Source organism: Rhodoferax lacus (genome assembly GCF_003415675.1).
GTDB classification, from domain to species: domain Bacteria; phylum Pseudomonadota; class Gammaproteobacteria; order Burkholderiales; family Burkholderiaceae_C; genus Allorhodoferax; species Allorhodoferax lacus.
The window spans coordinates 1-57,671 of the sequence record NZ_QFZK01000006.1; the positions used below are offsets into that span (position 1 = coordinate 1).

Annotated in this window: 49 protein-coding genes (1 of these 49 running past the window's edge); 26 read left to right on the forward strand and 23 right to left on the reverse strand. The window is 63.9% G+C overall.

The genetic code is table 11. The features are described from left to right. Positions 1-917: aldehyde dehydrogenase family protein (locus tag DIC66_RS11325; protein ID WP_117177227.1), on the forward strand; the 917-nt coding region annotated here is incomplete at its 5' end. An 89-nt stretch (positions 918-1,006) separates the two neighbouring features. Here DIC66_RS11325 and DIC66_RS11330 read toward each other — a convergent pair. Beyond that, positions 1,007-2,038 carry a pirin family protein gene (locus DIC66_RS11330; protein ID WP_117177229.1) on the reverse strand — a complete coding sequence of 344 codons (1,032 nt, stop codon included), beginning with the start codon at positions 2,036-2,038 and terminating at the stop codon, positions 1,007-1,009. Between the two features lie 176 nt (positions 2,039-2,214). Between DIC66_RS11330 and DIC66_RS11335 the strand changes: the two genes are divergently transcribed. The 6 genes from DIC66_RS11335 to DIC66_RS11360 all read left to right on the forward strand — a co-directional run bounded on the left by DIC66_RS11335 (position 2,215) and on the right by DIC66_RS11360 (position 10,920). Continuing rightward, a complete protein-coding gene (locus tag DIC66_RS11335; protein ID WP_117177231.1) occupies positions 2,215-3,060 on the forward strand; it encodes a sensor histidine kinase in 846 nt (281 codons plus the stop codon). Then, entirely contained in the window at positions 3,057-3,677 is a 621-nt protein-coding gene (locus DIC66_RS11340; protein ID WP_117177233.1) for a response regulator transcription factor, read from the forward strand. The genes DIC66_RS11335 and DIC66_RS11340 overlap by 4 nt, the downstream gene beginning before the upstream one ends. An 86-nt stretch (positions 3,678-3,763) precedes the next feature. After that, on the forward strand, positions 3,764-5,386 hold the full coding sequence (locus DIC66_RS11345; RefSeq protein ID WP_117177235.1) for a methyl-accepting chemotaxis protein: 1,623 nt from the start codon (positions 3,764-3,766) through the stop codon (positions 5,384-5,386). Between the two features lie 55 nt (positions 5,387-5,441). Next, the gene (locus DIC66_RS11350) at positions 5,442-8,459 is read left to right on the forward strand and encodes a bifunctional diguanylate cyclase/phosphodiesterase (protein WP_158558893.1); all 3,018 of its coding nucleotides are present in this window, start codon (positions 5,442-5,444) and stop codon (positions 8,457-8,459) included. A gap of 70 nt (positions 8,460-8,529) precedes the next feature. Continuing rightward, on the forward strand, positions 8,530-9,912 hold the full coding sequence (locus tag DIC66_RS23105) for a ubiquitin-like protein (RefSeq protein ID WP_158558894.1): 1,383 nt from the start codon (positions 8,530-8,532) through the stop codon (positions 9,910-9,912). 9 nt (positions 9,913-9,921) lie between these two features. Next, positions 9,922-10,920, forward strand: a complete 999-nt coding sequence (locus DIC66_RS11360) for a hypothetical protein (protein WP_117177239.1) — start codon at positions 9,922-9,924, stop codon at positions 10,918-10,920. A gap of 45 nt (positions 10,921-10,965) precedes the next feature. Here DIC66_RS11360 and DIC66_RS11365 read toward each other — a convergent pair whose 3' ends face one another. From DIC66_RS11365 to DIC66_RS11405, 9 genes are all read right to left on the reverse strand, one after another. Next, the gene (locus tag DIC66_RS11365; RefSeq protein WP_199534719.1) at positions 10,966-12,117 is read right to left on the reverse strand and encodes a response regulator; all 1,152 of its coding nucleotides are present in this window, start codon (positions 12,115-12,117) and stop codon (positions 10,966-10,968) included. 61 nt (positions 12,118-12,178) lie between these two features. Further along, positions 12,179-12,595, reverse strand: coding sequence for a response regulator (locus DIC66_RS11370; protein ID WP_117177241.1), 417 nt, complete (start codon positions 12,593-12,595; stop codon positions 12,179-12,181). A 70-nt stretch (positions 12,596-12,665) separates the two neighbouring features. Further along, positions 12,666-16,556 (reverse strand): response regulator, encoded by a 3,891-nt coding sequence (locus tag DIC66_RS11375; RefSeq protein ID WP_117177243.1) that lies wholly within the window; start codon positions 16,554-16,556, stop codon positions 12,666-12,668. Further along, the gene (locus DIC66_RS11380) at positions 16,553-17,485 is read right to left on the reverse strand and encodes an ABC transporter substrate-binding protein (RefSeq protein ID WP_158558895.1); all 933 of its coding nucleotides are present in this window, start codon (positions 17,483-17,485) and stop codon (positions 16,553-16,555) included. Before DIC66_RS11380 ends, DIC66_RS11375 begins: the two co-directional genes overlap by 4 nt. A 193-nt stretch (positions 17,486-17,678) precedes the next feature. Further along, on the reverse strand, positions 17,679-19,898 hold the full coding sequence (locus DIC66_RS11385) for an ATP-binding cassette domain-containing protein (RefSeq protein ID WP_117177247.1): 2,220 nt from the start codon (positions 19,896-19,898) through the stop codon (positions 17,679-17,681). Beyond that, positions 19,895-22,651 carry an ATP-binding cassette domain-containing protein gene (locus tag DIC66_RS11390; protein WP_117177249.1) on the reverse strand — a complete coding sequence of 919 codons (2,757 nt, stop codon included), beginning with the start codon at positions 22,649-22,651 and terminating at the stop codon, positions 19,895-19,897. Before DIC66_RS11390 ends, DIC66_RS11385 begins: the two co-directional genes overlap by 4 nt. Beyond that, the gene (locus DIC66_RS11395) at positions 22,648-23,838 is read right to left on the reverse strand and encodes an HlyD family secretion protein (RefSeq protein WP_117177251.1); all 1,191 of its coding nucleotides are present in this window, start codon (positions 23,836-23,838) and stop codon (positions 22,648-22,650) included. Before DIC66_RS11395 ends, DIC66_RS11390 begins: the two co-directional genes overlap by 4 nt. A gap of 15 nt (positions 23,839-23,853) precedes the next feature. Further along, positions 23,854-24,495: a response regulator gene (locus DIC66_RS11400; protein WP_117177252.1), complete on the reverse strand. Its 642-nt coding sequence runs from the start codon at positions 24,493-24,495 to the stop codon at positions 23,854-23,856. Further along, the gene (locus DIC66_RS11405; RefSeq protein ID WP_158558896.1) at positions 24,479-25,903 is read right to left on the reverse strand and encodes a sensor histidine kinase; all 1,425 of its coding nucleotides are present in this window, start codon (positions 25,901-25,903) and stop codon (positions 24,479-24,481) included. The genes DIC66_RS11400 and DIC66_RS11405 overlap by 17 nt, the downstream gene beginning before the upstream one ends. A 208-nt stretch (positions 25,904-26,111) precedes the next feature. Here DIC66_RS11405 and DIC66_RS11410 point away from each other — a divergent pair, with 208 nt between their 5' ends. The 4 genes from DIC66_RS11410 to DIC66_RS11420 all read left to right on the forward strand — a co-directional run bounded on the left by DIC66_RS11410 (position 26,112) and on the right by DIC66_RS11420 (position 29,929). Beyond that, positions 26,112-27,977 (forward strand): hypothetical protein, encoded by a 1,866-nt coding sequence (locus tag DIC66_RS11410; protein WP_117177256.1) that lies wholly within the window; start codon positions 26,112-26,114, stop codon positions 27,975-27,977. 25 nt (positions 27,978-28,002) lie between these two features. Next, positions 28,003-28,125, forward strand: coding sequence for a hypothetical protein (locus DIC66_RS23615; protein WP_275405222.1), 123 nt, complete (start codon positions 28,003-28,005; stop codon positions 28,123-28,125). A 109-nt stretch (positions 28,126-28,234) separates the two neighbouring features. Further along, positions 28,235-29,620 carry an efflux transporter outer membrane subunit gene (locus DIC66_RS11415; protein WP_233505884.1) on the forward strand — a complete coding sequence of 462 codons (1,386 nt, stop codon included), beginning with the start codon at positions 28,235-28,237 and terminating at the stop codon, positions 29,618-29,620. A gap of 105 nt (positions 29,621-29,725) precedes the next feature. Next, positions 29,726-29,929 carry a hypothetical protein gene (locus tag DIC66_RS11420; protein WP_117177260.1) on the forward strand — a complete coding sequence of 68 codons (204 nt, stop codon included), beginning with the start codon at positions 29,726-29,728 and terminating at the stop codon, positions 29,927-29,929. Positions 29,930-29,936: 7 nt separating this feature from the next. Here DIC66_RS11420 and DIC66_RS11425 read toward each other — a convergent pair whose 3' ends face one another. Next, positions 29,937-30,338, reverse strand: a complete 402-nt coding sequence (locus DIC66_RS11425) for a hypothetical protein (protein WP_117177261.1) — start codon at positions 30,336-30,338, stop codon at positions 29,937-29,939. A gap of 169 nt (positions 30,339-30,507) precedes the next feature. Here DIC66_RS11425 and DIC66_RS11430 point away from each other — a divergent pair, with 169 nt between their 5' ends. Together DIC66_RS11430 and DIC66_RS11435 are read left to right on the forward strand one after the other, a co-directional pair. Further along, a complete protein-coding gene (locus DIC66_RS11430) occupies positions 30,508-31,365 on the forward strand; it encodes a DUF6502 family protein (protein WP_117177264.1) in 858 nt (285 codons plus the stop codon). Beyond that, complete coding sequence (locus DIC66_RS11435) at positions 31,362-32,723, forward strand: DUF5666 domain-containing protein (RefSeq protein ID WP_117177266.1); 1,362 nt, start codon at positions 31,362-31,364, stop codon at positions 32,721-32,723. The genes DIC66_RS11430 and DIC66_RS11435 overlap by 4 nt, the downstream gene beginning before the upstream one ends. Before the next feature lie 14 nt (positions 32,724-32,737). Here the strand turns inward: DIC66_RS11435 and DIC66_RS11440 are convergent, their stop codons facing one another. Next, positions 32,738-32,947: a DUF2061 domain-containing protein gene (locus DIC66_RS11440; RefSeq protein WP_117177268.1), complete on the reverse strand. Its 210-nt coding sequence runs from the start codon at positions 32,945-32,947 to the stop codon at positions 32,738-32,740. Positions 32,948-33,050: 103 nt separating this feature from the next. On the opposite strand from DIC66_RS11440, the gene DIC66_RS11445 reads away from it, so the two are divergent. The 4 genes from DIC66_RS11445 to DIC66_RS11460 all read left to right on the forward strand — a co-directional run bounded on the left by DIC66_RS11445 (position 33,051) and on the right by DIC66_RS11460 (position 35,354). Further along, entirely contained in the window at positions 33,051-33,923 is an 873-nt protein-coding gene (locus tag DIC66_RS11445; protein WP_158558897.1) for a helix-turn-helix domain-containing protein, read from the forward strand. 134 nt (positions 33,924-34,057) lie between these two features. Continuing rightward, positions 34,058-34,336 carry a hypothetical protein gene (locus tag DIC66_RS11450; RefSeq protein ID WP_117177272.1) on the forward strand — a complete coding sequence of 93 codons (279 nt, stop codon included), beginning with the start codon at positions 34,058-34,060 and terminating at the stop codon, positions 34,334-34,336. A gap of 78 nt (positions 34,337-34,414) precedes the next feature. Continuing rightward, entirely contained in the window at positions 34,415-35,128 is a 714-nt protein-coding gene (locus DIC66_RS11455; RefSeq protein WP_147321291.1) for a hypothetical protein, read from the forward strand. Positions 35,129-35,162: 34 nt separating this feature from the next. Next, positions 35,163-35,354, forward strand: coding sequence for a hypothetical protein (locus DIC66_RS11460; protein ID WP_147321292.1), 192 nt, complete (start codon positions 35,163-35,165; stop codon positions 35,352-35,354). Between the two features lie 110 nt (positions 35,355-35,464). Here DIC66_RS11460 and DIC66_RS11465 read toward each other — a convergent pair whose 3' ends face one another. The 6 genes from DIC66_RS11465 to DIC66_RS11490 form a co-directional block, all read right to left on the reverse strand. Beyond that, positions 35,465-36,409 (reverse strand): 2-hydroxyacid dehydrogenase, encoded by a 945-nt coding sequence (locus tag DIC66_RS11465; protein ID WP_199534720.1) that lies wholly within the window; start codon positions 36,407-36,409, stop codon positions 35,465-35,467. Between the two features lie 22 nt (positions 36,410-36,431). Beyond that, positions 36,432-37,190: a class II aldolase/adducin family protein gene (locus DIC66_RS11470; RefSeq protein ID WP_117177278.1), complete on the reverse strand. Its 759-nt coding sequence runs from the start codon at positions 37,188-37,190 to the stop codon at positions 36,432-36,434. After that, positions 37,187-38,728: an amino acid ABC transporter permease/ATP-binding protein gene (locus DIC66_RS11475; protein ID WP_117177280.1), complete on the reverse strand. Its 1,542-nt coding sequence runs from the start codon at positions 38,726-38,728 to the stop codon at positions 37,187-37,189. Before DIC66_RS11475 ends, DIC66_RS11470 begins: the two co-directional genes overlap by 4 nt. A gap of 32 nt (positions 38,729-38,760) precedes the next feature. Beyond that, entirely contained in the window at positions 38,761-39,570 is an 810-nt protein-coding gene (locus DIC66_RS11480; protein ID WP_117177282.1) for a transporter substrate-binding domain-containing protein, read from the reverse strand. A gap of 76 nt (positions 39,571-39,646) precedes the next feature. After that, complete coding sequence (locus DIC66_RS11485; protein ID WP_117177284.1) at positions 39,647-40,747, reverse strand: isopenicillin N synthase family dioxygenase; 1,101 nt, start codon at positions 40,745-40,747, stop codon at positions 39,647-39,649. Then, the gene (locus tag DIC66_RS11490; RefSeq protein WP_117177286.1) at positions 40,744-41,601 is read right to left on the reverse strand and encodes a sugar phosphate isomerase/epimerase family protein; all 858 of its coding nucleotides are present in this window, start codon (positions 41,599-41,601) and stop codon (positions 40,744-40,746) included. The genes DIC66_RS11485 and DIC66_RS11490 overlap by 4 nt, the downstream gene beginning before the upstream one ends. A gap of 294 nt (positions 41,602-41,895) precedes the next feature. Between DIC66_RS11490 and speB the strand changes: the two genes are divergently transcribed. Beyond that, complete coding sequence (gene speB / locus DIC66_RS11495; RefSeq protein WP_117177288.1) at positions 41,896-42,873, forward strand: agmatinase; 978 nt, start codon at positions 41,896-41,898, stop codon at positions 42,871-42,873. A 274-nt stretch (positions 42,874-43,147) separates the two neighbouring features. Here the strand turns inward: speB and DIC66_RS11500 are convergent, their stop codons facing one another. Further along, positions 43,148-44,053, reverse strand: coding sequence for a LysR family transcriptional regulator (locus DIC66_RS11500; RefSeq protein WP_117177290.1), 906 nt, complete (start codon positions 44,051-44,053; stop codon positions 43,148-43,150). Between the two features lie 107 nt (positions 44,054-44,160). On the opposite strand from DIC66_RS11500, the gene DIC66_RS11505 reads away from it, so the two are divergent. Beyond that, positions 44,161-45,372: a TauD/TfdA family dioxygenase gene (locus tag DIC66_RS11505; RefSeq protein ID WP_117177292.1), complete on the forward strand. Its 1,212-nt coding sequence runs from the start codon at positions 44,161-44,163 to the stop codon at positions 45,370-45,372. A 299-nt stretch (positions 45,373-45,671) separates the two neighbouring features. Here DIC66_RS11505 and DIC66_RS11510 read toward each other — a convergent pair whose 3' ends face one another. Together DIC66_RS11510 and DIC66_RS11515 are read right to left on the reverse strand one after the other, a co-directional pair. Then, positions 45,672-45,884, reverse strand: coding sequence for a type II toxin-antitoxin system HicB family antitoxin (locus DIC66_RS11510; protein WP_117177294.1), 213 nt, complete (start codon positions 45,882-45,884; stop codon positions 45,672-45,674). A gap of 35 nt (positions 45,885-45,919) precedes the next feature. Continuing rightward, positions 45,920-46,405: a DUF2442 domain-containing protein gene (locus DIC66_RS11515; RefSeq protein ID WP_117177580.1), complete on the reverse strand. Its 486-nt coding sequence runs from the start codon at positions 46,403-46,405 to the stop codon at positions 45,920-45,922. Between the two features lie 191 nt (positions 46,406-46,596). Here DIC66_RS11515 and ftsH point away from each other — a divergent pair, with 191 nt between their 5' ends. The 3 genes from ftsH (at position 46,597) to DIC66_RS11530 (ending at position 49,641) form a co-directional block, all read left to right on the forward strand. Continuing rightward, a complete protein-coding gene (gene ftsH, locus DIC66_RS11520; RefSeq protein ID WP_117177295.1) occupies positions 46,597-48,417 on the forward strand; it encodes an ATP-dependent zinc metalloprotease FtsH in 1,821 nt (606 codons plus the stop codon). Positions 48,418-48,651: 234 nt separating this feature from the next. After that, positions 48,652-49,089, forward strand: coding sequence for a carboxymuconolactone decarboxylase family protein (locus tag DIC66_RS11525; RefSeq protein ID WP_117177297.1), 438 nt, complete (start codon positions 48,652-48,654; stop codon positions 49,087-49,089). A 36-nt stretch (positions 49,090-49,125) separates the two neighbouring features. Continuing rightward, positions 49,126-49,641 (forward strand): DUF4148 domain-containing protein, encoded by a 516-nt coding sequence (locus tag DIC66_RS11530; protein ID WP_117177299.1) that lies wholly within the window; start codon positions 49,126-49,128, stop codon positions 49,639-49,641. A gap of 77 nt (positions 49,642-49,718) precedes the next feature. Here DIC66_RS11530 and DIC66_RS11535 read toward each other — a convergent pair whose 3' ends face one another. Both DIC66_RS11535 and DIC66_RS11540 read right to left on the reverse strand, forming a co-directional pair. Beyond that, positions 49,719-50,627: a LysR family transcriptional regulator gene (locus tag DIC66_RS11535; RefSeq protein ID WP_117177301.1), complete on the reverse strand. Its 909-nt coding sequence runs from the start codon at positions 50,625-50,627 to the stop codon at positions 49,719-49,721. Between the two features lie 135 nt (positions 50,628-50,762). Beyond that, positions 50,763-51,695, reverse strand: a complete 933-nt coding sequence (locus DIC66_RS11540; RefSeq protein ID WP_117177303.1) for a LysR family transcriptional regulator — start codon at positions 51,693-51,695, stop codon at positions 50,763-50,765. 125 nt (positions 51,696-51,820) lie between these two features. Here DIC66_RS11540 and DIC66_RS11545 point away from each other — a divergent pair, with 125 nt between their 5' ends. The 4 genes in view from DIC66_RS11545 to DIC66_RS11560 are tightly spaced (at most 21 nt apart) and all read left to right on the forward strand, a layout consistent with a single transcriptional unit that may run on beyond the window. After that, on the forward strand, positions 51,821-52,468 hold the full coding sequence (locus DIC66_RS11545; protein ID WP_199534721.1) for a class I SAM-dependent methyltransferase: 648 nt from the start codon (positions 51,821-51,823) through the stop codon (positions 52,466-52,468). Between the two features lie 21 nt (positions 52,469-52,489). Continuing rightward, complete coding sequence (locus tag DIC66_RS11550; protein ID WP_420820491.1) at positions 52,490-53,947, forward strand: MFS transporter; 1,458 nt, start codon at positions 52,490-52,492, stop codon at positions 53,945-53,947. Beyond that, positions 53,944-55,071, forward strand: coding sequence for an efflux RND transporter periplasmic adaptor subunit (locus DIC66_RS11555; RefSeq protein ID WP_117177307.1), 1,128 nt, complete (start codon positions 53,944-53,946; stop codon positions 55,069-55,071). Before DIC66_RS11550 ends, DIC66_RS11555 begins: the two co-directional genes overlap by 4 nt. 15 nt (positions 55,072-55,086) lie before the next feature. Next, positions 55,087-57,671: the 5' portion of an efflux RND transporter permease subunit gene (locus tag DIC66_RS11560; protein ID WP_117177309.1), read on the forward strand. It continues 568 nt past the right edge of the window; 2,585 of the gene's 3,153 nt are visible here — the first part of the coding sequence; it begins with the start codon at positions 55,087-55,089; its stop codon lies off the right edge, out of view.

Below are 57,671 nucleotides of genomic sequence, written 5' to 3' on the forward strand. Positions count from 1 at the left end.
CCGACCTGGTGCCGGGCTGCGCCTGGGCGCTGGCCGAGATCATCAGCCGCTCCGGCATTCCGGCCGGTGTGTTCAACCTGGTGATGGGCCCGGGCCGCGTGATTGGCGATGCACTGGTGCAGCATGCGGGCGTGGACGCCATCAGCTTTACTGGCTCGGTGGGCGTGGGCACGCGCATTGCGCAGACCTGCGCGCAGAACCTCAAGAAAGTGCAGCTGGAAATGGGTGGCAAGAACCCCCAGGTCATCCTGGACGACGCCGACCTCAACCAGGCCGTGGAGCTGAGCGTGCAGAGCTGCTTTTATTCCACCGGCCAGCGCTGCACGGCTTCGAGCCGCCTGATCGTCACCGACAAGATCTACCCCGCCTTCATCACCGCCATGCAGGCGCGCATGGCACGCATCCAGGTGGGGGATGCCTGCGCGGCGGGTACCGATATCGGTCCGGTGGTGTCGCAGGCCCAGCTGGAGCAGGACCAGTCGTATGTGGAGATCGGCCAGGCCGAGGGCGCCACGCTGCTTACTGGTGGCGTGCGCCTGCAGCGCGAGACCGAGGGTTTCTATTTGCAGCCCGCGCTGTTTGTGGACAGCACCGCCGCCATGCGCATCAACCGCGAGGAAATCTTCGGCCCGGTGGCCAGCGTGATCCGCGTGGCGGACTATGAAGAGGCCCTGGCCGTGGCCAACGACACGCCCTTTGGTCTGTCCGCCGGCATTGCTACCAGCTCGCTCAAACACGCCACCCACTTCAAGCGCCATGCGCAGGCCGGCATGGTGATGGTCAACCTGCCCACCGCCGGGGTGGACTACCACGTGCCCTTTGGCGGGCGCAAAGGCAGCAGCTACGGTCCGCGCGAGCAGGGCGCGTATGCGCGCGAGTTCTACACCACGGTGAAGACGGCCTACACGCTGGCTTGAGCTGGCCTGAGTTGCTGAGGAGGACCCATGCACCGTCCCTTGCCTGGGTGCAGGCGGGAACGGCAGGGGTACGGGCAGGGGCGGGGGGCTCAGTCCGCCAGGCTGTCGCGCTGCTCCACGCGGCCATCGGCATGGCGGGCAAAGCGGCCCTGGCTGGCTGCATGCACCGGGTCGGGTGCGCCCCAGGGCCAGCCGCCAAACTGGGTGCGGCGGTAGTCGCTGAAGGCCTTCTCGATCTCGGCCTGGGTGTTCATCACAAACGGGCCGTACTGCGCCACCGGCTCGCCAATCGGGCGGCCCTGCAACAGCAGCAGCTCGGCCTCGGCGTCGCCGTTCACCAGCTCGATGGCCTGGCTGGAATCCACTTCCAGGGCCTGCGCCACATCCACCGTCTGCCCGGCCAGGCTCAGCTTGGAGCCCTTGAAAAAATACAGCTGGCGCCGCGTGCCCGCATGCGCTGCCGGCAGGGTCCAGCGGGCACCGGGCTCCATCTTCAGGGTGAGTATGGCCAGGTCGGAAGTGGCCTCGGACGCCCACGAGTCCGGTGGCGGCGGCAGGCCTTGCAGGCCACTCACGGTACCGGCGATGCAGGTCACCAGCGTGGTTTTGCCGTTGGCATCGGCGTGGCGCAGACGGGGAATGGCCTCGTGCCAGAACATGGTGAAGTGCGGCTCGGCCATCTTGCTCTTGGCCGGCAGGTTGAGCCAGATCTGGAACAGCTCGGTGGGGTTGGGTCTGTCGGCATTCACCAGGGGAAACATCTCGCAATGCACGATGCCTTTGCCGGCCGTGAGCCACTGCACATCGCCCCCACCAAAGCGCGCGGTGGCGCCGACCGAGTCGGAGTGGTCTATCAGCCCTTCGCGCACGATGGTCACCGTCTCGAAGCCGCGGTGCGGGTGGGCCGGAAAGCCCGCCACCACCTCGCCGTGGTACATGCTCCAGCCGTCCTTGCCGGAAAAATCCTGGCCTATGTTGCGACCGGCAAGCGAGGTGTCCGGGCCCAGCGCCGCATTGCCCCGGGGATAGGCATCGTTGTGGTGCACGCAGAACAGAAACGGGTCCAGGGTGGGCCAGGGAAAGCCCAGGGGCTGGCGCTTGATCAGGATGTTGGTGGTCATGGTGTGGGCTGCAAAAAAGATGGGCCATTGTCACTGCAAACGAAAGCCCGCAGCCTCTGCAGCACCAACGGGTGTGCCTGTTATTTGGGCAAAATGTCCCTATCAAGTCCCCACACCTTACTTGACCTTTTTGTGCATTTGTCATTTCCGCACATATGCCATGACACTCAGCCCCAATGTCCAAAAATGACCATGACTCTGCCTTGCTGAAAACCGAGTCCGCCCCCATCACCGCCACCACGCCCAACCGCATTCCGGACGGATTTGCGCAGCAGGCCGGGCAGGCTTTTTCCAGGCACATGCGACGTGTGCATGAAGACGCCGCAGGCACCAAGGCAGACCTGGCTCTGTGGGACGGCTTGCAAGGCCGGTTGCAGGCGCAGGTCATGCAGCTGCAGGACTCGATGGAAGAAGAGCGCAGGGCGCTGTCACGCGATGTGCACGACGAGCTGGGCGCCGCCCTTACCGGCATACGCATGAGGCTCGAAGCCCTGGCCGGCAGGCTGGCACAAGGCGGCTTGGTGCAGGCCAGTGAGTTGCTGGCCGTGGCCCAGACCGCACGCAACACCCAGCTGGCCGCCCGCGACATCTGCACCCGCCTGCGCCCCCAGATGCTGGATGACCTGGGGCTGGTCGAGGCCTGCCGCTGGACCCTGAAGGACTGGTCCGCGCAGGTGGGCATTGCGGCCAGTGGCCGGTTTGCCCGTCTGCCCTGTGAGCCCGATGGCAAGCTGGCCATTGACATGTTCCGCGTGCTGCAGGAGCTGCTTACCAATGTGGCGCGGCATGCGCGCGCCTCGCGGGTGACGGTCAGCCTGTCCGGCGGGGCAGGTGGCCTGCGGCTGCGCCTGAAGGACGATGGACACGGCTTTGCGCCCGAGCAGGCCACCGGTGGCTTTGGCCTGATGGGTATCCGCGAGCGGGTGCGCCAGCATGGCGGCCAGTTGCGTATCGATTCGGGTGCCACAGGAACCACGGTCACCGTGCACATGGGTTTTGTGGGCTTTGTGGGCGCCGTATGAAGTCACGCCTGATCATTGCCGATGACCACCATGTGGTGCGACAAGGCTTGCGCGACATGGTGCGCGGCACGCAGGATCTGGAAGTGGTGGCCGAGGCCAGCGATGGCATCCAGGTAGAAGAGGTGGTGCGCTCCACCATGGCCGAGCTGCTGGTGCTGGACATTGGCCTGCCGCTGCGCCGCGGCATTGCGGTGCTGGAGCGCTTGCGTGCCAGCGGCATCCTGCTGCCGGTGCTGATGTTCTCCATGTATCCGGCCTCGCAGTACGCAGGCATTGCCCGCAGGGCGGGTGCCCAGGGCTTTCTGGGCAAGGAGGCCCATGCCACTGAAGTGATGCGCGCGCTCTACCAAGTGCTGGCCGGTGGCACCTGGTTCCCACCGCATGCAAAGGTCCGCCCCAAGCCTGATGCTGTGGATGACCCTTTTGGCGCGCTGTCCCCGCGCGAGCTGCAGGTGTTCAAGGCGCTGCTGGCAGGCACCAGCCTGCAGGAGCAATCCGTCAAGCTGCAGCTCAGCACCAAGACCATCAGCACCTACCGCACGCGCCTCTTGTCCAAGCTGGGCCTGCGCAGCAATGCCGAGCTGGTGGCTCTGGCCATCTGCCACGGTTACCACTGAAAATTTTCCTGCTTTTGTAGGAGAACGCTGACATGCGGTCCGTGTGGGCCGCTGCATCATGGTTGACACATACACAAGGGATCACGATGCGCAGCAACCTACCCGTCACGCAGCAGGCATACCACTTCCCGCCCGAACAGACGCTGGTCTCGGTGACCGACCTGAAGGGACGCATCACCTACTGCAACCCGGCCTTCGTGGAGGTCAGCGGCTACGCCACCCAGGAGCTGCTGGGCCAGCCCCACAACCTGGTGCGCCACCCGGACATGCCCGAAGAGGCCTTCCGCGACATGTGGGACACCATCCAGAACAAGCGGCCCTGGACCGGCCTGGTAAAAAACCGCCGCAAGAACGGCGACCACTACTGGGTGCGCGCCAACGCCACCCCCATGCTGGACGGCACACAGGTCACCGGCTACCTGTCGGTGCGCACCGCGCCCAGCAGCAGCGACATTGCGGCCGCCGAGCAGCTGTATGCGCAGATGCGCACCGAGGCCCAGGCCGGGCACCGGGTGCTGACGCTCAGCCGGGGTGCCGTGGTGCGCTGCGACCTGGTGGGCCGCGTGCAGGGGCTGTTCAAGCCCGGCGTGACCACCACCCTGGGCCTGCTTCAGCTGGTCTCCGTGGCGGTGATGATGGCGACGTTGGCGCTGGATGTGCCCTTTGCTGTGGAGGCGGTGGTTTGCTGCCTGACCGCAGCCTTTGTTTTCTGGTCCACCTGGTCCATCACCATCAAACCCCTGGAGGCGCTGGTGGCGGATGCCAACCACCTGGCCGCAGGTGACCTGTCGCATGAGGTGGCGGTGGACCGCAGCGGCCTGATTGGCCAGCTGCAGCAGGCGCTGACACAGACCTCGGTCAACCTGCGCACTGTGGTGAGCGATGTGCGCGTTGAGATCGGCCAGCTTTCCATGGCGGTGCGTGAAATTGCTGACGGCAACCAGGACCTGTCCTCGCGCACCGAGTCGCAGGCCAGCAGCCTGGAAGAAACGGCGGCCTCCATGGAAGAGATCAACGGCACGGTGCAGCAAAGCGCGCACTCCGCCACGCGCGGCTCGCAGCTGGCGCAGCAGACCATGCACGTGACTTCGCGCAGCAACGAGGCGGTGCAGTCGGTGTCGCAGACCATGGAGGGCATCGCGCAGTCCTCGCACAAGATTACCGAGATCATCCAGCTGATTGAAGGCGTGGCCTTCCAGACCAACATCCTGGCCCTGAACGCAGCGGTGGAAGCTGCCCGCGCCGGGGACCAGGGCCGCGGCTTTGCCGTGGTGGCCTCCGAGGTAAGGGCGCTGGCGCAGCGCACGGCGGCGGCCGCCCGGGAGATCAAGACACTGATCACCGAATCCGGCGAGCGCATTGCCGCCGGGGAAGGCCAGACCCGGGTGGCGCTGGAGCGCATGTCCAACGCGCTGGAATCGGTGGGCAAGGTGGGCACCGTGCTCGATGAGATCAGCCACGCCTCGGCCGAGCAGACTCTGGGCATCTCGCAGATCAACGAGGCCATCGTGCAGATGGACTCCATCACCCAGCAAAACGCCGCCATGGTGGAAGAACTGGCGGCCACGGCCAAGTCCCTGCACTTCCAGGTGGAGGGGGTGAGCAACTCCATGAAGCTGTTCCGCCTGAAGGCCGGTGAGGTCACGCTTTCGCAGGTGGATGCGGTGGGGCTGCGCCGCGAGGGCAAAGAAATGCTGCTGGGTTATTGAGTGCAGACTATGCATGCAACCGGGCTTTGAGGGAATGCAGACAGAAGGCCGTGTCATGAAACCCATGCTGGAAGCCCTGGTGGACCGCTTGCAGTCACACAACCACCGTCGGGTGATCGGGGTGATTGCGCTCTTGCTGCTGTTTGTCTGGGGTTCGGTGGCGGCCTGGTCGTTGATGGAGCGGCACAACGCGCTGGCGGCCAATGCGCAGGTGCAGGAAGAGCTCAACGCTGCGGTGCAATCGCAAACACAAAGCCTGTTCAAACAGGCCGAAGTGTCTTTGATGGTGGCCAGGCACTGGATGGAAGCGCACCCCACGCAAGACCCCTCGCTGGCGCCCGAGTTCATCGCACTGGTGCAGCAGCTGCGCACGGCCTCCGGTGGGCTGCTGGATATCCGCCTGGCCACCCGCGCGGGCCTGGTGCGCTATGTGCCCCGCACGCCCGAGACCGACAACGTGCGGGTGGATGACCGCGAATATTTCAAGGCCCAGGCCCATCCGGAAACCCGTGGCTTCCACATTGGCAAGCCGGTGCGCAGCAAGGTCAGCGGCAAATGGGGCATTCCCGTGTCGGCACCGGTGGATGTGGCGGGCGGGGACATCGGGGTGCTGTTCATGCTCATCACCTATGACAGGATTGCGGCCATATTCGATGGTGAACGCCTGGAGCCCTCGGGCACCATCGGCATTGCCAGCAAAGACGGCGAGATCATCTTTCGCAGCCCCTTGAGCGAAAGCGCCATCGGCAAGTCCCTGGCCAAGGGTGCCGGGTGGGCCCACATTGCGGCCGCGCCGGCCAAGGGCCTTTTCGAGTCGCCCGTGGGCATCATCGATGGCGTGGCGCGCCTGGTGGCCTATGCGCAGGTACCGGGCTACCCGCTGCTGGTGTATGTCAGCATCGGCAAGCCCGATGTGCTGCGCCCCTGGCAGCAGCACACGGTGTTCCTTGTCCTGGTTGCCGCGCTGATTTCGCTGTTTGCCTTGGCCACCGGCCTGGCGCTGCTGCGCGCCCTGACGGCATCGCACGTGGCCGAGTCCATCGTGCGCTCGGCCGATGAGGCCATCATCGGCAAGTCGCTGGACGGCGTGGTGACCAGCTGGAATCCGGGGGCCGAGCGCATCTTTGGCTACACCGCAGACGAGATGATCGGGCAATCCATCCTGCGCCTGATACCGGCCCACCTGCATGACGAAGAGGCCGCCATCCTGTCCAGGATACGCCAGGGCCAGGGCGTGGACCATCTGGAGACCGAGCGCCTGTGCAAGGACGGCCGCAGCATTGTGGTGTCCCTGACCGCAGCACCCATACGCGACGCCCTGGGCCGCCTGGTCGGGGCCTCCAAGATCGCGCGTGACATCACGTCCGAGAAGGCTGCCAGCGCACAGCTCAAGCTCACGGCCAGCGTGTTCACCAATACCAGCGAAGGCATCCTGATCACCAACAGCCGCGGCCGGATTGTGGAAGTCAACGAGGCCTTTACCCAGATCACCGGCTACAGCCGGGACGAGGTCATGGGGCACAGTCCTAGCACCTTTCACGCCCGAAGCCAGGGGTCCGAAGTCTTCAGGGCCATGCGCCGTGCACTGCGCCAAAGCGGCCAATGGCGCGGCGAGCTGTGGAGCCGCAAGAAGGACGGCCAGGCCTTTGCGGCCTGGCTGACCGTCACCCAGGTGAGGGGTGACCGTGGTGAGGTGCCCAACTATGTGGTGCTGTTTTCAGACATCACCGTGCTCAAGTTGCAGCAGGAAGAGCTGGAGCACGGCGCGCACTTTGATGCGCTGACCGACCTGCCCAACCGCCTGCTGCTGTCGGACCGCCTGCACCAGGCCATGACCCTGTGCCAGCGCCAGAACCAGAGCCTGGCCGTGCTGTACCTGGACCTCGATGGCTTCAAGCAGGTCAATGACCTGTATGGCCACGAGACCGGCGACGCGCTGCTGGTGGCCCTGTCGCGGCGCATGAAGGCCGCGCTGCGCGATGTGGACACGCTGGCCCGCATGGGCGGCGACGAGTTTGTGGCCGTGCTCAGCGGCATTGCCAGTACGCAGGACTGCATCCAGCTGGTCACGCGCGTGCTGGCCGCCTGCGCCGAGCCTGTGCACGTCCAGGGCCATGAGGTGCAGGTCACGGCCAGCATCGGCGTGACCCTGTACCCGCAGGACAGTGCGGACGCCGACCTTCTGATGCGCCATGCCGACCAGGCCATGTACGAGGCCAAGCAAAGCGGCAAGAACAAGTACCACCTGTTTGACTCGGCCCAGGACGCAGAGGCCAAGAGCCGCGCCATTGCACAGGACGATGTGGCGCGCGGCCTGGCCCACCAGGAGTTCGTGCTGTTCTACCAACCCAAGGTGCATATGCAAAGCGGCGCCATCATCGGCTTCGAAGCCCTGGTGCGCTGGCGGCATCCCGCGCGCGGCCTCTTGCTGCCCGGTGCCTTTTTGCCGGCCATCGAACGCCACGCCCTCAACGAGGCGCTGGGTGCCTGGGTGCTGGACACGGCGCTCGCACAGATGAGCCAGTGGCAGGTGCAGGGCCTGAAGCTGTCGGTCAGCGTCAACATTGCGGCCCGGCAGCTGCAGCAGCCGGACTTTGCCACCCAACTGGCCGACCTGCTGGCAGACCACTCCGATGTGGAGCCCCACCTGCTGGAGCTGGAAGTGCTGGAAACCAGCGCGCTCGAAGACATCGCCATGTCTGCCAAGATCCTGCAGGAATGCCATCGCCAGGGCGTGCGCTTTGCCATGGATGACTTTGGCACCGGCTACTCGTCGCTCACCTACCTGCGCCACCTGCCGGTGGAGACCCTGAAGATCGACCAGAGCTTTGTGCGCGACATGCTGGAAGACCAGAGTGACCTGTCCATCGTGAGGGGCGTGATCGGCCTGGCCGCAGCCTTCCACCGCGAGGTCATAGCCGAAGGTGTGGAGAGCGTGGCCCACGGCCAGCGTCTGATCGAACTGGGCTGCGCCTTGGGCCAGGGCTATGCCATTGCGCGGCCCATGCCGGCTGATCAGGTGGTGGGCTGGTGCCAGGAATGGACGCCGCCGCTTGCGTGGACGCAGGGGTGAACCTGTGTTGCGTCTCTGGTGCGCATGGCGCTCGCTCTGTACCCGCTGTGTATCATTCGCGGCCTCACCTATGAAAACACCACATCCTGGCGCAAACGGCCGCACCGTTCTGGACATTACTTCCGAGGCCGCGGGTTTTACCTTTCGCTCCACAGCCGGTGCCCCATGCGCACCGCCCCGCATATCCGCTCGCCAGGCCTGGCTGCAAGGCGCCAGGCAGCTCGCGCTTTTCCTGGGCGCGTGCCTGCTGTCAACGGCTGCGATGGCCATGCAGATATTCGTCAAGACGCTGACAGGCAAGACCATCACCCTGGAGGTCGAGCCCAGCGATTCCATCGACAACGTCAAGCAGAAGATCCAGGACAAGGAAGGCATACCGCCGGACCAGCAGCGGCTGATCTTTGCGGGCAAGGAACTGCAGGATGGCCGCACGCTGAGTGACTACAACATCCAAAAGGAATCCACCCTGCATTTGGTGGCGCTGGCGCAGCCGGCCACGGCCGCGAACCTCTCCGATGACCTGTCTGTCAAGCGCCAGCTGGCCGCGCAAACGGCGGCAGTGGAACGTTTGGGCGCGGTACAGCTTGCCCATGTCTGGGGCCATCTGGCTGCCCTGCCCACAGACAGCCTGGAGCGATCTGTGCGTCTGTGGGCCGCTGTGGGTAGCGCGAATGGGGCCAGCAACAGCTATGGGTTGGACAGCTCTTTTCTGGCGCGTGGCCTCACAGTGGGGGGCGACGCACAGCTCAACGCCCAATGGCTGCTGGGCGCGGCCCTGGGCTATGGCGAGGACAACAGCGCCACAGACGATCTGGGCTCGCGTGTCACGGCCACACAAAAAACAGCCTCCCTCTATGCGCACTACGCCACACCCGCGCTGTGGCAGGTGGATGGTGTGATCGGCTATGGTGACCTGGGCTTTGGCACCCTGCGGGTTGCAGATGCCGAGCTGCTTGGCAACCGCAGTGGCCATGTGCTGTTTGCCGGTGTCAAGCTCAGCCAGCAGCTCCAGTACGGCCGCTGGGTCCTGGCGCCCTATGTGCACCTGCAGGCCAGCCAAACCACGCTGGACGCCTTCGCCGAGTCCGGCTCGCCCCTGGCGGTGCAGTACGACAGTGCCAGCAGCAGTGCAAATGGCGCATCGCTGGGCCTGAAGGTGGCCACGGAGGTGGCGGCCCTGGGGGGCAGCTTCAAGCCTTCCCTGGCCTGGCAGTACGCCCGCCATGCGGGAGGGGAGCTGCAGCAGACGCTGCGCTATGTGGATGCGGCCTCGGGCGCTGGCGATACCAGCCTGGCCATCCAGAGCAGCCCCAGCGAGCTGACTTCGGTGGAGCTGGGTCTGGCGCATGCAAGCCGGCGGGGCCCCACGGTTCGCGCGGCGTATGTCTACACCAGCGGCTCCAGCCAGTTCCGCTCCAGTGCATTGCAACTCGGTGCCAGCTTTCTTTTTTGATTCCGGACGATGAGTCCGGCAGAACTGCTGGCCCAATTCCGGGCCTTGGGTGGCATTGCCGACAACGTCTGCATTCGCCCGTGCCAGCATGGTATTGGCCTGTTTGCCGTCGAGCCTGCGCAGGCAGTGCGGGTGCACACGCCAGCGCAATTGCTGATTGCACCGCAGCTGCTGGAGTTGACGCCTGAAGCGCAGCTCAAGGTCCGTTCAGGCAGCGGTCTGGGTGCCGAAGTCGTGGCCTTTCATGAGGGCTACCTGCGCAGCATCGCATGGGCGGCGGGCGGGCATGCCCGTATCCGGGCGCACTACCAGGCGCTGTGCGCCTTGCCCGACAGGCTGAAACATTTCCTGCAGATTTTTGGCTGCACGGATGACCTGGGCCAGCCGCCCACGCCGCAGCAGGCCTTCGCGGCCTATTGCATCAGCCGGCAGATTCGCGTGCAGGGCAGCTCCCGCCTGATGCCGGTGCTGGAGTTGATCAACCATGCTGACACCGGTGCGCCCTATGGGGTGAGCCCAGAGGGTGTGAGCCTGTCGGGCCGCTTTGCGGGGGAAGTGCTGGCGTGCTATCGCCAGCACCTGGATGCCTTCCACTTTTTTTTCAACTACCACTTTGCCGCGCCCAGCCGGTCGGCCCTGTCCTGCGAGGTTCGCATCGGTTTGGATGCCACCACCACGCTGCAGGTGTCCCGGTGGGATGGCCTGTCCGAACTTCGGGAGGGCGCGCGCGTGCCCCAGGTGCGTACCCGCAAGAACGAGATCCAGCTGTCTTATGTCGAGCTGGTCAACCAGGATGCGCCTGCCCTGCCGCGGCAGGTGTTTGTTGCCCTGCTGTCGGAGCAGGGGCTGCCCTCAAACCGCGCGCACGCCCTGTTCGACGGCCTGCTGGCGCATAACCGCCAGGTGCTGCAGGATTTCTTGGCCGCCTGTGAAGCGGCCCCGGGGCCGCTGACTGCACAGCTCAAGGCGGTGGCCGGTTACCAGCTGGACAAGCTGGGCCGGTGTTGAGGCCTTTGGCGCGCACCACCCACTGCTGAGAAACGCTGCCTTGGGTTAGACAGACAAGCGGTCCAGCAGCAGCTTTTTGTCATCCACGCCGGCTTCTGCATCGGCAAACCGTGCTGCTATTTGCCGGAACTCATCCTGCAAGACGACAAATGCATCCACAAGGTCCGGATCAAAATGGGTACCCCGACCCTTCTGAATAATGGCCGCGGCCTTCTCATGCGGCATGCCCTGTTTGTACACGCGGCGGCTGATCAGGGCGTCATACACGTCAGCAACAGCCATCAGCCGTGCCGGCAGCGGGATGGACTCACCGGCCAGGCCTTGCGGATAGCCTGAACCATCCCATTTTTCCTGGTGCGAGAGCGCAATGTCCTTGGCCATGGACAGGAAACCGACTTGAATGCCCAGCCGTTTCTCTGCATGTTCGATGGCATCACGCCCCAAGGTGGTGTGTGTCTTCATGATCTCGAACTCCTGGGCATCCAGCCGCCCTGGTTTGAGCAGAATGCGGTCCGGAATGCCCACCTTGCCGATGTCATGCAAGGGCGCCGACTTGTACAGCATTTGAATGTAGGCGTCCGTCAGCAGCGAAGAAAATTTGGGATGGGCGGCAAGATGTTGTGCGAGCGCCTTGACGTATAACTGCGTGCGGGTAATGTGGTTGCCGGTGTCGGAGTCACGGGTTTCGGCCAGTGAAGCCAGGACCATGATCGTCACATCCTGAATGGCAAGCACCTCGCGGGTGCGTTTGCTGACCTCGGCTTCCAGAAAATCACTCTTGTCCCGCAGAAAGTCGGCATGGGCCTTCAGGGCCAAATGGATTTTTATCCGCGCCAGCACGATGGGCGCGCTGATCGGCTTGGTGATGTAGTCCACGCCACCGGCTTCCAGCCCTTTTTTTTCATCCGCCACTTCGGCTTTGGCCGTCAGAAACACCACTGGTATATCCCGGGTTGGCGGGTAGGATTTCAGTCTCTGGCACACCTCGTAGCCATCCATGGCCGGCATCATGATGTCCAGCAGGATCAGGTCCGGGTGGGGCACCCTGGCTGCGAGTTTGAGTGCGCGCTCGCCGCTGTTGGCGAGTTGTACCGTATAGGCATCCTTGAGCAACTCCATCATGAGCGACAGATTTTCAGGCGTGTCATCGACCACCAGAATCGTTGGTTTTTCAACCGTCGCCATGTTTGCATTCATGTTCCAACTCCCACAAAAATGTAAGCCTCCATTGTTTTTCTGACCATACAGCCCGGGCCCGTCAAGGCGTCAGGAAGGACGAAAGCTGCTCCAGGGACACCGGTTTCATCACCGTGCCGAGCACCCGCAGTCCGCGAACCTCGGCAATTGTTCTGGCCAGCTGCAGCATTTCGGGATCGACACCGGTCATCAAGATGAGTCCGCCACGGTAATTTTGCCCAACCAGTTGATCCAGAAACTCAATCCCGTCCATCTCCGGCATGAAGATGTCGCACATCACAACGTCTGGTGGACGCTTCATGTCCGCCAGAAGCTTCAATGCCGAGCGTCCGTCTCCTGCGCTCAGCCGCTCGCTGAAGCCCAGCATCTCCAGGATTTCCGCCAGCAGTTCCTGGGTCAGTGCATCGTCATCGATGACCATGACGGAGGTCCGGACAACAAGGGCCGTCTGGTTGTTGTGTGGAGAAGGGGTGCTCATGTTTTTCCTGCAAAAATAGTTGTCAACCCTGCCAACCCATGGACAGGGGTTTTCCGGCCAAGCTTGGGCATCATCCCAATTCCTTGAAGAGTTCCAGCGCGGCTTCAAAATCCATGTTGTGCAGGGACGCCATGATTTTTTTCCACCGGGTCGGGTAGACGGTCTGCAATTGCGCCTGATGCTCCTCGCACAAATCAATGGCACGGGAATCCCCCATGTCCATCAGGTCCAGCAGCCGCACTCGAAGGGCGGCAATCTGTTCTGTTTCCACTGCGGGGGCGGGCACTTGCGCTACGCCATGCGTGTCACCACTGCCCAGGGCTTTGAGTCCGTCCATCACCGGTGTGAGTTCATGCAGAACCTCTTGCAGGATGGCGTCCACCTGTTCTTGCGGTGCCTGTTGCCCGCATGCCTGCTCCAGCCGCCTTGCCGCCTCCTGCAGGCGCTTGGCCCCCACGGTCGAGGCGGTGCCGGCCAGTGTGTGGGCGCAGCGGTGGGCGGCCGTGCGGTCTGCACCGGCGCGGGCCTGCGCAAACAGGGTTTCAAAATGCGCTTGACCATCACGGAACTTGATCAGCAGGCGCCGGTACAGGGCTTCCTTGTTCAGGGCGATGGTCAGGCCAAACCGGGTGTCAATTCCGGGAAGGACCGCATCATGGAGCCATCCCCCAACCGCGCTGTGCGCGCTTTGCGCAGGGGCCAATGGCACGCTGTTGCCAGGCGCCCCCCGGTCTGCAGACGGGGAAATCCACTTGGCCATGGTGGCAAACATGTCACCCAGGTTCAGTGGCTTGGCGATGTGGTCCCACATGCCGACCTCCAGAACCTTTTCCTTGTCGCCGGCCATCGCATTGGCGGTCATGGCGATGATGGGCAGGTTATGGAAGGCAAGGTTCTTGCGGATTTCCTGCGTCGCTTTGTAGCCGTCCATTACGGGCATCTGGCAGTCCATCAAAACGCCATCGAAGTGTGGATCGGCGTCCAGAATGTCCAGTGCCTCCTGCCCATGCCTGGCCAGCACGACTTCAATGCCTGCATTGGTCAGCAGCTCCTGCGCGAGTTCCTGGTTCATGTCGTTGTCTTCCACCAGCAACACCCTGGAACCCCTGAGCTTGTCGGTTGAAATGGCGTGGTCTTCCAGGCGCGCTTCCTTGAGGACAGAGACTTTTGTGCCTTTGCCAAGTGCTTCGCCAATGGCTTCCAGCAGACCGGAGGGTGTCACCGGCTTGGTCAAAACCGTTTGTACCGATACGCCCAGGTTCTGGGCACGCGCTGCGGCGTCATCGCGTCCGAAGGATGTGATCATGATGACGGTAGGCGTACGGCTTGACCCCGCAGCACGCAGATTGCGCATCGCCTCAAATCCATCCATGCCGGGCATTTTCCAATCCATCAGCACCAGGTCGTAGGGCTGCTCGTTCAGGTCAGCACTCGCCACCCTTTGCAGGGCTTCGGGGCCGCCACTGACGGTATCAACCACCAGGCCAAAGGATTGGGCCATGGTGGTCAGGATCTCCCGGGCGGATGCATTGTCATCGACCACGAGCAGGCGCACGCCCAGCAGCTCTTCGGCCCTGAACATGCGTTGAACCTGTGGGTTGGCCTGAACGCCGAAGCGTGCCTGGAAGTGAAAAGTGGAGCCTTGGTTTGGCACGCTTTCAACCCAGATTTTGCCCCGCATACCCTCCACAAGACTTTTGCAGATGGCCAGTCCAAGCCCCGTTCCGCCATATTTGCGGGTGGTGGAGGCATCGGCCTGGCTGAAGCTTTGGAACAGCTTGTCACACTGCTCAGGCGTCATGCCGATACCCGTGTCACGAACCAGGAAATGCAGTTCCACGCCATCGGCGTGGTCACGCAGTTTCTCGATACCAACCACGATTTCCCCGCGCTCCGTGAATTTGACAGCGTTGTTGCCCAGGTTGATGAGTACCTGGCCGAGTCGCAAGGGGTCACCGATCAGATGGAGCGGCACATCGGGTGCCGTATCGAAGAGCAATTCGAGGTCTTTGTCTTCGGTTTTGAATCCCAACAGGTTGGCCAGGTTGTCCATCACGCCATCCAAATTGAAATCGGTTACCTCCATGTTGAGCTTGCCCGCTTCAATTTTTGAAAAGTCCAGGATGTCGTTGATGATGCCCAACAGGTTTTCACCCGAGCGGTGCACCTTTTCAATGTAGTTGCGCTGCCTGGTGTCCAGGCTGGTCCCCAAGGCTAGCTGGCTCATGCCAATTATGGAGTTCATGGGCGTGCGAATTTCATGGCTCATATTGGCCAGGAAATTGGCCTTGGCAGCGCTGGCCTCTTCGGCCTTTTCCTTGGCTTGCCGCAAGGCCTCACTGGTAGCGTGTTGAAGGCTCACGTCCTCCAGAAATGCCAGCAACATCCCGTTCATGGAGCCGTCGTTGAGCAGGCGCGCGTTCATACGGACCCACATCACCGATCCATCCCGGCGCGCCATCCGGGTTTCCAGTGTGGACAGGCCGGCTTCCCGCAACTGGCTGCGCAGGATTTGCCCGCTTTGTTGGAAGACGTCGTCGCTGGGGTAAAGGATTCTGGACATCTGCCCATTCAAATCCTCGGGTGCATAGCCCAGCATGCTTGCGGCCTTGGGGTTGCAGCGCAATATGACCCGGTCTCTCGAAAGCAAGATGCCCACGGTTGCCGAGTCGAAAATATTCTGCAGCTCGTCACGTGCCGCAGCCAGTTCCAGTTGCCGCGCCTCCAGGGACTGTGTGGCTTCATTGAGTTTGGCCGTGCGTAGTTCCACGAGCTTTTCCAGATTCACCGTGAGCTGGCGGATCTCCGTTTCCGCCTTGATCTCCTTGCTGACGTCCTGCAGGATGACGGTGTAGAGCTCATCGCCGGCAACCAGCAGGTGGGAAATGGACGCCCGGATCGGAAACTCCTCTCCATTGGCCCGCAGTGCCGCAAACACGGCCCTTTGCCCCATGCTGCGGTGCAGGTCACCCTGCTGGCCAAAGCGTTTCACATTTTGGGCATGGACATGGCGGAAGCGCTGCGGCACAAAGCTGTCCAGATTCAGCCCGATGGCTTGCTCCCGGGTGTAGCCGAAGAGTTCCAGCGCCGCCTCATTGATCATGGTCACCCGCTGATGGGCGTCAAAGGTGATGATGGCATCCATGGCCGAGCCGACAATGGCCGCCAGCTTCGCCGACTCCGAGGCCATGTCACGCCGTGCCCCAACAACCTTGTCGGCCATGGTGTTGAAGGCCAGTGCGAGCTGGCGCAACTCCAGCGGCCCCGCCACCGGAACCGAGGCGCTGGCATCGGGGTTGTCGCTGAGCAGGCGACTGGCCGCCTCGATGCGCAGCAGGTGGCGTGCCACACGCCGGTAAAGCACCAGGGAGAGGAGGGATGCCATCAGCATTCCCAGAACCGCTTCGATCAGCCAGCGCCGCTGTGCGAGCCAGCGATTGCGGGCGTCGTCAAACGAGAGGTCGTACTCCAGGTACACGACACCGCTGGCCAGTGAGCGGATCTGCGACTGTGTCCCTGCCGCTATGAAGGGGGTGAGCACCTGCAAATACCGGGACGCACCGTCGATGACCTGCACATCAGGCAAGCGACCCTGGGTGATGCCCTTGAGCCGCACCAGGTCGAAACCGCGCACCGTCTGCGCCATGTTCTTGCCGATCCACTCCAGCCGGTGCGCGGCCTGGATTTTTCCGTCTTCATCCGCGACCGCCAGCACTGAAACATGCCAATCGGCCGATTCAACGCCCAGGTCGCTGTCCACCTGGGCCTTGTCGCCAATCAGATCGATCTGGGCTGTGCGTGCCAGGCGCTCCGACAGCGACAGGGCGTTGGACACCGCAATGTCCAGCGAATTCTTTTCTCCGGCTCGCAGGTTGTAGTAGTACGAGAGCACCGACAGCGCGAGAAACACCAGAAAGATGGCCGCTGGCAGTCCATAGCGCAGGTTCAGCAACCTCCTCATGTCGCCACTCCCTGGCGGACAAAGCGGTCATCCAGCAGTGCATCGGTGTTGACGGGTTCGCGCAGCAGCCGGGCGTTGAGCAAAATGGATTGCAGTGCCGGGAGGCTCTTGGCCAGGCTCCCCCCTTTTTGGAGCATGGCCTGGTTCTGGCTCCGGTCGGGAAGCTTGAGTCCCGCGAACGTGGCAGGGACTTCTTCTGGTGCAATCTGAAGCCGTGACGCCATATGCGGTGAGGCCTGCTCCGGATGCTTGTGAAACAGGTCCAAGGCGGCGAACTGCATGGCCACCAGGTGCTGCAATGCGTCGGCATGCGTGTCCAGCGCATCGGCACGCACGGCAATCACATCGAGGATGCGGTCTGGCACGGCACTGCTGTCAAAAATGGTCTGGCCGCCCAGCGCCTTGATCTGGCTGACCCAGGGTTCTGCCGTGACAACCACGTCAGCCAACCCTTTCTGGTAGTACTCGACCGTCCGCGATTGCGTGATGGGTACTTTGACCACTTGGTTCACCCGAAGTCCGGCTGCCTCCAGCAAAGAGGCCATCATCAGCGCCCCGACCGAGTTGTCTTCCGCGGCAATTTTGCGGCCTGCCAAACTGGACATGGAGATACCCGGGCGTGCCAGCACCTGGTCCGCACCGTCCGAGGTGTCCAGCACAAGCACCGCGCGCAAATCCACGCCACCGGCCCGGGCGGCCATCATTTCGTCCATGGTCAGTTGGGCCGCTTCGATTTTGCCTGCAGCCAGGGCTCGAACCGAATCACTGCTGTTCTGCAGTTCGATCAGCCGTACAAGCTCGGGTTTGAGCCAGCCCATTGCGCGCGCCAGGAAGAGCACTTCGTATCCGGGAAAAACGATGGTTCCGACCCGCAAGGGCGCGCGTGGAGGCGCACAGGCGCTCAGCAGGGTGGCACTTGTGAACGCCAAAAACGTTCGACGGTACAGATGGACGTCCAAGTGCGACCGATGAGAGGGTTGTTCCACAAAGCTTCCTGGCTGAGCCAATTTTTGAGATTGAGGATACACAAGTATTTACAGGCGATAAGGCAAAACCCGCTGTGGAATGGCATTTTTTATGTACCCCGGTTTGGCCGGTGTCAGCCCTTCAAAATCCCCCCGGCTAGGGATGCGCAATCACCAGCAGCGCCCGGCTGCGCTTGAGGGTGCACAGCAGGCACTGCTCCAGGGTCTGCGGGTCCAGCGCGGCAAAGCTTTCGTCGAGCACCGTGAGCTCGGCTTTTTGCAGCAGGGCGCGCGCCAGGAAGATGCGGCTGCGCTCGCCGTGCGAGAGCTGCCAGCCGGTCTCGCCCACCATCTGCATCAGCCCCGAGGGCATGCGCTGCAGCAGCGGGCCCAGGCCCAGTTCTTCGCACAGCGCGCGTGCCTCGTTCAGTTCGTCGGTGCTGGCCGGCCAGTTGCGGCCCATCAGCAGGTTGTAGGCCAGCGTGCCCGAGAGGATGTGGTTCTCATGGAACTGCGGCGCCTCGGTGGCCAGTTGGTGCCAGGCATCTCCCAGGGTGTGGCGGTCCAGGCCATTGAGCAGCAACAGGCCGCTGTGCGGCTGACGCAGGCCCACCAGCAGGCTGGCCAGGGTGGACTTGCCGCCGCCCGAGGGGCCTTCGAGCAGGAGCTGTTCGCCGCTGTAAACCGTCAGGTCCAGGCCGTTGAGCAGGGGCTCGCCCGATGTGCCGTAGCCAAAGCGCAGCTGGCTGGCGTCTATCACCTTGCGGCGAGGTGGCTGAAGTGCGCCCAGCTTGCGCGCGGGTGGTGCAGCGGCCACGCCCGCACCGGCATCGGCATGCCCAGGGGCCACTGCAGGCTCCGGGCTGCTGCCTGCCAGATACGGCGCATTTCCGCTCGCAGCGGCCCGGGTCTGGAACAGGCCGGCCACCTGCTGCCAGGCCACGGCCGCGCGGGACAGTGCTGCCAGCCCGGCCGAGATGCCCATGAGCGCGCGGTTGGCCAGCAGCATGCCGCCCAGGGCCACGGCCAGCGCGGCGGCGCTGGCGTTGCCCGCCACAAAGGCGGGCGCCAGGCCCAAGAGGCCCACCAGCATCCAGCCGCGCGGCATGACGGCCGCGGCCGGGATGATGGCGCGGTCCATGGCCGCAGAAGCATCCAGGTAGTCGCGCAGGGCCAGGTCATCTTGCGCGTCGCGGCGCCAGGGGCGCTCCTGCGCCAGGCGCGTGCGGTGGCCCACCATGCGCTCCACCAGGCCATGGGTCATGTCCAGGCGCATCAGCGTCCAGCGGCGCAGGCGCTGGAAGTAGCGCCAGCTCAAAGCCAGGCTCAGCAGCAGCCACAGCGCCAGCAGCAGCACATGCCAGTGGCCACCGGCGCCGCTGGCCAGCACGGCCGCGGCAATGCCCAGCTCCAGCAGCGCCACCAGCACACCCATGCCACCGTTCAGGGCCAGCGACTCCAGGGCCTGCGACTCCATCACGCGGCTGAGCAATTGCCCGGCACCCTGCTTGCGCACCGCGTCCAGGTCCGACTGCAGAATGCCGGCCAGCAAACGGGTCTTGAGCATGCGGCCCATGTCCAGCGCAAAGCTGGCATCCAGCCAGCCGCCCAGCAGGTGCAGGGGAATCAGCGACAGCACCAAGAGGCCCCAGGCGGCCAGCCAGCCCAGGTCCAGGTGGCCACCCAGCGTGATGTTGCCCACCATGGCCCAGGCGGCGATCTCTGCGGCATACACGGCAGCAAAGGCCAGCAGCATGTACAGCACCTTGTGCGGCAGGCGGGCCTGGCGCAGCTGCTGCCAGAAGCCCATGCCGGGCGCTGCGCGCAGCAGCCAGCAGCTGCACACGGACTGCGCGGCCAGGTGCTCGTGCAGCAGGGCCTGGCGCGTGGTGGCACTGCGGGCCTCGGGCACCTCGGCCACCTTCAGCAGGTGGTTGATGGCTTCTATGTAGGGTGCTTGCAGCGGCGTGCACAGGGCGGCACTGAGCTCAGTAGCACTGCGTGTGTGCAAGGCCAGGTCGGTGCCAATCAGTTGCAGCTTGTGGCCGCGGGCCTTGAGCACCAGCAGCAGGCCGGGGTTGCCGTGGCCCGTGTCCTGCACATGCAGCAGGGCGGGTGCGGCCTGGCGCAGCAGCGCCTCAAAACCGCCCAGGGGCGTGGCCACGGCCTCGGCCTCCAGACCCAGGCGGCCGGCGGCCCAATCCATCCAGCGGGCCTGGGCCTCGCTGTCATCCAGGTCCAGCTCGGCGGGCAGGGCGGGCACTTCGCTGGCTCTGTCGGCCAGACCGGCACGCCGTGCCAGCTCTTCCAGCGCGGCACCGGCCTGGTGCACCGGCCAGCACAGGCCTTGCAAGGTGTCGGGCATGGCGGCGCTCATGCAGCGGCCCTCGGTGTGGGGCTGCTGCCCACTGTGGCACTGTCTACCAACTGGCCTTCGCGCAGTTGCAGGCGGCGCCAGTTGGCGCCGGTCCACAGGCGCTGGCGCACTTGCTTTTCTGCCTCCAGCAGGGCGCGGTAGCGCGAGTCGGACTGGGCCAGGCGCAGGGGCACGCCGTCTTCCACAATGCGGCCGTCTTCCACCACCAGCACACGCGCAAACGACAGGGTCTCGGCCACGTCGTGGGTCACGCACAGCAGCGTGGCCGTGCGCCACCACTGCCGTGCCTGCGTCAGCAGGGCCTCGCGCTGCGGACGGTCCAGGCCGCGAAAGGGTTCGTCCAGCAGGGCCAGGCGCACGCCGCTTTGCATCAGCGCACGGGCCAGGCGTACGCGCTGGCCTTCGCCACCAGAGAGCAGGGCGCCGCCTTCACCCAGCGCGGTTTGCATGCCCTCTGGCAAATGCTGCAGCACGCGGCGCAGCTGGGCCTGGTCCAGCACCGTGGCCATGCGGTCCAGGGCTGCGCTGTCAGCGTCGCAGGCGTAGTGCAGGTTGTCCAGCAGCGAGCGGTTCCAGATCTGGATGGCCGGGTCCACCCAGGCGGTGCTGTGGCGCAGGGCCTGCTGGCTGGCGTCGGTGAGTGCTGCGCCGTCGATGTGCAGATGGCCCTCGGACAGCCGGTGCCAGCCCAGCAGCAGGCCCAGGAGTGTGGACTTGCCCGCACCTGAGGCGCCGACGATGGCCACATGCTCGCCCGGCGCGATGTGCAGGTGGATGTCTTCGAGCACGGTGTGGCCACCGGCCACGATCTTGCCGCCCTGGATATGGATGCCCATGCCGGGCGTGGGTGCCGCAGCGGGCGCGGCCGGATCCGGCGTTTGCAGGGGTGGTGCCACGGGCGGCGCGGGGGTGTTGAGCGGCTCCAGCAGGCGCAAGAGCATATTGCGCTGCGCCGGATATTGCTGCGCCAGGTGGCACAGGGTCTGGCCGATGGCAGGCAGCTTCAGGGCCCAGTACACCAGCAGCAGGTCGGCGCCGCTGGCGCTGCCGGCACGCTCGAAATGCAGGTACAGCAGGCTGCCCACCAGCGACAGGCACAGCAGCGACTGCAGGGCCTGTGCACCTTGCGCCAGTGTGATGAGCCCGCGTGCCGAGCGCGTCCACTCCACCAGCAGGCCCTCGTGCTGTCGGCGCAGCACGCGCTCGGCGCCGTGGGTGCGTATGGGCACCAGACCCAGCAGCGCGTCCAGGTTGAAGCCATGCAGGGCGCCGGCATGGTTGCGCACGCGCAGGTCGCGCTCATTGAGCAGGGGCTGCACCAGCGCGGGCACCAGCAGGGCGGCCAGTGCAATGGCGCCCGCCAGCGGCAGGCTGGCCTGGTCGATGAGCGCAATGCCCACCAGGGTGAAGGCCAGGTCACAGGCGACCTGGATGAACTGCAGGCCAAAGCCCGGCACCATGCGCGCCAGGTGGATGCTGTGGCTGCGGTCTGCCATGTCGGAGACCGGGCGGCTCTGGAAGTAGCGGTCGCTCAGGGTGGGCAGCTTGTGCAGCAGGGCCATGCGCAGGCGCACATCCAGATGGCGGCCGTAGCGCATGGCCTCGGTGAGTATGGGCACCTCCACCAGCATCAGCACCACGATAAACACCATGAGCCCGGCCATGGCCGCCAGCCGCTGCGAGGGCAGGCCCAGCGCCCAGCGGATATCAAACAGGCCGCGAAACAGCAGTATCTCCAGCAGCACCACAGCCGCTGCAATGGCCATGGCGCCAGCCAGCAGCCAGGGACCCAAGAGGCCATCCTGGCGCAACAGGCCCCAGATGGCTTGCAGGGGCCGCGCGTCCTTTTGCCGCAGGGCGGTCAGCAGTTCGGCCGAGGGCAGCGGCAGGCTGGGGCCTTGCCCGGTGAGTGGCTCCGAGGCAGCAGTTTGCAGCCCCGCCACCTTGAGCAGCACCGCGCCGTGCAGCATCAGCTGCAGGGCGCCGGCCTCATCGGTATGCGCGGGCTCCACCGACCAGTAGGCAGGCGGGATGCTGTGAAAAATATCGCCGGTGCTGCCATGCGTCTGGCGGTAGAGGCTGCCCACCATGCGCAGCGCCTCTGCCCCTGCGCGCAGGCCGCCTGCGTCCACCACCGACTGCACCAGGCGCACGCTGGCGTCGAGTGCGGCCGGGCCAAACCAGAGCGGGTCTTGCAGGGCCTCCTGCTGCAGGAGGCGGGCCTCTGCGGCCGAGGCGCCGAGCTTGCGCAGGCGGCTGTGCAGGGGCTGCAGGAAATCGTCGCTGGCGGCCCACGCGCGCCAGCCGCTGGCGGGCACGGGCATCTGGTGGGCAAACACCTCTTCGGCAAAGCGCTGCACCGTCACCCAGCGCCGCCCCACGGCCGGATCCATCAGCTGCAGCCACTGGCCATGGCGGCTCCACACCACCACAAAGTGGGTGCTGCCGTCCTTGTGGCGCACCACCACCATGGCGGGCAGGGCCTGGGTCTCGGGCAGGAACACATGGTCCAGCGGCAGCATGACCTGCTCGGCCTGCAGGCCCAGCTGCCCGGCCACCACTTCGATGGTGTCTATCGAGGTGCCGTCCACATCGGTCTGGCAGGCCTCGCGCAGGCGGCCGTAGCTGACCGGCACGCCAAAGCCTTCGAGCAGGCACTTGAGCGCGGCCGGGCCGCAGTCCATGGCCGAGGTCTGCACCACCTCGGGCACCAGCCAGCGCCTGCGCTGTGTACCAGTCTGCGCGGTGCTCACGGCGCGGGCTTGTCCCTGGAGGCCGCCGACAACAGGCCATCGGGCGAGACCTGGCCTATGGCGCGCAGCAGCAGCTGCGCCGGGGAGCTCTGCTCCAGGCTGATCTCCACCGTGCCGGGCAGGCCGTGCTGCAAGAGCAGGCGGCTGCCCGCTGCGGGCAGGGGCTTGAGCTCCACACGCACCGTGTGCTCGCGGATTTCGCTGGCCACCAGCGTGACCTGAGCTGGCAGGCTGCCGAATTCGGTCCAGGGAAACCCGTCCAGGCGCATGCTGGCGGCCTGGCCCGGGTGGATGCGGCCCAGCACCGCAGCCGGTGGAAATTCCGCCACGATGACCAGGCCGCCGCGCGGCACCACGGTGGCAATTCTTTGGCCGGCCGTGACATAGGCACCGGCGGGCACGGCCAGCACTTCGCCCACCACGCCATCCACCGGGGCGCGCAGCACAAAAGGCTCCAGCTCCTGCGTCAGGCGGCTGATGGTGGTGGCGGTGGTGGCGCGCTCGCCTTCCAGGGTGACGATGGCGCGCTCCAGGTTTTCAATCTGCGCCTGGGCTTGGGCGTGGCGGGTGCGCGCATCGCCTTCCAGGCGCTGTGCGTCCGAGGCCAGGGCATCGCGCGCTGCGCTTTGCTTGCGCGCCTCGGAACCCGCGCGCAGGGCATCGACCTGGGCGGCACCGCCCATGCGGCTCTCTTCCTTCAGGCGGCGCTCGTTGTCCTTGGCAAAGTCCACACCGGCGCTGGCCTCCTGGGCGCGGAACCGGGCTGCGCGCAGGGCAGCCTCGGCGGCCAGGCGGTCCTGGCCCTGGGCTTGTTTGAGGGCGGCAATCTCGCGGCCCAATGACTCGATGCGTGGGGCAAAGGCCTCCAGGCGCGACTGTTCTTCCTGCAGGCGCAGGGTTTCGCGGCTGGCGTCCAGGCGGGCCAGCACATCGCCTGCATGCACCTCCTGGCCCAGCACCAGGCTGTTGTGCTCCATCCTGCCGGCCACCAGCGCGGCCACCGGATGGGCCGACTGCTGCACCTCCAGGCGTGCGCTGCGCGACACCTCAAACACCGTCACGCGGCCCAGCACAAACCAGCCCAGCCAGGCCAGCAGCAACACGGCGGCCATGGCCCACAGCACCAGTGCCAGGGCGGAGCTGTCCCTGGCCAGGGACCGCGTGGTACGTGAAAACTGCGCTGCCAAGATGAAAGGAGCGTCTTAGCCCTTGAGGCCGTGGCGGTTGGCCAGCAGGGCGGCCTCCACACGGCTGCGCACCTGCAGCTTTTGCAGGATGTTGGTGACGTAGTGCTTGATGGTTTTCTCGGACAGAAAAATCTTCTCGCCAATCTCGCGGTTGGTGAGCGCGTTGCCAATCAGCTCCAGGATCTCGCGCTCGCGGTCGGTCAGTTCCTGCAATGGGTCGGGCGCCTTGCCCCGGGTCAGCGAGACCAGCATCTCGGCCGCAATCGAGGGCGACACATAGACCTCGCCCGCACACGCCGAGCGCACCACATCCGAGAGCTCCTTGGCCGACACGCCCTTGAGCACATAGCCGCGCGCGCCAGCCTTCAGGGCCGCCAGCAGCTTGTCCTTGTCGTCGGCGGCGGTGAGCATGACGATGGCCGTGGCCGGGCAGGCCAGGGCGATTTTTTCGGCGGTGACGATGCCGTTCCAGCCCGGCATGCTCACATCCAGCAGCACTACATCGGGCATGAGGCTCAGGCACAAGCCCAGGGCCTCTTCGCCGGAAGAGGTTTCGCCCACCACCTTGAAGTCGGGCACCATGTCCAGGGAGTTCACAACACCCTGGCGGAACAGGGGGTGGTCGTCCACGACCAGAATGTCAATCGTATTGCTCACGGGCTTGGGTCTCTACGGTTAGGGGAAGGGAAACACGGATCAGGGTGCCAGCACCCGGTGCGGTCAGCAGTTCGAACACGCCGCCCAGCACCTCCACGCGCTGGCGCATGCCGCGCAGGCCCAGGCGGCCCTTGGCGGCGGCGGCCACCGGGTCAAAGCCCGGTCCCTGGTCGCGCACCTCCACGTGCAGACTGTGCTCGTTGGCGCTCAGGCGCACGCTGCAGGGTGTGCCTGCGGCATGGCGCACGGTGTTGGCCAGTGACTCCTGCAGCAGGCGGTAGAGCGCCACCTTGAGGCGGTAGCTGGCGGCCTTGGGCAGTTCGGCCACCACCAGGTCGGCGCTGACGCCGGTCTTGACCTGCAGGTCGCGCACCACACGTGCGGCGATCTCGCACAGCTCCAGGCGGGTGATGTCGGGCAGCTCGATGTCGGCCGACATGGCGCGCAAGTCCTTGAGGGCGGACTCGATGGCCACCTGGGTCAGGCGCAGGCTCTGGACCCCTTCGGGCCGCAGCGGCGCCACGCCCGTGTCGGGGTTGGCGCAGGCGTCGTCCATGTTCTTGAGCTGCATGAGCGCAAAGCCCAGGTCCTGGCCCGGGCCGTCGTGGATGTCGGCCGATACGCGCGCCAGGAAGTTCTCGTTCAGGGCGGTGGCGCGTTCGGCCGCATCAATCACGCGCGCCTGCAGCTCCACGTTGCGGGCATTGAGCACGGTGAGCTGGTCCACCTGTTCGCTGAGCTCGCTTTGCTGGGCGTCTATGGTGTGGCTGCCACGGCGCACCAGGAAAAACAGGCACAAATAGGTGGCCGTCATGATGGCCGCAATGCGGATCCAGCTGCTGCGCTGGGCCTCGCCGGCCAGGCGGTCGAGCTCATCGGGGCGCTCATAAAACTCGGCCACGGCAATCACGCGGCCGGTGCGGTCTTCGTGGATGGGGGTGTAGGTTTCAATCAGGCGCGGCATGGGCTGGCCGTGCTCGATCTGCTCGGCCTTGCTGCGCACGCTCACCTCGGAAAAAATGCTGCCCGTGAGTGCCACGGCCAGGCCTTCTTCAATCTCAAACTGCTTGCCGATGACGGACTTGTCGGTGCTGAAGAGCACGCGTCCGGTGTTGTCCCAGACCTTGAGGGAGATGATCTTCTGGCCCAGCATGGTGCTGCTGAGGTCGGAGTTGAGCATGGCCATGTTGGCCGCGGTAAGTTGCTGGTTGTGTGCGAGCACCTGCACGTGGGGCCCGACAAAGGCATCGACATAGAGGGCGGTGACGCTGCCGATGCGGTGCACCACGCCTTCTTCGACCTGGCGGCCAATCCACCAGCCAATCACCAGCGAGCCCGCCAGCAGCACCGGAAAGCTGACCATCAAAAACTGCCGGGACAAGGACAGGTGGTTGAAGGCGCGTTTCATCAGCTGGGCCGTTCCGGACTTTGAACGCAGGTCATCAGTGGGCGTTGCTGTTGTATTTTCTAGGGTGTAGCCAAGCATGCGGCCAATGTAGCAGCGGGCATGCCCGGCGGCTACGGACCATGGTCTGAATAAATCCCGACCAATTGGGGCCGCATTTCACGCCATTGTGTCCTAGGTTCTGGACGCCCGACTGCATAAAGTTGAGGCCATGAACAGCACCGCCACCACCACCCGACTCGCCGCCGATGCCGAGCTGGTGTTTCCATTGTCCAAGCGGGTGATCACCCAGTACCTGAAGAATGAACAGGGCCAGGACGCGCTGTTCCTGTTCTATGGCGACCAGGAAATCTCCTTTGACGAGCCGGAGCTGTTTGCCTTTGGCGAGGCGCTGGGTGCGCAGTCGCGTTTTGCTGCCGGTGCGGCCACAGGTTGGGGCACGGGTTACGCCTGGGAGCAGGTGCAGGCGCTGCTGGAGCAGCTGCTGCAGGCCGGCATACTGGAGCACGCCGCCCCGCTGGAAGCACAGACCTGCCCCATGCACCGGCCCGATGGCGACCGCGCCTCGCCCCTGCCACCGGCAACGTCCAGCGTGGCACGCACCTGGCTTGAGTGCGAAGCCATCACCCGTGAGCTCACCGGCCGCAGCATTGAGCTGGCGCATCTGGAACTGGTGATCCCGGTGTTCCGCATTGCGCACCTGGTGCAGGATGCCGAAGGCCGCCAGGTGGGCGAAGCCAATGTGTTCCCCAAGGCCCTGCGTCTGGAGGTGCCCACCCGCTGGCGCGCGTGCATTTACCCGGGCAGCCGCTACCAGGACAGCCGGCCCATGAATGTCAGCGCCCTCAAGAGCATGCGCGCCCATTGGCCCGCCATGATGGCCGCCATCCTGCGCATCCGCGAGGCTTATCTGCAGCGCTTTCCCGCAGCCCGCACGGGCTGGACGGTGGGCGATGTGGAGCGCCTGTCCACCCTGGTGCTGGCCGTGCCCACCTACATGCTGATGAAGAGCGGGCAGACGGTGGCCAATGGTGCCTTGCACCCGGTGCTGTCCAACCTGTTCCGTGTGACCGACGGTGTGCGCATGACCACGCACCAGATGCTGTTTGTTCCGGTGGCCGAAGCAACGCTGTCGCCGCTGGCACCCATTAACAGCGCCGAGCTGTATGCCTATGCCGAGCGCAACCATGCCTTTGGCTCCACGCACGGCGTGTGTGCCGGACCGCGCGTGATGATTGAAGAATTTCTGGGCGTGCTGCTGGACGGCCAGGTGCCAGCCGCTACCCAAGGGCTGCAGCAGGACGCCGCAGTGGAGGCCGCCCTGGCCGAGATGGAGCAGGCCTTTGACTACGGGCTGCTGGGCCTGCAAGCGCATGCTGTGGTGTTTTCGCTGTGGCCGCTGATGACGCGCACCTACGAGCAGATGCACACCATCGCAACGCAGTGGCGCGGTCCGCAGAGCCTGGCGCTGGCACGCTTGCGCAGGCATTTGCAGGACAAGGTCGACATCCTGAAGAATGAAACCCTGCATGCCACCGAAGCCTGGCGCGCCAACCGCGAGCAGGTGTATGCCGACATCTTTGTGCACTGTGCCCAAGGCCTGGGCCAGCCGGCGCAGCACAGCCTGCCCGAACTGGTTAAAGCCAGGCAGGCCAGCCCGGTAGCACTGCGGCAGCAGCTGCGTGCCCTGCTGCGTGCGCAGTTCAGTCCGGGGCAGCAAGCGGTGAGCCCGGGTGTGGAAGCGCTGACCGATTGCCTGGCGCACTACTTCCTGCAATCGCAGGCCCTCTTGGCCATTGCAGTGGACATACAGGCTGACATCAACGCCTTGCTTCAGCGCGCTCCCGCGCTGTGGGCCTTCAGCGCCGCTGATCTGGATGTGCATGTGCTGCTGCAGGGCAGTGAAGCCCGGCACCTGCCGCACCTGCTGGATGAGCTGGAGAACCTGCTGGGCTTCAAGGCCGTGGTTTCCCGCGAGAGCATTTCCCTTTTTTCCTCAATACCCGTCCGGTCGCACGCCAGTTGCGCCCGGCCTCCCCAATTTGCTGACATGGTGTTGGCAGATACCCGTGCGTAACGCACATTTTTAACCAAAGACCATCATGAAAATTCAAACCAATCTGCGCGCTGGAGCCGGCCAAAAACGTAAATCCTCCACCGACTCCACCAGCGTGGAAACCGTGTCCGTGCCCGTGGTGCCTGTGAGCCGTTGCGCCGGTATCTGATCGCGTTGTTCTGACCGCGCCCAAAAATGGATACCCTTGGGTGTCCATTTTTTTTATGTGCAAAAAATATAACTATTCCCTGCGGCCTGCGGGCCGCTGGGCGGGCCCTATGGTGGCCTTGCTGTTGGCCGGCTGCGCGAGCACGCAAGTGCCGCCGCAGCCCCTGGCCCTGGATGCCCGGCTGCAGGCCTTCAAAACGCAAGCCCCCGAGGCCGACGCCACTGCAGTGGCCGCACCCGCGGCCGATGACCGGTGGTGGACGGCGTTTGCCGACCCCGTGCTGGACCAACTGGTGGACCAGGCCAGCACAAGCAACACCGATATCCGTATAGCGGCTGCCCGCCTGGCCCAGACACAAGCGCTGGCCAGCCAGACGGGCGCTGCGCGCCAGCCCCAACTGGGCCTGGGTGCCGGTGCGGTGCGCCAGCAGGGCCCCTTGGTCAACGCCGCAGGCACCGAGGGCACACTGTTCACGGCGGCAGCCACCTTGTCATATGAAGTGGACGTGCTCGGGCGCCTGGCCCAGGCCGGCGACGCCGCCGCGCTGGATGCGCAGCAACGCCAATCCCTGTTGGAGAGCGCCCGCTTGCTGACGCAGGCACAGGTGGTGCAGACCTATGTGGCCTTGCGCGCGCTGGACGCCGACATGGACTTGCTCCGGCACAGCCTGGCCCTGGACCGCCAGAGCCTGCGCATCCAGGCCTACCGGCTGCAGTCCGGTGCCCTCTCGGAGCTCGAATACGAGCGCCTGCAAGGCGCAGCGACCGGGCAGACGCTGGAGACCCAGCGCCTGCAGCAGCGCCGCGATGAACTGGAAAATACCCTGGCCGTGCTGCTGGGCCAGGCTGCATCAGAATTCCGGCTGGACCGCACCGATGCGCCGGACTGGGTTACCGGACAGCGCGCACTGCCTGCGGTACGCGCCGGGCTGCCTTCCACGGTGTTGCAGCGCAGGCCCGATATTGCAGCCGCGCAGGCCGCTGTTCTGGCGGGGCAAAAGCGCCTGGGCGTGACCCAGTCCGCCTGGTTCCCCAGCCTGAGCCTCACCGGCACCACCGGCTTTGCCTCGGCCGAACTCAGCACGCTGGTGGCGGCCTCCATGCAAACCTGGGCCTTTGGTGTGTTGGCCAACCTGCCGGTGTTCGACGGTGGGCGTCGCCAGGCCGGTATTGCCATGGCCGATGCGGAGCTGTCTGCAGCCGTGGCCAGCTACCACCAGCATCTGTTGCAGGCACTGCGTGAAGTGGAAGACCAGCTGTCTGCGCAGCGCCTGTTGGCTCAACAAAACGCAGCCCTGGAGCGCATGCAGGGCAGTGCCGCACGCGCCAGCGAACTCTCGCAGGCACGCTTTGATAGCGGCTCCATCAGCCAGCTCGATTGGCTGGAGGTGCAGCGCAGGGAATTGCAGGGCCGCCGCCAACTGGTGCAGTTGCGTGCCGCACGTTGCCAGGCCACCACGGGGCTGGTGCGCGCATTGGGCGGCGGCTGGAACTGACAGGGCAGTGCATGGGGGCGGCTGCCTCCCATAAATATGGGAGGGACCGCAATATCCCCCAAATGGGGGATATGAACCCCTGCGGGTATTCCCTAGGATGGTCCGATGTCCCATAACGCCGTCAAGCGCATCTACCCTCCCGTCAAGGAACAGCCCGTCGTGCCACCCGAGCAGCCGGTGGCTGCACCGGAAGTGCCTGCTGAGCTTCGGGAGCGGCGCCGCTTCAACCGCCCCATACCTGCAGCCCAGGTGATTGAATGCGATGAAGACGAAGCCTGGGAACTCTGGAGCCAATGGTCCAGTCTGTGACCGCCGCTTAGAGTTTGATGAGGTCGTCGGCGCCGCGCGACTGGCGCACATGGCCTGCCGCATCATCAGCACCACGCGATTGGCGCAATTGGCCCACCGCATCGTCAGCACCACTGACATGGCCTGCCGCATCATCAGCGCCGCGCGACTGGCGCACATGGCCCGCACCATCATCTGAACCACGGGTTGTGCTGGACGAATCGCTGGTATTGGAAGTGCCGGAGGCAGAGCGCCCGCTGTTGCTGCTGCTGCCACTGCTGCTGGATTTCGAGCCCGAGCCCGAGCCCGAGCTGCCGTCCTTGGCCATGGCCATGCTGGCGCCCAGGGTCATGGTGGCAGTGAGCACGCAGGTCATGAGTGCGGCGGCGGTAACGGTGCCCAGCAGGGTGGAAATTTTGGAAGTTGCCATGAATGTTCTCCAGTAAGTTGAAAGATTGCCAAGTGGGGTTGCTTGCATTGCGTGTGAAATTTTCCCACGCAGACGAATTATATGTGGGATTTTTTCCCGCGCAAGTGTTTTGTGGAAAAATTTCCCACAAATAAATGTTACAGTCCGTCTCACACCTTAGTGAGACACCATGGACGATCCAGCCAGCCCTATGCCCCAGGCCGCACTTGTGCAGGCCCTGCGCCGCGTGCTCATGCCGTTGGTGCGCCTCATGCTTGCCAGCGGCATTACCTTCCAGTTCCTGTCGGAAATGCTCAAGAGCCTGTATGTGGAAGTGGCCGAGCGCGACTTCCGCATTGACAACAAGCCGCCCACCGACAGCCGCATCAGCCTGATGTCGGGCGTGCACCGCAAGGACGTGAGCCGTCTGCGCACCGAACTGCGCGCCGAGGTGCCCGCACCTTCATCCGTGGTGTCCCTGGGTGCCCACCTGGTGGCGGTCTGGCTGGGTACACCGGCCTACCTGGATGAGGCCGGGCAGCCCCTGGCCCTGCCACGCTTTCGCAGCGAAGGCGGCGAGCTGTCTTTCGAGGCCCTGGTGGCCAGCGTCAACAGCGACATCCGCTCCAAGGTGGTGTTGGACGAGTGGATGCGCTTGGGCATTGCCCGCCTGGATGAAGACAGGCGGGTGTGCCTGAATGCCGACGCCTTCATCCCCACTGAGGGCTTTGACGAAAAGGCCTTTTATTTCGGCCACAACCTGCACGACCACCTGGCAGCGGCCGCCCACAACCTGCAGGGGCTGCAGCCCCCCTTCATGGACCGCAGCGTGCACTATGACGCGCTGGGTGCCGAGTCAGCCCAGGCGCTGGCCAAGCAGGCCCTGGAACTGGGCATGAAGGCGCTGCTGGCCGTCAACAAAAGTGCCATGCAGGCCGAAAAACGCGATGCCGACGTGCCCGCACCTGAGCGCCAGCGCATGACCTTTGGTGTGTATTTCTATGCCGAGCCGGTGGATGCCAAGCCACCGGCAGGAGAGGGTGTATGAAGAATTCTGTCTGCATGCCAAGGCGGCTGTCTGCGTGGGGCCTGGGCCTGGGTCTGGTGTGGGGCCTGCTGTGTTTGGGCACCTTGCCGGCATGGGCTGCCGATGGCTGTGCCAACCAGGCGGCCACCATGCCGGCCATGCCCGAGCAGGCGCCGGGCGTGGGTGGAACCGGCATCATCGCCGGGCGGCCCGGGCTGGGTGGCACGGGCATTGACGTGGGCCTGGATGCGGGCGGCGTGGGTGGCACTGGCATTGTGGGACTCATTACCGGCTTTGCCAGCGTGTGCGTGAACGGGGTGGAAGTGCAGTTTGATGCCACCACCCCTGTGGAGCAGGACGGCCAACCCGTGCCCCTGAACAGCCTGGCTGTGGGACAGCTGGTGGCCATTCGGGCAACAGGTGCGGGCGCCGAGTTCACGGCCCGCAGCATCGCGGTGCTCAACACCCTGGTAGGCCCGGTGGACCGGGTGCAGGCGGCCAGGGGTGAGCTGCAGGTGCTGGGCCAGTCGGTGCTGGTGCGCACGGGCCAGACCCTGGAGGGCCTGCGCCCTGGCCAGTGGGTGCAAGTGGGTGGTTTCCGCCGCGCCAATGGCCAGATTGAAGCCAGTTTCCTGAGCCCGGTGGCACCCCAGCCTCTGGCGCGCCTGACGGGCGTGTTCGAGAAGAACATGGGTGTGGACATGGTGGTCAGCGGAACGGCGGTGCATCTGGGCGACACCCGTCTGCCTGCCGGCGCAGCCCGTGGCGCGGAGATCGCAATTGCCGGCACCTGGGACGGCGCAACCCTGCGGGCCCGCCAGGTGCAGGCCGAGCCTGTGCAGAGCAGCCTGGGGGCCGTGCGCTCCGTGGTGATGGAAGGCCTGGTGCATGCCGTGGGCGCCAACTCCATCAGCCTGGGCCAGCGCACCTTTGCGCTCGGCCGCGACCTGCAGGTGCAGGGCGGCAGCCTGAAAGACGTGGCCGAGAACCAGCGGGTGCGCCTGACCGGCAGCCTGGACGCGCAGCACAGGTTGCAGGTCCATCACATGGAGGTCCGGGTTTCGGGATACCGCTACGGCGCGCGCGAAGGGCGTGTCCGCAAGTCCGAGGCTGGCAAGGAGGCTGAGTCGGGCAAGGAGGCCGAGTCGGGCAGTGGCAAGGACTCCAGCGGCTCGGACGACAAGTCCGGCAGCTCGGGCGGTTCGGGCAGCTCCAGCGGATCCGATGACTCCGGCTCCGGCAGCTCGGGAACGTCGGGAGGCTCGGGCACTTCGGGAAGCTCAGGCACTTCAGGCAGCTCGGGCAGCTCGGGCAGCTCTGGAGGGTCCGGCTCGAAAAGCGGCTCCAGTGGTGGCTCCGGCAGCGGCAAAGGCAAATAGGCAGGCGCGCGGCGTCAGGTGCTGCCCCGTGTGCCCCAGCGTATGCCTGCCCACAGGCGCTCATGCAGGTAGTAGCTGACCAGGCCAATCAGCGTCAGCAAGGCTGACAGGCCCAGGCCTTGCGAAAAGTCGCCGATGTAGAAGTAGTTGACGACGGCCATCATGACAAAGCCGATGAGCTGCCAGGTGATGGCCTTGGTGAGGGTGCGCTTGTTCTGTTCCATGGCTGGAATTGTGCGGATGCCGTGCGCGTGAATCAACGTTTGATTGGTAACGTAAATGCACCAATTGGTGATAATAGTCACGTTTTCACAAATACCCAGCACCATGCCCAGCACCCCGCCCACAGTCCCCAAATCCCGGCGTTCCGAGGTGTTTCGCGAGCGCCTGCGCTCGGCCATGCTGGAGCACAAGCTCAACCGCACCAGCCTGGCCGGGATCACCGGGGTGGACCGCTCCACCGTGTCGCAACTGCTCTCCGAGCACCAGGTGCGCCTGCCGTCCGGCCACGTGGTGGCGGAGCTGGCCTCGGCCCTGGGCGTGAGTGCCGACTGGTTGCTGGGCCTGTCCAACAGCACCCTGGGTCCGGGGGAAATCCTGCGCGAATCGCTGCAGGTGGCCACCGCGCTGCCAGACCGGGCCGATGTGCACATCGAGCGCTGGCTGCAGGAGGCCACGGGTTCCAAGGTGCGCAATGTGCCCACCAACCTGCCCGAGGTGATGAAGACCCGTGCCACGCTGCAGCTGGAGTACGCCAAATACGAGGGCAAGACGCCGCAGCAGGCCTTGCAAAGCAAGGAGACGCGCCTGTCCATGAACCGGCTGGTGGGCACCGACTACGAATTCGCCATGCCGGTGCAGACCCTGACAGATTTTGCCCAGCGCAGCGGCATCTGGGCGGCGCTCAAGCCCGCGCAGGTGCGCGAGCAGCTGCTGCACATGGCAGAGCTGTGCGATGAGCTCTATCCCAGCACGCGCCTGCACCTGTATGACCTGAAGCAGCGCTACAGCGCCCCGGTCACGGTGTTTGGCCAGCAGCGCGCGGTGATTTATATCGGCAGTTCCTACCTTGTGTTCAACACGCGTGAGCACATCGAAACCCTGACGCGCCATTTTGACGACCTGGTGCGCGATGCCAGCGTGCTCAGCCATGCGGTCAGCGCCTGGCTGACCAAACTGGCAGCTGGTGTCAAGTTATAGGCCCGGCGTGGGCAACGGTCCGGAGGTCGAATTTTGGGGGGTCTTGCCGCATTGTGTGAATGCGTGTTCTGTTGCGGCCGGAGTGCATGCTATGGTCATGGGCAGGGTTTCATTCACATACAGGAGTTGTTCACATGTCCAAGATTTTTTCTGTTGCCTTTGGCAGTTTGTTCGTTGCTGGCCTGATGTTTTCCCAGGTTGCCAGCGCGGCCTCCGAGTGTGAAGCCAAGGCACTGAGCAAGGACGGCAAGCCGCTTGCAGGCGCTGCCAAGGCCTCGTCCATCAAGAAATGTGAAGCGGCCACCAAGGCACCTTCCGCTTGCGCTGACAAAGCCATCGACAAGAACGGCAAGGCCCTGGCAGGTGCTGCCAAAAATTCCTTCATGAAGAAGTGCGAAGCTGACGCCAAATAAATGGCTGGGGTTGCATGCCGCAACCCTGCGGGGTTGCGTTTGAAGTGGCACGCCTGGCTGCTGCTGCTGGTGTGTTGCATGCTTTCTTGGGGGGCGCTGGCCAAAGACCAGGCGCTTTGCAAGAGCAGCAAGAAGAGTGCGCACAAAGCGGACGCTGCCTGCGTGCACAAGGCCAAGAAGGCCCACGCTGCCAAAGGCGCATCCGCCAGCACCTCCAAAAGTGCTTCCAGGAGTGTCTCCAAGGGCAGCTCCAAAAAGACCACGCAAAAGGTCGTGCAAACGGTCACGCCACAGGTCCAGGAAGCGGATACGGATACGCAGGTCACGCTGCTGCCCGGTGCCAAGCCACGCCTGCATCCCGACAGCGCCTGCTTCAAGGCGCTGGGGGATTCGCGGGCCAGCAGGCATCTGTCGGCCAAGGTGCCCTTCTTTCTGGACCACGCGCCCGATGAGGGTTTGCTGGCCAACAAGGGGCATCCGGGCAAGTCGGAAAAAACCGAGCTGGCCAGCGTTGTCGCGGGCTACGAGATGTGCCTGGATATGGCTGCTGCCTGGCGCCGCGAGACCTACCCACCCGAGGTCGTGGCCGTGCTCGATGCCTACTGGAGCCGCACCAAGTCCCTGTTGGGGGATTTGCAGAACGGCCGGGCAAACTATGGAGAAGCCGCCCGAGCCGTGGCCCTGAACGACAGTGCCTACAAGGCCAAGGTGGACAGCCTGGTGGCGGACCTGCAGTCACGCCAAAGCAGCGTTGACGCGCAGAATGCGCCCACCGGCAGCCGGCTTCAATAATGTGCCTGTGCCCCCCGCCCATGGAGAATGACGCTTGAATCCCAGTTTGCTTGATAACCCCCTGTACCAGGGCCTGATCCTGCTGGCCGCAGGCTTGTTGCTTGTGCTGCTGCTCGTGTGGGTGGCATACCGTGCCATCAAAGCCGCAGTGCGTGACGGCATCCGCGAGGCCCGTCAGGTCAGCTCGCAAGAGACCTGGCTGCCAACCGAGCGCCAGTCCCTCTGACGACTGGCCTGGTTGGCTATCAGTAAAAGCACGGCCGCCTGATAAGGGGGCGGCGCTTTGGGCGCCATGCCAGACCACCGAGTCCGCCTGCAGCTCTTGCAAGAGCTGCTTCAGTAGCCGCGTTGGCGGTCCATGGTGTGCAGGGGCAACAGGCCTTGGCGCAGGCGCAGGGTGTTGGTCACGATCTGCTGCGCAATGGTCTGGTCCGAGGCGCTCGACGCCATGTGCGGTGTGAGGCAGATTTTGGGGTGGCGCCACAGCGCGTCATCGGCCTGCAGGGGCTCGCGGTCAAACACATCCAGCACGGCGCCGCGCAGATGGCCGCTGTCGAGCGCGGCCAACAAGTCGGGTAGCACCACCTGTTCGCCACGGCCCACGTTCACCAACGCCGCACCCGTCTTCATGCGGGCAAAGAAGCCCGCATTGCACAGGCCGTGGGTGGCCGGTGTGAGCGGCAGCAGGCACACCACCATGTCCAGCGGCGCCAGAAATTCGGGCAGTGCGGCATCACCCGCAAAGGTGTGCAAATCCTCCACCGCATGGGCACTGCGCGACCAGCCGCTCACGGCAAAGCCAAAGTCGCGCAGGCACAGCGCGGTCTGCAAGCCCATGCCGCCCAGCCCCATGATGCCGACCCGAAAAGCACGGGCCGGGCCTTGCGGCGGCATGTGCCACAGGCCCTGGCGCTGTTGCGCAGCCATCTGGTCAAAACCGCGGTGGTAATAGAGCGCGGCCCACAGCACGTATTCGGCCATACCCCGCGCCTGCGCCGGGTCCACGATGCGGGTCACCGCCACGTCTGCGGGCAGGTCCGGGCAGCGCAGAATGTGTTCGGTGCCCGCGCCTATGGAAGCCACCATCTGCAGCTTGGGCAGGGTGCCCAGCAGGCCAGCTGGCGGGTGCCAGGCGGCCACGGCCAGCACGTCGTCAGCCTCAAAGGGTTCGGGCCACAGCGTGACTTGCAAGCCGGGCAGCACGCGTGCCGCCTCAGTGGCCATGCGATCGGCCAGCACTTGCAGGTTGTCGCAGGCGCTGCACACCAGAAGGGTAGGCATGGTGGTCCTGGAAATATATATATTAGTTTTTGTAGTTGCTGCCGCTGCGCTCCAGCTGGCGCAACCACGCGGCCCAGATCAGTGGCCGCTCGTGCTGCGCCTTCACCAATTGCTGGCGCACATAGGCGCTGACCGGTGGGGCAATTTCGGTGACTGCGCCAGCCACCCCCAGACCGGCCAACTGCGCGCAGGCCAGCTGGATTTCGCAGGCGCGGTTCAGGTAGAACATCACATAAAACGCATCGGCCACCGAGCTGCCCACGGTCAGCAGGCCGTGGTGGCGCAGGATGAGTGCGGCCTTGTTGCCCAGAGCGGCCTGCAGGCGGCTGCGTTCTTCCAGGTTGGTGGCCACGCCCTCGTAGGGGTGGTAGCCCACGCCCTCAAAAAACTCGGCCGATATCTGGTTGAGCTGCAGCAGGCCCCTCTCACACGCGGCCACCGCCATGCCCGCCAGCGTGTGGGTGTGGATGACGCAGTGCGCATCGTCGCGCGCCATGTGCACGGCGCTGTGGATGGTGAAGCCTGCCGGGTTGAGTTTGGCGTCGCCCGCCACGTTGTGGCCGCGGGCGTCCACCACAATCAGGTCGCTGGCACAGACCTCGTCAAACATCAGGCCAAAGGGGTTGAGCAAAAAGCGCTCCTGGCCCGCGGGCGAGGGCAGGCGCACCGAGAAGTGGGTGTACAGCGTGTCGTCCCAGCCAAAGCGCGCGGCCAGGCGGTAGGCGGCGGCCAGGTCGCAGCGCAGGGCGGTCTCATCCGCCGCGTTCAGGGCGCTGCTCATGCGGCCCGCCCGCCGTGGCTGGGCATGCCCATGAACTTGCGCACGCGCAACAGCGTGTCGTTGGGGTAGGGCTGGTTGCGCAGCACATCGGGGCTGACATCCATTTGCAGTTTGCCGCCTTCCATGAACACCACACGGTCTGAAATATTCAGCGCGAACTCCATCTCGTGGGTGACGATGAGCATGGTCATGCCTTCCTTGGCCAGGCGCTGGATGACGCGCAGCACATCGCCCACCAGCTCCGGGTCCAGGGCCGAGGTGGGCTCGTCAAACAGCATGATGTCGGGCTTCATGGCCAGGGCGCGCGCAATCGCCACGCGCTGCTGCTGGCCGCCAGACAATTGGTGCGGGTATTTGTAGGCATGGGCCAAGAGGCCCACCTTGTCGAGCAGGCCCAGCGCAAAGTCGCGCATGGCGGCATCGCCCAGGCCGTGGTAGGCGGGGGCCATCAGCACGTTGTCCAGCACCGTTAGGTGCGGGAACAGGTTGAAGCTCTGGAACACCATGCCAATGCGGCGCACGCCGTCGCGGGCACGTTCACTGTCGGGGCTTTCACCGGCGGTCAGGTAGCTTTCACCAAACAGGATGATCTCGCCGCTGTCGATGGCTTCGAGCGCGTTGATGGTGCGAATCAGCGAGGTCTTGCCCGAGCCCGAGGGGCCAATCAGGCACAGCACCTCGCCCGTGGCCACGCGCAGCTGCACGATGTCGAGCACCTTCTGGCTGCCATAGCTCTTGCTGATGCCGCGCATCTCCAGGGCCAGCGGCGCACCGGGTACCGCAGGCAGGGGCGGCACCAGTGCCACCGGGCGCAGGGTGGCGCGCAGGTCACCGCAGGCCTTGTCATCCAGGCTGGCGGGTTGGCGGCGCTGCAGGTCCAGGCGGCGCTCCAGCCACTGGAAGGCCGCGCCAAAGGCCGAGACGATCATCACGTAATACACGGCCACGGCCAGCAGGGTTTCCATCACCAGGAAGTTCTGGCTGTACAGGCGCTGCCCGGTCATCAGCAGCTCGGGCAGCGAGATCACCGAAACCAGCGAGGTGAGCTTGATCACGGTGACGTATTCGTTCACCAGCGTGGGCAGGGCAATGCGAAAGGCCTGCGGCACCACGATGCGCGCCTGTATGCCCCAATAGCCCAGGCCCAGGGCGCGCCCGGCTTCGCGCTGGCCCTTGGAGACTGACATCAAACCACCACGGTGGATCTCGGCCATGTAGGCCGTCTCGGTCAGCACCAGCGAGAGCAGGCCCGAGACAAAGGGTATCGACAGGGCAGGCCCTGCCGACGGAAATATTTGCGGGCTGTTGAACACAAACACCAACAGCACCAGCAGCGGCACGCTGCGGAAGAACCACACATACACCTTGGCCGCAGCGCGCAGCGCGGTGATGCCAGAGAGCTGGGCACTGGCCACGCAAAAGCCCAGGACCAGGCCGATCAGCCAGGACAGCGTGCCCAGCTCCACCACCGTGACCACGGCACGCCAGAACATCGCCATGGAAAAGAGCGAGAAAAAATAGGTCCAGTTCAGTTCCATGGTGTTCCTGTGCGTGCGGTGTGCAGGGGTGATTACTTGAGGGCGACGGGGTTCAGGTCGTACTTCTTGATCAGCGCGTCGTATTCGCCCGACTTGTGGATGGCGGCCATGGCGGCTTCAAACTGCTTGACCAATACGGTGTTGCCCTTCTTCACATAGATGCCCAGGATTTGCGGGTACACGGTGGCTGGCGAGCTGACCACAATGCGGCCATTGCTCTTGGCGGCAAAGGCCTTGGCCGCGGCGGCCACTTCAATCTGCGCCTGCACGTTCTTGCTCATCAGGGCCTGCGAGACTTCGGGGGCGGTGGGGAACTCGGACACTGCCACCGGTGGCTTGCCATTGGCCACGCAGTATTCGGTGGACAGGGTTTGCAGCTTCTTCACCCAGCTGGTACCCGCCTGCAGGCCGACCTTGACGCCACACAGGTCGTTCTCGGTCTTGGGCTGCACGCCGTCCTTGCTGGCCATGATGAGCGCGCCCATGCCGGCGTAGGGCACGGCGTCGGCAATGGCCAGGCGCTCGGCGGTGATGTAGAGGCCGGAGATCACGGCGTCATGCTGGCCACCGCCCAGGCCCAGCACCAGGCTGGCGAACTTGGTGTCCACCAGGGTGGGCTTGAGCTTCATCTCGCGCGAGAGCAGGGCGGTCAGCTCGGGGTCAAAGCCCACGATCTTGTCGCCTTCATACGATTCAAAGGGAGGGTAGGACGCTTCCAGTGCAACCTTGATGGCGCCAGGTACTGCGACCTGGGCCTGGGCCTGCAGGGCGGTGCCCAGGAGCAGGGTGGCGAGGGACAGGGCCAGACCCGTTTTGCGGGCGGTGGTGGACAGTGTGAACATGGTGGAGTCTCCAGTGGGTTGAACAGAAAAACGCGGGTGAAAAAAAGAGCAGAAGAATGAAAAAGGTGCAGCGCCTTCAGCCCGGTGTGGCCGCATGCACAGCGGCCTCTTCCTTGGCGAAATTGCCAAAGCTCGAAGGCAGGCGCGCGCCCTGGGGCAGTTGCAGCTCGCCGCGGCGCACCTTCTCGCCCAGGTAGCGGTAGGTCTGCAGCGCCATGCTCCACATGTGGTCGCCAATGCTCAGCTCTTCGTACAGGGGCGCGGCATCGGCCGCAGCAAACTGCGGCAGCGGGCGGATGCGGGTGGCGTAGTCGCAGGCAAAGAACAGGGGGAAGGAATAGCGCTCGGTGGTGACCTTGCGCACCCGGTGCGAGGTGGCCACAAAGGCGCCGGCCGTCATCACCTCCAGCATGTCGCCCACGTTGATGACATAGGCCTCTTCACCGTCAATCGTCAGCGGCGGCGCATCAATCCACTGGCCCAGGCTGTTGAGCACCTCCAGCCCCGCCTGGTCGGCCAGTAGCAGGGTGAAGCATTCGTAGTCGGTGTGCGCGCCAATGCCCAGCACGTCTTCGGCGCTGGGGTCCACGGGGTAGTGGATCAGGCGCAGCTTGCTGGGCGGGCAGGTCACATAGCTGTCAAAGGCGTGCTCTTCCTGGCCCAGTGCCAGGGCAAAGGCCTGCAGCAGTTGCATGCCCAGGGCAAACACGCTGGCGTAATAGGCCTGCACTGCCTGCTGGAAGCCGGGCAGTTCGGGCCACTTGTTGCCACCAATCAGTGGCAGCCCTGCCAACACCTGGGGGTGGTCGTCCGCAGCCTCGAAGCCGATGTCATAGGCCTCCTTGTGGTCGGGGCGGCCCGTGCCATAGATCTCTTCGCCCTCGGGCACAAAGCCCTTGTGGCCACGGCCCAGGCCGATGTAGTGCTTCATCTTCCAGTCCGGGTCCTGGGCGTAGAAGTGGGCGGCGGTGGCGCGCAGGGCGGCAATCTGCGCTGCAGGAATGCCGTGGCCGCTGACATAGAAAAAGCCGATGTTGCGCGCGGCATCGCCTATGGCATCGGCCACGGCCTGGCGGTCTTCCAGGCGGCTGCTGCGCAGCCCGCTGACGTCGATCACAGGCAGGCGGAAGAATTCTCCGCGCGCCCCGGGTGTGCCACTGTGGCTGGTGCTGTTCATGTGTAGTCTTTCTGTCGGTGCAGCCAGCGCTCAAACTGCGCGCGCTGGGTCCGGGCCATGCCCAGGTTGAGTTCCCACAGGTCGGCTACGGGTGCTTTGGTGAAAGGCATCAGGTGGGTGTAGCCGTCGGGGCCGAACTCGGGGGTCAGCGTGGTGTGGCTGTAGCCGCGCGCGGCCTGCGAGGCCCAGATGGACTGCCACACGCGGTAATGAAACGCCACCTCCCTGGCGTACTCGGGTGCGCCCGGGTGCGGCACCTGCGGGCCCTGGTCGTAGCCCACGCGTGCCTGCGTGTGGTGCACACGCGCGATAAAGGGCGACAGGTCGTCCTGGGGGGCATCCAGCAGACGTTCACACACCACCACCCAGTGGCTGATGTCGGCGGTAAAGCGCAGCTGCGGCAGTTGTTCTATCAGGGCCAGTGTCACCCAGGGGCTGAAGAGCGAGCTGGCGCGGTGGGTCTCGAAGCTGCAGACCACACCGGCCGCATCAGCCAGCGCCTGCGCCTGGCCAAAGAAGTCCACCTGCTGGGCCAGGGGCCAGCGGTCGTTGCCGGCCAACAGGTTGATAAAGCGCGGTTGCAGGATGGCCGCACTGTCCAGCGCACCCTGTAGCCGCTGCAGGTGCTGCGCGGGTGTCCAGGCCTGATTGGGCAGCACATCGCCGCCGGTAAACACCACCGATATGAGGGCCAGGCCTTCGTTCTGCAAAGCCTGCGCCTGCTGCTGCACAGCGGCGGCATCGACGGGCATGCGCGTCTCTACGCCCACGCCGCCCATCTCGCGCACCTGTGCAGCGCACTGGCTCCAGTCGCCTTGCCAGCCCCAGAGGGACTTGAACAAATCCAGTTGCATGCCGCTTTGCTTTATGGGTGGTTGATGGCTTGGCATTACGCAAGCTGCATGCCATGCGCGCCACCGGTGTAAAAACAGGTCGCATTTGCAGCAAGCCCCGGTGCAGGCGCCTGCAGGCTGCCCCTGCACCGGACTGCGGCTCGCACCGTGCACCGCGCGCCTTGCACCGGAATCGGGACAAGGCACGCCACTGCGCGCGCGCTGGCACCTGCTGGCTCCATCGTTGGGAATGCCCTGGCACCAATTCCTGGGCGGCGTAATGGTTTACAAACAGGGCATCCAAGGAAAACCCCTATGACAAGCAACCCCTTCCATCCCATCACCGGCTCGGTCATGCCGCGCTTTGCCGGCATCGCCACACTGATGCGCCTGCCCCTGGTGGGCTTTGACGATCCACTCTTCAAAGACGTGGACATTGGCCTGGTAGGCGTGCCCTGGGACGGCGGCACCACCAACCGCCCCGGTGCGCGCCACGGCCCGCGCCAGGTGCGCGACATCTCGACCATGGTGCGCAATGTGAACCGGGCCAGCGGCCTCAAACCTTTTTCGATCTGCAACTGCGCCGACCTGGGCGACACACCGGTGAACCCGGTGGACCTGATGGATTCGCTGGCGCGCATCGAAACCTTTTTTGACAAGCTGCAAGTGGCCGGCATTGCGCCCCTGTCGATTGGCGGCGACCACCTGGTGAGCCTGCCCATATTGCGCACACTGGCCAAAAAATATGGCCCCGTGGGCATGGTGCATTTCGATGCCCACACCGACACCTGGGACGGCTACTTTGGCGGCTTCAAATACACCCACGGCACACCCTTCCGCCGTGCCATTGAAGAGGGCGTGCTGGACCCCAAGCGCACGGTGCAGATCGGCATACGCGGCGCGCTCTACAACGACGCCGAAGACACCTGGGGCCAGGAGCAGGGCATACGCGTGATCGACATCGAAGAGTTCCACCAGATGGGCCTGCCCGCCGTGATTGCCGAAGCCCGCCGCGTGGTGGGCGAGGGCGAGACCTACGTGAGCTTCGACGTGGACGCGCTGGACCCGGTGTACGCACCCGGCACCGGCACGCCAGAGATCGGCGGCCTGACCACCCTTGAAGCACAGCGCCTGGTGCGCGGCCTGCAGGGCTTGAACCTGATTGGCGGGGACGTGGTGGAAGTGTCACCACCCTTTGACCCCAGCGGCAACACGGCGCTGGTGGGCGCGACCATGGCGTTTGAGATTTTGTGTGTGCTGGCGGATAGTGTCAGCCGGCGGCGTGGGGGGTAGGTGGCCTCGGGAGTTGTTGGGACTTCGGACGGGATGACTCTGGAGGGCTGGATGCGGGTGCACACGACGGCCAGCTTTAGGGCCAACCAGTTCGGCCCCGTTCAGCGGCCGGGCGTGGTATTCGGCATCTGCCCAAAGCGGAAATTTTGGAGGCCGACTAGTGCAATGGCTGTTCTTTGGGGAAGCATCCACGGCGCGAAGTTCGCTCCACCGTCCGGGCGGCGTAGGAAACACTGCCGCCTGCTTACCTAGAAGAAGGAGCCACTCTTCTGGGCTAATGCGATTGCATTGGCGGCGGTTCAGCTTGGCTTAGCAAGTAGTCCCGAAAAACAGCAGCCGGTGCCTGTGCGCTCAGTCCCAGTGCAAGCGTTAAGAACACGTTGTCCCTGGCCTCCAGGCTTGCGCCGCGCAACGCGACGAGGCGCTTGCTGTCCAGATAATCGGTCACGAAACTGCTGCGGGCCAGCGCTATGCCATGCCCAAGGGACGCTGCTTCAAGGCATAGCTGGGCTGAATCAAATTCAAGATCGGTGGCCTGCGTCTTGCGTTTGATTTGTGATTCGGCCATCCATTGTTGCCACCCTTGCGCAAACCCGATGGTGTGCAGCAGCCTCTGACTTGACCAATCCATCTCCTTTTTGTTGCGTTGCAGACGCCTTGCCAGGCTTGCTTCGCAAACGGGAAATATGCAATCGTGTGTCAGTTGATGTGCCTCCAGACCTTTGGGAGGCGAAGAAGCCAGACGCAGGTCTACGTCCACGCTGGTGTCGAGCGGCTCACCAGGCCAGACTGACGCAACAAGACGTATAGGGATGTCCGGATGCAACGCCGTAAATCCCGCCACAGCATTGAGCAGCCAGGTTCGCGCGAACCCCAGCAATACGCGCACAACCAATCGATTTCCTTTGCGTTTTCCAAACAACTCCAGCAACGCGGCGTCCATGCGCTCAAAGGACTCGCGGCAAACGGGCAGCAAGCTTTCACCGGCACGTGTCAGGCGCACCCCTCGCGCGTTGCGTTCGAACAGGGCCACGCCCACACGGTGCTCCAACAGCCGAACCTGCTGGCTGATGGCAGCGGGCGTAACGTGCAGTTCCCTTGCGGCGGCGGAAAGATTGAGATGGCGTGCAGAGACCTCAAACGCACGCAGCCAATTCAAAGGGGTATTGGTGTCCTTCATGAAAGTGAGTGTAAAGAAAATCTAATAACGTACTAGCTGAATCCATTGCTTGTCCCTGCCGGTCAGTCGACCTAGCATGCGTCCCATCCACATTGAAAGCGCAAACCATGATGAACACCGCACCCGCCAACCTGCACCAACCCTCTCTCATGGCGGATCTCGCACCAGCGCCCGCAGCGCACGGCGTAAGCCAGGTCGCACATGATGGGCAGGCCCTGCAGTTGCATTGGGATGACGGCCGGGTCAGCCGCTTCGAGGCCCTATGGCTGCGTGATAACTGTGCCTGCCCATCATGCCGCCACCCCCAGGCCATGGAGCGGCTTTATATGTTCATTGACCACGCGCAGCCACGCATCACGCATGTTGCGAAGAGCATGCCGGATGTGCTGGAAGTGCACTTCAGCCAGGGGTCCGAGCACCATGTTTCGCGCTTTGGCACAGCCTGGCTCAGACAGCACTGCTACAGCAGCGCTGCCCACAGCGAGGTGCAGGCCACGCGCACACTCTGGGATGCAGGTTTGAACGACTCTGTACCGACCTTGGACTTTGGCGCCTATATGGAAACGGAGGAGGGACTGCGTGCGTGGATAGCGGCGATACGAAGCCATGGCATTGTTCTGCTGCAAGGCGTGCCCCAGGAGCCCGGTAAGCTGCTGGATGTGGCCCGGCGCGTTGGACCTGTGCGCCATACCAATTTTGGTGACCACTATGACGTCATTTCCATGCCCAATCCCAACGCAGTGGCCTATACGGCGCTGGGGCTGGAACTGCACCATGACTTGGTCAACTGGCGTTTTCCGCCGGACGTGCAGATGCTCAGCTGCCTCAAGAGCAGCGTCACCGGTGGCGAGTCGCTGTTTGCCGATGGTTTCCGCGTTGCCGAGGATTTGCGCGCCCAAAATCCCGAGGCCTTTGCGCTGCTGAGCCAGCAACTGGTGGAGTTCCGCTTCCATGATGCCAACTGCGACGTCCGGTCCAGTGCCCCGATGCTTGCACTGGACCAGAGTGGGCAGCTCACCCGGATGCGCTTTAACAACTGGCTGCGCTCCAGCCTCAAGGTCTCAGAAGAACTGGTGGCACCCATGTACGAGGCCATTGCGGCGCTGTGGGCCCTGCTGCGCGACACGCGCTACCACTTGAATTTGAAGTTGCATCCGGGCGAACTGATTGCCTATGACAACAACCGCATTCTGCATGGACGCAAGAGTTTTGACCCCAACAGCGGCGAGCGCCATCTACAGGGCTGCTACATGAACATGGAAGACTTGGACAGCGCCATGCGCATGTCGGAACGCCGGACTTCTCTTTCCCGCGGATGACAGCTTGTGGCCGGGCCCGGGTTCCCACTTTGACGAAATGATCGCCAGAAAGTAGCCCGTCGATACCCGGTTGCCTGCGTCTGCAATGGAGCAGGCAGATCGCAAATTTGTAAGACCGGAATCGCGGCAGTCCAGACATCGTAGATTACCCCTTGAGTGGCCGCACCCAACCTGTTGAATTGCGCCGTGTTGATACCACGACCGTGAGCCTGGACCCCATCATCCGCGAGCGCGCATCCGAATCAAAGTTGCGCCCAACTTCATTAGGTATTGAGTCTGATTGTGTTACCGCCCAGAGGCTACGCAATGTGCCGCCTGGGTTCAATGCCTTTCTCTTTGCAGACATCCAGAAAGGTCTGCAGGGAGCGCTTGAGTTCCGTGCGCAGCTCCTTGGGGTTCTTGCCATAGAAGTCCGCGCCGCCGTTGAGGCCGAGGATTTCCCCCCGGAACATATCGAGCTCCGGATCAAATTCAATGGTGGCGTGAAAGTCGTCCACTGTCATGGTGTTCATGGTTCAACTCCGTGTTGCCAAAGCCATACGGCGTATCAAGCATGGGCCGCTGCGTAGTCCTTCGCACTGGGCAATTCCATGGGCAGCGTGTTGGGCTCTGGCCGTGTGACTTCCCAGCCCAGACAGGCCAACCATATAGCACGCGGAATGGATTTTGCAGCGGTGCGGTAGTAGCTCACCATGCGTCGACTGATGCCCAGCGCCTCCGCAGCACTGGACAAGGAAAGCTGGTTACGCAGCATCCAGCCGCCGAACATGTCATGGCTGACTTCGCCCGCCTGTTCTTTGGCCCAGGCGTATACATTGTCTGACCCCAGTTCCGTGTCAAACCACTCGATGCTCTGGCCGTCGGTGTGGACAGTTCTGAACACCTCGGGCTTTCGGATTTCCGCAAATGCCTTGCCACGCAATATTTTGCTCAGGTCCACATCCAGCACTTCTCCGGTGCTCCAGACTGTGCGCAGATATGGCAGCTCCAGTGCCGTGACCGACTCCAGTTTGGGATAAAAAAATTCGCTCATGGGAATTTTTTGCAAGGTGGGCATATTTGCCAGTTTAGTGCAGTGGTTGCACTAGTGCAAGGTTGATAGAACTTTCCTGATTCGCTGTGGGAATAGCTTCCGTCACCGACCTTGCCACTTGCGAAAGCGCAAAAGCCGGGCAGTGCATTGCAGTAGCCTGAGCGTTTTCCTCGCCACTGCTGGAGACCGCATTGGACAACAAGCCTTCCTGGAACTGGAGCTTCTGGCTGCTGGCCTTTGCCCTGCTGATGCTGCTGCAAAGTGTGTGGCAAGGCGCCAACCAACTGCAGCAGGTTCCCTACAACGAGTTCGAGCAGGCCCTGGGCAACGGGCGCATTGACAGCGTCACCGTGCTCGACAACGCCCTGGTGGGCCACCTCAAGACGCCCGAGGGCAACAAGACGCAGCTCAGCACCCAGCGTGTGGAGCCCGACCTGGCTGCGCGCCTGGCCCCCTTCAATGTGCAGTACACGCGCGTGCACGAAAGCACCTGGCTGCGCGATATTGCTTCGTGGGTGCTGCCTACGCTGGTGTTCATGGGGCTGTGGTTTCTTCTGATCCGCAACGTTGCTTCCAAACAAGGGCTGGGCGGCCTGCTGCCCATGGGCAAGAGCCACGCCAAGATCTATGCGCAAACCAACACGGGTGTCACCTTCGCCAACGTGGCCGGTGTGGACGAGGCGCGCCATGAGTTGGAGGAGGTGGTGGACTTCCTCAAGCACCCCAAGGAGTACGGGCGCCTGGGCGCGCACATACCCAAGGGCGTGCTGCTGGTGGGGCCGCCGGGCACCGGCAAGACGCTGCTGGCACGGGCCGTGGCGGGAGAGGCCGGTGTGCCTTTCTTTTCCATTTCGGGCAGCGAGTTTGTGGAGATGTTTGTGGGCGTGGGCGCAGCCCGCGTGCGCGACCTGTTCGAGCAGGCCCGTGCCACTGCACCGGCCATCATCTTCATTGACGAGCTCGATGCCTTGGGCCGCGCGCGCGGCGCCTTTGGATCCTTAGGTGGCCATGATGAAAAAGAGCAGACCCTGAACCAGCTGCTCTCCGAGATGGATGGCTTTGATGCCTCGGTGGGCCTGATCATTCTGTCGGCCACCAACCGCCCGGAAATACTCGACCCGGCGTTGTTACGCGCCGGCCGCTTTGACCGCCAGGTGCTGGTGGACCGGCCCGACCGCAAGGGCCGCGCCGACATCCTGGCCGTGCATGTGCGCCACGTCACGCTGGACCCGCAAGTCAGGCTCGACGAGGTGGCCGCACTCACCCCCGGTTTCAGCGGCGCGGACCTGGCCAACCTGGTGAACGAGGCCACACTGGCTGCCACCCGGCGCAAAGCCGACAGCGTGGCACTGATCGACTTCACTGCCGCAGTGGAGCGCGTGGTGGCCGGGCTGGAGCGCAAGAGCCGCGTGCTCAACGCGCAGGAGCGCCAGGCCGTGGCCTACCACGAGATGGGGCACGCCCTGGTGGCGCTGGCGCAGAAGGGTGCCGACCCGGTGCACAAGGTGTCCATCATCCCGCGCGGCATAGGCGCGCTGGGTTACACCATCCAACGCCCCACGGAAGACCGCTACCTGACTACGCAGGCCGAACTGCAGCAGAAGATGGCCGTGCTGCTGGCCGGGCGCGCTGCCGAGAAGTTGGTGTTCCACACCCTCTCCACCGGCGCCGTGGACGACCTGGCCCGGGCCACCAGCATGGCGCGCGACATGGTCATGCGCTACGGCATGGACGAAGCTCTGGGCTACGTGGCCTTCGAGCCGCTGCGCACCCCCATGCTGGACCTGCCCGAAGCCATGCTGCCGCCCAGCCAACCCGTCTCACAGGAAACCCAGCACGCCATAGACCAGGCCATTCGCGCCGTGGTGATGGCCGGCTTCGAGCGCGCCACCGCCATCCTGCAAGCCAACCGCGCCGTGCTGGAGCGCGGCGCCCAGGCGCTGCTGGAAAAGGAGACGCTGGATGAGGCGGCTATACGGGCGCTGGCGGGGGATTTGGTGGTTGCGGGCTAACTTGGGCACGGATGCGATCGGGTGCAGAACTAAACAGGTGGTGCTGAATAAAACTATGTATTTCGGCGGAGAAACTGTTATGTGTCGTGGTGTGCATGGACACAGTGCAATCAAAGCGCCTTCCGCCACTGCACGCCCGGAAATACGATTGCGTTCTACACATTACAGGAGTGGAAATTGCAGATCACATCAAATTCGGTAGCTGTTGATAGCGGCGTATCCAACAAGGCTCGGGTGGAACCCCGGCTTAACTTTTTCAAACATGGTCCAGCAGCCATGTCGGCAATGGTTGCGCTCGAAAAGCAGTGCGGCGCATCCGGATTGGAAAAGCCTCTCATGGAGTTGGTCCGACTTCGAGCCTCACAAATCAATGGTTGCGCTTACTGCATCAATACCCATACTGCGGACGCTCGCAATGCAGGCGAGAGCGAACAAAGATTGGCTGAGGTTGCCGTATGGAACGAATCAAAGAACTTCAGTGTCCGGGAACGCGCTGCGTTGGAGTGGACGGAGTCGCTCACGCAAATTGCGGACTCGCATGTTCCAGACCATGTCTGGGAGCGCGTTGAGCCGCACTTTGCACCGAACGAACTGGTGGACCTTACGCTCCTCGTCAACACCATCAACGCATGGAACCGCTTCGCCATTGCCTTTCGGAAACTGCCGGCCTAACGGTACCAAAAACCCATCACACAGAAAATATCCATCATGAAAAACTCACAAAAAATCATTCTCACGCTTGCAGCCTTCACCTTTTCCTCAATGGCCGCTATGGCGTCCGATCATGAAAGTGGCGCCCAAAATCGTTTCATGGATGCGCAATCAAGCACCTCCCTTATTTCAAGCAAGACCCGTGAAGAGGTTTTGGCTGAATTGGTGGAAGCGCAGCGCACAGGTGACATCGTTGCCAGCAATGGACAAGAGGATTCAGGCAAAAAGCTCAACGAACTGTACCCCGAGCGTTACCCTGCAAAGGCAACCACAGCGGGAAGGACCCGTCAGCAAGTGTTGGATGAATTGGCTGAAGCACAGCGCACCGGTGACATCGTTGCTGGCAATGGACATGAGGATTCAGGGAAGAAGCTCAACGAGCTGTACCCCGAAAGGTATCCTGCAAAAGCAGCCGTAGCCGGCAAGACGCGTCAGCAGGTTCTGGATGAATTGGCGGAAGCACAACGTCTGAGCCAGGCGACTTCAGGGTTCACAGACCAAATCTTTAACTAGTCGTTGGGCTTTCCAGCGAAGACCGTTGGAAAGCCACTGAGGGCAAGGCCTAGATGCGCAAGCATTTGCCTTGCCCTTCATTCGCAACCATTGGCCTGTGCCGTGCATATTTCCAATAGACATCCGCGAAGCCAACGGTGCGCCATGTCCGCATCCATGCGTGGATGCCACAACATCGACACGGCAAGTTCTGGCGAAGCAACTGGCAGCTTGAAACTGAACATGCCGCTGCGCAAATTGCCCGTGTGCCTTTCCGGTACGGTTGCAATCAGGTCGGTCGAGCGCGCAAAGGCCAGTGCGCCTGAAAATCCCCCCGCAAAGGTGACGATCTCACGCTCCAGCCCCAGCGGCTTCAATGCTTCATCCAGTGGGCCTCTGTCCATGCTGCGCCGGGACACCAGCACATGCTGGCCAGACGCATAGCGCGAGGCTGTGATCTCGCCTTGGCTCAGTGCATGCTCCTTTCGTACCACGCCCACGAAACGGTCCCTGAACAATATCCGCGCTCGGACCTCCGGGCCCGTCTGCTCACCCACAACACCGGTTTCCAGATCCACCATTCCGTCGCGCAGGAGCCCGCTGTCCTTGTCGAGCTTCTGAACAAAGCGCAGCCTGACCAGGGGTGCCTCTTGCCTCACCCGGGCAATCAGCGCGGGTCCAAAATTTTCCGCAAATCCATCGCTGACCCGCAATGTGAACGTGCGCGCGAGTTGCCCCAGGTCGAGCTTCTCTGCAGGCCGCAAGACAGCCTGTGCGTCCTGCACAAGCTGACCCACCTGCTCACGCAGCCTGATGGCGCGGGGCGTGGGAACCAGACCTCGCCCGGCCCGGACCAGCAGGGGGTCGCCCGTGGTATCGCGCAGGCGGGCCAGAGACCGGCTCATGGCCGATGGGCTCAGATGCAGGCGTTCGGCGGCGCGCGCCACGTTGCCTTCCGCCAGCAGCACATCCAGGGTCAGGAGCAGGTTCAGATCAGGTTTTGACATGCGGGAACGATAGCAACATCTTTGCCTCGTGGCGCAGCGTCAGACGCACATACACAGTGCAGGCCAAGCGCATTGCGCCTTCGCATGCCGAGCGTCCGGCAGCAGGAAAGCAGGCTGTTGGCCTACGTCACGGCCTTACTCTTTGACAAGGTCCTCCGGGCTTGCCGAATCGCCGTGATGCGCCGCACAGATGCCATGCAGGCAGCCCCGTATCCAACGGTGGGCGGCATCCCCTTCCATGCGGGGGTGCCAGAGCATGGAAATCGTAAGCTCCTGCGCAGCCACCGGCAGCGGGAAGCTGAACATGCCAGCGCGCAAATTGCGGGTGTGTCGCCCCGGAACGCTGGCGATCATGTCGGATGCCCTGGCCAGGCTCAGCGCGGTCGAAAAGCCAGCGACCACCGTGGCGATATTTCTCACCATCCCCAATTCGCCCAGGGCGTCATCAATAGGGCCTTTGTCCAGCCCCTCCCGCGAGACGGAAATATGCTGCCCCTGCGCGTAGCGCGTGGGCGTGATGGCGCCCTGGCTGAGCGGGTGCCCGGCTCTCACGACACCGACCATGCGGTCTCTGAACAGGGCCTGCACACGCAGCTCGGGCGCGGTGGTTTTTTCAATAATCCCGGTCTCCAGATCAACCAGCCCTTCGCGCAGGGGCGCGCTGTCCTTGTTCGGCTTTTGCACAAAGAACAGCCGCACACCTGGCGCCTTCTCGGCCACGCGCGCGATCAGCTCGGGCCCGAAATTCTCCACAAACCCTTCGCTGGAACGCAGGGTAAACGTGCGGACCAATTCCTGGAAGTTGAGCTGCTCCTCAGGACGCAAGACCGCTGTGGCCTCCTGCACGAGGCGGCTGACCTGGTCACGCAGTTTAAGGGCGCGGGGCGTGGCCACCAGCCCGCGCCCGGCGCGCACCAGCAAGGGGTCACCCGTGGCCTCACGCAAGCGCGTCAGTGAGCGGCTCATCGCCGAGGGGCTCAAATGCAGCCTCTTGGCCGCGCGCGACACATTGCCCTCTGCCAGCAGCACATCCAGGGTAATGAGCAAATTCAGATCAGGGAGCGACATGTTTGCACCATAGCACTGTTGCGCTGATGCGGCGTCGGGCGCAGTACCTAAGTGCAAACAGAGCGCCTTCCGCCTTGCCATGCGGATGCCTACGATCGTGTCATACACATCTCAGGAGCAGAACCATGCAATCCGCATCGCAAGCACACACAGCAGCAAGCCGCACCATGGAGCGCGAGGACTGGAACCAGCGCTACGCAGCAGAGGAACTCATCTGGACGGCCAAGGCCAACCGCTTCCTGATGGAAGAGACCGCCGATCTCGCGCCCGGCAGCGCCCTGGACATGGCCACAGGCGAAGGGCGCAACGCCGTTTGGCTGGCGGAGCAGGGCTGGCTTGTGCGTGCTGTTGACTTCTCGGACGTGGCCCTTGCGAAGGCGCGGCGCCTGGCCCTGGTGCGCAATGTGCACGAGGCCATCGACTTCCGCGAAGCCGACCTGCGCACCTACGCGTTGGAGGCTCACCGCTTTGACCTGGTCGCCCTGATCTACCTGCAAATTCCCCAGGTCGAGCTGTTGCCGATTCTGGTGCGCGCCGCGCGCGCCGTAGCACCGGGCGGCACCTTCCTGCTGGTCGGTCACGATTCCGACAACCTGGCGCACGGCTATGGCGGTCCGCAGCGCGCCGAGATGCTGTACACGGCCGAGCAGGTGGTCGCCGCTCTGGGTGATGAGCTCGTGATTGAAAAGGCCAGCCGCGTCGAGCGGCCCGTAGAAACACCCGACGGCATCCGGGTTGCGCTGGATTGCCTGGTGCGCGCCAAGCGCCTGTAAGAAACCCCAAGGAGAAATATTTTGAAAATACATCGCAATAGCAGCGAAGGCGCTGCACCCGGCCATTCGCAGATAGCGCCTTCCTTTCGATGGGCCCTGATCAGCCTGTCCATGTCCATGTTGTTGTCTTCGCTGGGCACCAGCATCGCCAATGTGGCCCTGCCCACCCTGGCCTTGGCCTTCAAGGTCAGTTTCCAGGACGTGCAGTGGGTGGTCCTGGCTTATCTGCTGGCCATCACCACACTCATCGTCAGCGTCGGCAAACTCGGTGACACCTTTGGCCGCAGGCGTTTGCTGCTTGCCGGCATCGCGCTGTTCACCGTGGCCTCCGTTCTGTGTGGCGCGGCCCCCTCGCTTGGCCTGCTGATTGCAGCCCGTGCGCTGCAAGGGCTGGGCGCGGCCATCATGATGGCACTCACCATGGCGATGGTGGGCGAGGCCGTACCCAAGGACAAGACCGGCAGCGCCATGGGCCTGCTGGGCACCATGTCGGCCATTGGCACGGCCCTTGGGCCCACGCTGGGTGGATTGCTGATAGCGGCCTTCCATTGGCAAGCTATCTTTCTGGTCAATGTGCCGCTGGGGCTGGGGACCTTTGTTCTTGCCTACCGCCATCTCCCACAAGACCGTCAGTCTGCCCAAGGTGACAAGCCGCGTTTTGACAGCCTGGGCACTCTGCTGCTCGCGCTGACACTGGCGGCCTATGCGTTGGCGATGACGCTGGGACGGGGCCACTTCGGTCAGCTCAACATCGCGCTGTTGCTCGCAGCGCTGCTGGGTGGCGGACTGTTTCTCTTTGCAGAGACACGGGCCGCATCGCCTTTGATCCGTTTGGCCATGTTCCAAAGCCGCGTGCTGAGTGCCGGCTTTGTGATGAGTGCGCTGGTCACCACGGTGGTGATGGCCACGCTGGTGGTGGGCCCGTTTTATCTCTCGGGTGCACTTGGCCTGGATGCCGCCCGTGTCGGGCTGGTGATGTCTTGCGGCCCCATCGTGGCGGCCTTTACCGGCGCGCCAGCCGGCCGCCTGGTGGACCGCTTTGGTGCCTACCGCATGGGAACCGTCGGCCTGCTCGCCATGGCGCTGGGTGCCATTGTGCTGCCCCTGTTGCCCATCAGCCTGGGCATTCCGGGCTATGTGGTTCCGCTGTCCGTCATCACTGCGGGCTATGCGCTGTTCCAGGCCGCCAACAACACGGCCGTCATGACCGATATCCGCGCCGACCAGCGCGGTGTCATCTCTGGCCTGCTGAGCCTGTCGCGCAATCTGGGACTCATCACCGGTGCATCCGCCATGGGGGCAGTGTTCGCTTTCGGTTCCGCTGTCAGTGATGTAACGACCGCCCATGCAGACGCCGTGGCCACCGGCATGCGGTTGACCTTCGCAGTTGCCACCGCCTTGATTCTTGTCGCCCTCGCTGTCTCGTTTGCCAGCCGTGCGCGCACCCAACCTCTCCAGCCCTCCAAAGAGAACCCATGAAAAATATTCCCCCTTACTCCCCCGTGCTGATTCTGGCGGTACTTGCCTCTGCAGCACTGGTTTCCGGCTGCAGCAAGACTGCCGCAAGCCCCGCAGCAGTACCACCCATGCCGACCGTGACGGTGGCGCATCCCGAGAAGTCCGTGGTGCAAGACGCCATGGACTACACCGGGCGCATTGAGCCCGCCCATTCCGTGGAAGTGCGTTCGCGTGTCTCTGGTTACCTGGAGGCCATCAAGTTTCGCGATGGCCAGCAGGTCAAGGCCGGTGATCCACTCTTCACTATTGACCCGCGCCCGTTCCTTGCCACCCGCGACCGCGCCCAGGCCGCACTGGCCCAGGCCATGGCGCGCCAGAAGCTCGCAAGCGCGCAGTTCGCCCGTCTTTCCCGCATCCATGAGGCCGGTGCCTCCAGCACCGAAGAACTCGACCGTGCGCGTAGCGAATTCGAGAGCGCCCAGGCCACGGTACTGGCCAGCGAGGCAGACCTGCGCAGTGCAGAAGTTGAGTTGTCCTTCACCACGGTTCGCGCTGCACTGTCCGGCAAGGTTTCAGACCACCGCCTGGATGTGGGCAACTACATTACGGGCGGCACTGCACAAGGCGGTGTGCTGACCACCATCGTGGCGCAAAGCCCGGTTCGCGCGGTCGTAGAAGTGTCGGAGGCGGATTTTCAGCGCCTGCGGCAACAGAAGAAGTTTCCCGAGCGGGTTCAGTTGCGTGTGGATGGCATGGCGGGCACGCAGTCAGCCCCCCTTGATTTTGTGGACAACGAAATCAGCCCACGCTCAGGCACGGTGCGCCTGCACGCCACCATGGGTAACACCGATCAGACCGTAGTGCCCGGAAATTTCGCGCATGTGCGTATTCCCGTGGGTGCGCCGCAAGAGCGGCTGCTGGTCCCCGATGCCGTCGTGCAAAGCGACCAGACCAAGAAGATGGTGCTGGTGGTGGACTCCAGCGGCAAAGTGATGGCCAAGCGTGTGGAGGTGGGCAGTCTGGTTGACAACAAGCGCGTGGTGCTGGCGGGATTGCTTGCAGAAGACCGCGTCATCGTGTCCGGCGCACAGCGTGTACGTCCCGGAGACAGTGTGCAAGTGGCCAAACCCGCCAACGGCGGATAAGGAAGAGACAAACCCATGCGCTTTTCACACTTCTTTGTTAGAAGACCCATCTTCGCGATTGTCCTGTCTATTCTGCTGACCCTTGTCGGTGCGGTGGCAGCATTCAAGCTGCCCATATCGGAATTCCCGGAAATCGTTCCCCCCACGGTCACTGTCAAAGCGAGCTATCCAGGTGCCTCGGCCCAGGAAATTGCCGAAACGGTGGCCGCCCCGATCGAGCAGGAACTTAACGGCGTCGATGGTATATTGTACCTGTCGTCCCAGTCGGTGGGCGATGGCAAGCTCACTATCAGTGTTGTCTTCAAGCCGGGCACCAATGTCGATGAAGCCCAATCCCTGGTGCAGAACCGCGTCTCCATTGCAGAGTCCCGCCTGCCCGAAGAGGTGCGTCGTCTGGGGGTTTCCATCAAGAAGGCCTCACCCGACCAACTGATGGTGGTGATGTTTGTGTCGCCCAAGGGAACGCACGACCAGCAATACATTTCCAACTTTGTCAGCGGCAAGGTGAAGGATTCCCTGTCCCGCCTCGAAGGTGTGGGCGACATCTACACCCGGGGCGCCCGGGACTTTTCCATGCGCATCTGGCTGGACCCGTCCCGCGTTGCTACTTTGGGGCTTACGGCGCCCGAGGTGATTGCGGCTGTGCGGCGCGCCAATGTGCAGGTGGCAGCCGGTGTGCTGAACCAACCTCCTGCGGGCAGTGATGGTGCCTACCAGGTGCAGGTCCAGGCGCAAGGTCGCTTGCACGACGTCGAAGAATTCAAATCCATTGTGGTGGCCACTGCTGCCAACGGCGGCATGGTGCGCTTGCGGGATGTTGCCCGCGTGGAGATGGGCGCGCAGGACTACACAGAAAGCGGCTTTGTCGATGACCAGAACGCGGTCGCCTTCAGCATCAGCCAGAAGCCCGGATCGAACGCCCTGGCCACTGCGGACCAGATACTCGCCCAACTGGAAAAGCTGAAGACCGAGTTCCCTGAGGATTTGGCCTTCCACGCCTACTACAACCCGACCGAATTCATCCGCGCGTCCATCGACAAAGTCAAAGACACGATATTCGAAGCCGCGGTTATGGTGAGCTTTGCCGTGCTGCTCTTTCTGGGCTCGTGGCGTGCTGCGGTGATACCCATTTTGGCTATCCCGGTATCGCTGGTGGGCACCTTTGCGGTCATGGCCGGCCTGGGCTATTCGCTCAACACGCTGTCGCTCTTTGGCCTGGTGCTGGCGATCGGCATCGTGGTGGACGATGCGATTGTGGTTGTCGAAAACGTGGAGCGCCACATAGAGGAAGGGCTCAGCCCCGCCGAAGCTGCCTGCCGCGGCATGAGTGAGGTGGGGTTCGCGCTCATTGCCATTGCGTTGGTGCTGGTTGCGGTGTTTGTTCCCACTGCATTTATCGATGGCATCTCGGGTATGTTCTACCGGCAGTTTGCCGTCACCATTGCAGCCTCTACCGTCATCTCTGCACTGGTGTCCCTGACACTGTCGCCAGCATTGGCAGCCATGCTGCTCAAGCCCAAACAGGCAAAGCACCAACAGGGTCTGGGTGGCAAATGGACAGAGGCCTTCAACCGCACGTTTGGCCGTCTGTCGGGCCGCTATGTCCAGTTGACGGGCTTTACCTTGTCACGCCGCTGGCTCATGGTGCCCCTGTACCTCGCGCTGGTCGGACTGACGGGCTGGCGCCTGGCCGTTACGCCCACGGGCTTTGTGCCGCAGCTCGACCGGGGCTATGCCATCGTATCGATCCAGCTGCCACCGGGCTCCACGCTGGAGCGCACCACCGAAGTGGCGCATGAAGCCGCACAGCGCCTGCTCAAGCAAGCGGGCGTGGCACACACGGCAGCCTTTGCCGGGACCGACGGTGCCACCTTCACGTCGTCGCCCAATGCCGCCGTGATTTTTACGATCTTCAAAGACTTCAAAGAGCGTGCCCGGGACCAACTCGATGGCCCGGCGATGCTGGCCGCCATGCGCAAAACCCTGGCCCCTATCAGCAATGCACGGGTGATGGTGATACCGCCACCGGCAGTACGCGGTATCGGAACCGGTGGCGGATTCAAGCTGCAAATCCGTGATATCCGCGGCCAGGGTCCGCAAGCACTGCAGGCGGTGGCCCGTGACATCGCGGACAAAGCATCCAAGCTGCCATCGGTGGCAGGAGCCTTTACCCCCTTCAATGCCATGACGCCACAGATCAAGGTGGACGTGGACCGCAGCAAGTCCGCCATGCTGGGCGTGAGCCCGGACCGGGTGAGTGAGGCTTTGCAAAGCTATATGGGATCCGTGTTCGTTAACGACATGAACCTGATGGGCCGGGTATGGCGTGTCACCGCCCAGGCCGATGCACCCTTCCGCCGCAACCAGGACGACCTGGCAGGCCTGCAGGTCCGCTCCAGCAACGGCGCCATGGTTCCCTTGGGTACTCTGGCAAGCTTTCAGCCAACCACTGCGCCTTACCGGGTGCCGCGCTACAACCTCTACCCCACGGCAGAGGTGCAGGGCAGCAGCAAGCCGGGATTTTCAACGGGCGAGACCATTGCTGCCCTGGAGACCATGCTGGATGCGCAGATGCCCGCTGGCTTCGACTACGAATGGAC

Coding starts and splice junctions, on each gene's coding strand:
- DIC66_RS11330 (WP_117177229.1), bottom strand. CDS start 2,038: ATGACCACCAACATCCTGATCAAGCGCCAGCCCCTGGGCTTTCCCTGG.
- DIC66_RS11335 (WP_117177231.1), top strand. CDS start 2,215: ATGTCCAAAAATGACCATGACTCTGCCTTGCTGAAAACCGAGTCCGCC.
- DIC66_RS11340 (WP_117177233.1), top strand. CDS start 3,057: ATGAAGTCACGCCTGATCATTGCCGATGACCACCATGTGGTGCGACAA.
- DIC66_RS11345 (WP_117177235.1), top strand. CDS start 3,764: ATGCGCAGCAACCTACCCGTCACGCAGCAGGCATACCACTTCCCGCCC.
- DIC66_RS11350 (WP_158558893.1), top strand. CDS start 5,442: ATGAAACCCATGCTGGAAGCCCTGGTGGACCGCTTGCAGTCACACAAC.
- DIC66_RS23105 (WP_158558894.1), top strand. CDS start 8,530: ATGAAAACACCACATCCTGGCGCAAACGGCCGCACCGTTCTGGACATT.
- DIC66_RS11360 (WP_117177239.1), top strand. CDS start 9,922: ATGAGTCCGGCAGAACTGCTGGCCCAATTCCGGGCCTTGGGTGGCATT.
- DIC66_RS11365 (WP_199534719.1), bottom strand. CDS start 12,117: ATGAATGCAAACATGGCGACGGTTGAAAAACCAACGATTCTGGTGGTC.
- DIC66_RS11370 (WP_117177241.1), bottom strand. CDS start 12,595: ATGAGCACCCCTTCTCCACACAACAACCAGACGGCCCTTGTTGTCCGG.
- DIC66_RS11375 (WP_117177243.1), bottom strand. CDS start 16,556: ATGAGGAGGTTGCTGAACCTGCGCTATGGACTGCCAGCGGCCATCTTT.
- DIC66_RS11385 (WP_117177247.1), bottom strand. CDS start 19,898: ATGAGCGCCGCCATGCCCGACACCTTGCAAGGCCTGTGCTGGCCGGTG.
- DIC66_RS11405 (WP_158558896.1), bottom strand. CDS start 25,903: ATGAAACGCGCCTTCAACCACCTGTCCTTGTCCCGGCAGTTTTTGATG.
- DIC66_RS11410 (WP_117177256.1), top strand. CDS start 26,112: ATGAACAGCACCGCCACCACCACCCGACTCGCCGCCGATGCCGAGCTG.
- DIC66_RS23615 (WP_275405222.1), top strand. CDS start 28,003: ATGAAAATTCAAACCAATCTGCGCGCTGGAGCCGGCCAAAAACGTAAA.
- DIC66_RS11415 (WP_233505884.1), top strand. CDS start 28,235: ATGGTGGCCTTGCTGTTGGCCGGCTGCGCGAGCACGCAAGTGCCGCCG.
- DIC66_RS11420 (WP_117177260.1), top strand. CDS start 29,726: ATGTCCCATAACGCCGTCAAGCGCATCTACCCTCCCGTCAAGGAACAG.
- DIC66_RS11425 (WP_117177261.1), bottom strand. CDS start 30,338: ATGGCAACTTCCAAAATTTCCACCCTGCTGGGCACCGTTACCGCCGCC.
- DIC66_RS11430 (WP_117177264.1), top strand. CDS start 30,508: ATGGACGATCCAGCCAGCCCTATGCCCCAGGCCGCACTTGTGCAGGCC.
- DIC66_RS11435 (WP_117177266.1), top strand. CDS start 31,362: ATGAAGAATTCTGTCTGCATGCCAAGGCGGCTGTCTGCGTGGGGCCTG.
- DIC66_RS11440 (WP_117177268.1), bottom strand. CDS start 32,947: ATGGAACAGAACAAGCGCACCCTCACCAAGGCCATCACCTGGCAGCTC.
- DIC66_RS11445 (WP_158558897.1), top strand. CDS start 33,051: ATGCCCAGCACCCCGCCCACAGTCCCCAAATCCCGGCGTTCCGAGGTG.
- DIC66_RS11450 (WP_117177272.1), top strand. CDS start 34,058: ATGTCCAAGATTTTTTCTGTTGCCTTTGGCAGTTTGTTCGTTGCTGGC.
- DIC66_RS11455 (WP_147321291.1), top strand. CDS start 34,415: ATGCTTTCTTGGGGGGCGCTGGCCAAAGACCAGGCGCTTTGCAAGAGC.
- DIC66_RS11465 (WP_199534720.1), bottom strand. CDS start 36,409: ATGCCTACCCTTCTGGTGTGCAGCGCCTGCGACAACCTGCAAGTGCTG.
- DIC66_RS11470 (WP_117177278.1), bottom strand. CDS start 37,190: ATGAGCAGCGCCCTGAACGCGGCGGATGAGACCGCCCTGCGCTGCGAC.
- DIC66_RS11475 (WP_117177280.1), bottom strand. CDS start 38,728: ATGGAACTGAACTGGACCTATTTTTTCTCGCTCTTTTCCATGGCGATG.
- DIC66_RS11480 (WP_117177282.1), bottom strand. CDS start 39,570: ATGTTCACACTGTCCACCACCGCCCGCAAAACGGGTCTGGCCCTGTCC.
- DIC66_RS11485 (WP_117177284.1), bottom strand. CDS start 40,747: ATGAACAGCACCAGCCACAGTGGCACACCCGGGGCGCGCGGAGAATTC.
- DIC66_RS11490 (WP_117177286.1), bottom strand. CDS start 41,601: ATGCAACTGGATTTGTTCAAGTCCCTCTGGGGCTGGCAAGGCGACTGG.
- speB (WP_117177288.1), top strand. CDS start 41,896: ATGACAAGCAACCCCTTCCATCCCATCACCGGCTCGGTCATGCCGCGC.
- DIC66_RS11500 (WP_117177290.1), bottom strand. CDS start 44,053: ATGAAGGACACCAATACCCCTTTGAATTGGCTGCGTGCGTTTGAGGTC.
- DIC66_RS11505 (WP_117177292.1), top strand. CDS start 44,161: ATGATGAACACCGCACCCGCCAACCTGCACCAACCCTCTCTCATGGCG.
- DIC66_RS11510 (WP_117177294.1), bottom strand. CDS start 45,884: ATGAACACCATGACAGTGGACGACTTTCACGCCACCATTGAATTTGAT.
- DIC66_RS11515 (WP_117177580.1), bottom strand. CDS start 46,405: ATGAGCGAATTTTTTTATCCCAAACTGGAGTCGGTCACGGCACTGGAG.
- DIC66_RS11530 (WP_117177299.1), top strand. CDS start 49,126: ATGAAAAACTCACAAAAAATCATTCTCACGCTTGCAGCCTTCACCTTT.
- DIC66_RS11535 (WP_117177301.1), bottom strand. CDS start 50,627: ATGTCAAAACCTGATCTGAACCTGCTCCTGACCCTGGATGTGCTGCTG.
- DIC66_RS11540 (WP_117177303.1), bottom strand. CDS start 51,695: ATGTCGCTCCCTGATCTGAATTTGCTCATTACCCTGGATGTGCTGCTG.
- DIC66_RS11545 (WP_199534721.1), top strand. CDS start 51,821: ATGCAATCCGCATCGCAAGCACACACAGCAGCAAGCCGCACCATGGAG.
- DIC66_RS11555 (WP_117177307.1), top strand. CDS start 53,944: ATGAAAAATATTCCCCCTTACTCCCCCGTGCTGATTCTGGCGGTACTT.